Origin of the sequence: Metabacillus schmidteae, assembly GCF_903166545.1 — a bacterium.
GTDB classification, from domain to species: Bacteria; Bacillota; Bacilli; order Bacillales; family Bacillaceae; genus Metabacillus; species Metabacillus schmidteae.
Genome location: NZ_CAESCH010000002.1, coordinates 519,044 through 576,714 on the forward strand (window position 1 = coordinate 519,044; position 57,671 = coordinate 576,714).

The 57,671-nt window shown below is 36.4% G+C and carries 62 protein-coding genes, 1 pseudogene and 1 riboswitch (2 of these 64 running past the window's edge); of the genes and pseudogenes, 51 read left to right on the forward strand and 12 right to left on the reverse strand.

Features of this window, described 5'->3' with window-relative positions; all coding sequences use genetic code 11:
- From HWV59_RS23295 to HWV59_RS23305, 3 genes are all read left to right on the forward strand, one after another.
- A protein-coding gene (locus tag HWV59_RS23295) for a tripartite tricarboxylate transporter substrate binding protein (RefSeq protein WP_175640450.1) crosses the window boundary here: on the forward strand, positions 1 to 846 show its 3' portion. Its footprint begins 114 nt before the window's first position; 846 of the gene's 960 nt are visible here — the last part of the coding sequence; its start codon lies off the left edge, out of view; the stop codon is at positions 844 to 846.
- A gap of 141 nt (positions 847 to 987) precedes the next feature.
- Entirely contained in the window at positions 988 to 1,143 is a 156-nt protein-coding gene (locus tag HWV59_RS23300) for a hypothetical protein (protein WP_175640451.1), read from the forward strand.
- 136 nt (positions 1,144 to 1,279) lie between these two features.
- The gene (locus HWV59_RS23305) at positions 1,280 to 2,350 is read left to right on the forward strand and encodes an AbrB family transcriptional regulator (RefSeq protein WP_175640452.1); all 1,071 of its coding nucleotides are present in this window, start codon (positions 1,280 to 1,282) and stop codon (positions 2,348 to 2,350) included.
- Positions 2,351 to 2,387: 37 nt separating this feature from the next.
- Here HWV59_RS23305 and HWV59_RS23310 read toward each other — a convergent pair whose 3' ends face one another.
- Together HWV59_RS23310 and HWV59_RS23315 are read right to left on the reverse strand one after the other, a co-directional pair.
- Complete coding sequence (locus HWV59_RS23310; protein WP_175640453.1) at positions 2,388 to 2,633, reverse strand: hypothetical protein; 246 nt, start codon at positions 2,631 to 2,633, stop codon at positions 2,388 to 2,390.
- A gap of 438 nt (positions 2,634 to 3,071) precedes the next feature.
- The gene (locus tag HWV59_RS23315; protein ID WP_026559180.1) at positions 3,072 to 3,245 is read right to left on the reverse strand and encodes a hypothetical protein; all 174 of its coding nucleotides are present in this window, start codon (positions 3,243 to 3,245) and stop codon (positions 3,072 to 3,074) included.
- A gap of 198 nt (positions 3,246 to 3,443) precedes the next feature.
- Here HWV59_RS23315 and HWV59_RS23320 point away from each other — a divergent pair, with 198 nt between their 5' ends.
- Together HWV59_RS23320 and HWV59_RS23325 are read left to right on the forward strand one after the other, a co-directional pair.
- The gene (locus HWV59_RS23320) at positions 3,444 to 3,665 is read left to right on the forward strand and encodes a hypothetical protein (RefSeq protein WP_175640454.1); all 222 of its coding nucleotides are present in this window, start codon (positions 3,444 to 3,446) and stop codon (positions 3,663 to 3,665) included.
- A 65-nt stretch (positions 3,666 to 3,730) separates the two neighbouring features.
- Positions 3,731 to 4,366, forward strand: coding sequence for a metal-dependent hydrolase (locus HWV59_RS23325; protein ID WP_328824368.1), 636 nt, complete (start codon positions 3,731 to 3,733; stop codon positions 4,364 to 4,366).
- 101 nt (positions 4,367 to 4,467) lie between these two features.
- On the opposite strand, the gene HWV59_RS23330 is transcribed toward HWV59_RS23325, so the two are convergent.
- Both HWV59_RS23330 and HWV59_RS23335 read right to left on the reverse strand, forming a co-directional pair.
- Positions 4,468 to 5,361, reverse strand: a complete 894-nt coding sequence (locus HWV59_RS23330; protein ID WP_175640456.1) for an AraC family transcriptional regulator — start codon at positions 5,359 to 5,361, stop codon at positions 4,468 to 4,470.
- A gap of 159 nt (positions 5,362 to 5,520) precedes the next feature.
- The gene (locus tag HWV59_RS23335; protein WP_407941664.1) at positions 5,521 to 6,621 is read right to left on the reverse strand and encodes an endonuclease; all 1,101 of its coding nucleotides are present in this window, start codon (positions 6,619 to 6,621) and stop codon (positions 5,521 to 5,523) included.
- 307 nt (positions 6,622 to 6,928) lie between these two features.
- Between HWV59_RS23335 and HWV59_RS23340 the strand changes: the two genes are divergently transcribed.
- Entirely contained in the window at positions 6,929 to 8,260 is a 1,332-nt protein-coding gene (locus tag HWV59_RS23340) for a CoA-disulfide reductase (protein ID WP_175640457.1), read from the forward strand.
- Between the two features lie 68 nt (positions 8,261 to 8,328).
- On the opposite strand, the gene HWV59_RS23345 is transcribed toward HWV59_RS23340, so the two are convergent.
- Complete coding sequence (locus tag HWV59_RS23345; protein ID WP_102228823.1) at positions 8,329 to 8,841, reverse strand: DUF3231 family protein; 513 nt, start codon at positions 8,839 to 8,841, stop codon at positions 8,329 to 8,331.
- A gap of 251 nt (positions 8,842 to 9,092) precedes the next feature.
- Between HWV59_RS23345 and HWV59_RS23350 the strand changes: the two genes are divergently transcribed.
- Positions 9,093 to 9,533 (forward strand): cell wall hydrolase, encoded by a 441-nt coding sequence (locus HWV59_RS23350; RefSeq protein WP_102228476.1) that lies wholly within the window; start codon positions 9,093 to 9,095, stop codon positions 9,531 to 9,533.
- A gap of 307 nt (positions 9,534 to 9,840) precedes the next feature.
- Here the strand turns inward: HWV59_RS23350 and HWV59_RS23355 are convergent, their stop codons facing one another.
- Positions 9,841 to 11,043 (reverse strand): MFS transporter, encoded by a 1,203-nt coding sequence (locus tag HWV59_RS23355; protein WP_175640458.1) that lies wholly within the window; start codon positions 11,041 to 11,043, stop codon positions 9,841 to 9,843.
- A gap of 61 nt (positions 11,044 to 11,104) precedes the next feature.
- Positions 11,105 to 11,204, reverse strand: a riboswitch (purine riboswitch).
- Positions 11,205 to 11,539: 335 nt separating this feature from the next.
- On the opposite strand from HWV59_RS23355, the gene HWV59_RS23360 reads away from it, so the two are divergent.
- Together HWV59_RS23360 and HWV59_RS23365 are read left to right on the forward strand one after the other, a co-directional pair.
- Positions 11,540 to 11,809, forward strand: coding sequence for a CD3324 family protein (locus HWV59_RS23360; RefSeq protein WP_102228478.1), 270 nt, complete (start codon positions 11,540 to 11,542; stop codon positions 11,807 to 11,809).
- 133 nt (positions 11,810 to 11,942) lie between these two features.
- Complete coding sequence (locus HWV59_RS23365; RefSeq protein WP_102228479.1) at positions 11,943 to 12,593, forward strand: FusB/FusC family EF-G-binding protein; 651 nt, start codon at positions 11,943 to 11,945, stop codon at positions 12,591 to 12,593.
- 49 nt (positions 12,594 to 12,642) lie between these two features.
- Here the strand turns inward: HWV59_RS23365 and HWV59_RS23370 are convergent, their stop codons facing one another.
- The gene (locus HWV59_RS23370; RefSeq protein WP_175640459.1) at positions 12,643 to 13,953 is read right to left on the reverse strand and encodes a uracil/xanthine transporter; all 1,311 of its coding nucleotides are present in this window, start codon (positions 13,951 to 13,953) and stop codon (positions 12,643 to 12,645) included.
- Positions 13,954 to 14,173: 220 nt separating this feature from the next.
- Here HWV59_RS23370 and HWV59_RS23375 point away from each other — a divergent pair, with 220 nt between their 5' ends.
- Positions 14,174 to 14,719 carry a GNAT family N-acetyltransferase gene (locus HWV59_RS23375; protein WP_175640460.1) on the forward strand — a complete coding sequence of 182 codons (546 nt, stop codon included), beginning with the start codon at positions 14,174 to 14,176 and terminating at the stop codon, positions 14,717 to 14,719.
- Between the two features lie 396 nt (positions 14,720 to 15,115).
- Here HWV59_RS23375 and HWV59_RS23380 read toward each other — a convergent pair whose 3' ends face one another.
- A complete protein-coding gene (locus tag HWV59_RS23380) occupies positions 15,116 to 16,315 on the reverse strand; it encodes an NAD(P)/FAD-dependent oxidoreductase (protein WP_175640461.1) in 1,200 nt (399 codons plus the stop codon).
- 152 nt (positions 16,316 to 16,467) lie between these two features.
- Between HWV59_RS23380 and HWV59_RS23385 the strand changes: the two genes are divergently transcribed.
- From HWV59_RS23385 to HWV59_RS23395, 3 genes are all read left to right on the forward strand, one after another.
- Positions 16,468 to 17,478 (forward strand): DUF3231 family protein, encoded by a 1,011-nt coding sequence (locus HWV59_RS23385; protein ID WP_175640462.1) that lies wholly within the window; start codon positions 16,468 to 16,470, stop codon positions 17,476 to 17,478.
- A 246-nt stretch (positions 17,479 to 17,724) separates the two neighbouring features.
- Positions 17,725 to 19,425: a methyl-accepting chemotaxis protein gene (locus HWV59_RS23390; RefSeq protein WP_175640463.1), complete on the forward strand. Its 1,701-nt coding sequence runs from the start codon at positions 17,725 to 17,727 to the stop codon at positions 19,423 to 19,425.
- A 165-nt stretch (positions 19,426 to 19,590) separates the two neighbouring features.
- Positions 19,591 to 20,097, forward strand: a complete 507-nt coding sequence (locus HWV59_RS23395; RefSeq protein ID WP_175640464.1) for a DUF1648 domain-containing protein — start codon at positions 19,591 to 19,593, stop codon at positions 20,095 to 20,097.
- 141 nt (positions 20,098 to 20,238) lie between these two features.
- On the opposite strand, the gene HWV59_RS23400 is transcribed toward HWV59_RS23395, so the two are convergent.
- On the reverse strand, positions 20,239 to 20,589 hold the full coding sequence (locus HWV59_RS23400; protein ID WP_175640465.1) for a GIY-YIG nuclease family protein: 351 nt from the start codon (positions 20,587 to 20,589) through the stop codon (positions 20,239 to 20,241).
- Positions 20,590 to 20,601: 12 nt separating this feature from the next.
- Positions 20,602 to 21,357, reverse strand: coding sequence for a DUF2087 domain-containing protein (locus tag HWV59_RS23405; protein WP_175640466.1), 756 nt, complete (start codon positions 21,355 to 21,357; stop codon positions 20,602 to 20,604).
- Between the two features lie 260 nt (positions 21,358 to 21,617).
- Here HWV59_RS23405 and HWV59_RS23410 point away from each other — a divergent pair, with 260 nt between their 5' ends.
- Entirely contained in the window at positions 21,618 to 22,061 is a 444-nt protein-coding gene (locus HWV59_RS23410; protein WP_102228489.1) for a MarR family winged helix-turn-helix transcriptional regulator, read from the forward strand.
- Between the two features lie 27 nt (positions 22,062 to 22,088).
- Entirely contained in the window at positions 22,089 to 22,574 is a 486-nt protein-coding gene (locus tag HWV59_RS23415; protein WP_102228490.1) for a nitroreductase family protein, read from the forward strand.
- A 43-nt stretch (positions 22,575 to 22,617) separates the two neighbouring features.
- Here the strand turns inward: HWV59_RS23415 and HWV59_RS23420 are convergent, their stop codons facing one another.
- Positions 22,618 to 23,238, reverse strand: coding sequence for a cupin domain-containing protein (locus HWV59_RS23420; protein ID WP_235991883.1), 621 nt, complete (start codon positions 23,236 to 23,238; stop codon positions 22,618 to 22,620).
- A gap of 274 nt (positions 23,239 to 23,512) precedes the next feature.
- On the opposite strand from HWV59_RS23420, the gene corA reads away from it, so the two are divergent.
- The 34 genes and pseudogenes from corA (at position 23,513) to HWV59_RS23590 (ending at position 55,434) form a co-directional block, all read left to right on the forward strand.
- On the forward strand, positions 23,513 to 24,469 hold the full coding sequence (gene corA / locus HWV59_RS23425; RefSeq protein ID WP_102228492.1) for a magnesium/cobalt transporter CorA: 957 nt from the start codon (positions 23,513 to 23,515) through the stop codon (positions 24,467 to 24,469).
- Positions 24,470 to 24,507: 38 nt separating this feature from the next.
- A complete protein-coding gene (locus HWV59_RS23430; RefSeq protein WP_175640468.1) occupies positions 24,508 to 25,116 on the forward strand; it encodes a DedA family protein in 609 nt (202 codons plus the stop codon).
- A gap of 252 nt (positions 25,117 to 25,368) precedes the next feature.
- Positions 25,369 to 27,615, forward strand: a complete 2,247-nt coding sequence (locus HWV59_RS23435) for a sensor domain-containing protein (protein ID WP_175640469.1) — start codon at positions 25,369 to 25,371, stop codon at positions 27,613 to 27,615.
- Between the two features lie 303 nt (positions 27,616 to 27,918).
- Positions 27,919 to 29,136: a NupC/NupG family nucleoside CNT transporter gene (locus tag HWV59_RS23440; RefSeq protein ID WP_175640470.1), complete on the forward strand. Its 1,218-nt coding sequence runs from the start codon at positions 27,919 to 27,921 to the stop codon at positions 29,134 to 29,136.
- A 40-nt stretch (positions 29,137 to 29,176) separates the two neighbouring features.
- Positions 29,177 to 29,842, forward strand: coding sequence for an SDR family NAD(P)-dependent oxidoreductase (locus HWV59_RS23445; RefSeq protein ID WP_175640471.1), 666 nt, complete (start codon positions 29,177 to 29,179; stop codon positions 29,840 to 29,842).
- A 232-nt stretch (positions 29,843 to 30,074) separates the two neighbouring features.
- Positions 30,075 to 30,800, forward strand: a complete 726-nt coding sequence (locus HWV59_RS23450) for a GntR family transcriptional regulator (RefSeq protein ID WP_175640472.1) — start codon at positions 30,075 to 30,077, stop codon at positions 30,798 to 30,800.
- Between the two features lie 106 nt (positions 30,801 to 30,906).
- Positions 30,907 to 31,947, forward strand: a complete 1,041-nt coding sequence (locus HWV59_RS23455; RefSeq protein ID WP_175640473.1) for a PhnD/SsuA/transferrin family substrate-binding protein — start codon at positions 30,907 to 30,909, stop codon at positions 31,945 to 31,947.
- A gap of 111 nt (positions 31,948 to 32,058) precedes the next feature.
- A complete protein-coding gene (gene phnC / locus HWV59_RS23460) occupies positions 32,059 to 32,844 on the forward strand; it encodes a phosphonate ABC transporter ATP-binding protein (RefSeq protein ID WP_175640474.1) in 786 nt (261 codons plus the stop codon).
- Positions 32,834 to 33,619, forward strand: coding sequence for an ABC transporter permease subunit (locus HWV59_RS23465; RefSeq protein ID WP_175640475.1), 786 nt, complete (start codon positions 32,834 to 32,836; stop codon positions 33,617 to 33,619). The genes phnC and HWV59_RS23465 overlap by 11 nt, the downstream gene beginning before the upstream one ends.
- Entirely contained in the window at positions 33,619 to 34,464 is an 846-nt protein-coding gene (locus tag HWV59_RS23470) for a PhnE/PtxC family ABC transporter permease (RefSeq protein ID WP_175640476.1), read from the forward strand. The genes HWV59_RS23465 and HWV59_RS23470 overlap by 1 nt, the downstream gene beginning before the upstream one ends.
- A 675-nt stretch (positions 34,465 to 35,139) precedes the next feature.
- Positions 35,140 to 36,576 carry a group II intron reverse transcriptase/maturase gene (gene ltrA / locus HWV59_RS23475; RefSeq protein WP_175639689.1) on the forward strand — a complete coding sequence of 479 codons (1,437 nt, stop codon included), beginning with the start codon at positions 35,140 to 35,142 and terminating at the stop codon, positions 36,574 to 36,576.
- A 314-nt stretch (positions 36,577 to 36,890) separates the two neighbouring features.
- Positions 36,891 to 37,328, forward strand: a complete 438-nt coding sequence (gene phnG / locus HWV59_RS23480; RefSeq protein WP_175640477.1) for a phosphonate C-P lyase system protein PhnG — start codon at positions 36,891 to 36,893, stop codon at positions 37,326 to 37,328.
- Entirely contained in the window at positions 37,315 to 37,941 is a 627-nt protein-coding gene (gene phnH, locus HWV59_RS23485; protein ID WP_175640478.1) for a phosphonate C-P lyase system protein PhnH, read from the forward strand. The genes phnG and phnH overlap by 14 nt, the downstream gene beginning before the upstream one ends.
- A complete protein-coding gene (locus HWV59_RS23490) occupies positions 37,942 to 39,066 on the forward strand; it encodes a carbon-phosphorus lyase complex subunit PhnI (protein ID WP_175640479.1) in 1,125 nt (374 codons plus the stop codon).
- Between the two features lie 20 nt (positions 39,067 to 39,086).
- A complete protein-coding gene (locus tag HWV59_RS23495) occupies positions 39,087 to 39,944 on the forward strand; it encodes an alpha-D-ribose 1-methylphosphonate 5-phosphate C-P-lyase PhnJ (protein WP_175640480.1) in 858 nt (285 codons plus the stop codon).
- Positions 39,945 to 39,946: 2 nt separating this feature from the next.
- Positions 39,947 to 40,789 carry an ATP-binding cassette domain-containing protein gene (locus HWV59_RS23500; protein ID WP_175640481.1) on the forward strand — a complete coding sequence of 281 codons (843 nt, stop codon included), beginning with the start codon at positions 39,947 to 39,949 and terminating at the stop codon, positions 40,787 to 40,789.
- Between the two features lie 35 nt (positions 40,790 to 40,824).
- On the forward strand, positions 40,825 to 42,000 hold the full coding sequence (gene phnM / locus HWV59_RS23505) for a phosphonate metabolism protein PhnM (protein WP_175640482.1): 1,176 nt from the start codon (positions 40,825 to 40,827) through the stop codon (positions 41,998 to 42,000).
- Between the two features lie 19 nt (positions 42,001 to 42,019).
- Entirely contained in the window at positions 42,020 to 42,661 is a 642-nt protein-coding gene (locus HWV59_RS23510; RefSeq protein ID WP_175640483.1) for a DapH/DapD/GlmU-related protein, read from the forward strand.
- The gene (gene phnL / locus HWV59_RS23515) at positions 42,639 to 43,352 is read left to right on the forward strand and encodes a phosphonate C-P lyase system protein PhnL (protein ID WP_175640484.1); all 714 of its coding nucleotides are present in this window, start codon (positions 42,639 to 42,641) and stop codon (positions 43,350 to 43,352) included. Before HWV59_RS23510 ends, phnL begins: the two co-directional genes overlap by 23 nt.
- Before the next feature lie 19 nt (positions 43,353 to 43,371).
- Positions 43,372 to 43,809, forward strand: a complete 438-nt coding sequence (locus HWV59_RS23520; protein ID WP_175640485.1) for a GNAT family N-acetyltransferase — start codon at positions 43,372 to 43,374, stop codon at positions 43,807 to 43,809.
- Positions 43,810 to 44,694, forward strand: coding sequence for a PHP domain-containing protein (locus HWV59_RS23525; protein WP_175640486.1), 885 nt, complete (start codon positions 43,810 to 43,812; stop codon positions 44,692 to 44,694). It begins immediately after the preceding gene.
- A 203-nt stretch (positions 44,695 to 44,897) separates the two neighbouring features.
- A complete protein-coding gene (locus tag HWV59_RS23530) occupies positions 44,898 to 45,242 on the forward strand; it encodes a MerR family transcriptional regulator (RefSeq protein WP_175640487.1) in 345 nt (114 codons plus the stop codon).
- On the forward strand, positions 45,239 to 45,694 hold the full coding sequence (locus tag HWV59_RS23535; RefSeq protein WP_102228498.1) for an SRPBCC family protein: 456 nt from the start codon (positions 45,239 to 45,241) through the stop codon (positions 45,692 to 45,694). Before HWV59_RS23530 ends, HWV59_RS23535 begins: the two co-directional genes overlap by 4 nt.
- 174 nt (positions 45,695 to 45,868) lie before the next feature.
- Positions 45,869 to 46,768 carry a sulfite exporter TauE/SafE family protein gene (locus HWV59_RS23540; RefSeq protein ID WP_175640488.1) on the forward strand — a complete coding sequence of 300 codons (900 nt, stop codon included), beginning with the start codon at positions 45,869 to 45,871 and terminating at the stop codon, positions 46,766 to 46,768.
- Positions 46,769 to 46,949: 181 nt separating this feature from the next.
- Positions 46,950 to 47,474, forward strand: a complete 525-nt coding sequence (gene ssuE / locus HWV59_RS23545; RefSeq protein ID WP_102228500.1) for an NADPH-dependent FMN reductase — start codon at positions 46,950 to 46,952, stop codon at positions 47,472 to 47,474.
- A gap of 77 nt (positions 47,475 to 47,551) precedes the next feature.
- Entirely contained in the window at positions 47,552 to 47,716 is a 165-nt protein-coding gene (locus HWV59_RS23550) for a Fur-regulated basic protein FbpA (RefSeq protein ID WP_175640489.1), read from the forward strand.
- Positions 47,717 to 47,883: 167 nt separating this feature from the next.
- Complete coding sequence (locus HWV59_RS23555) at positions 47,884 to 49,230, forward strand: LLM class flavin-dependent oxidoreductase (RefSeq protein WP_175640490.1); 1,347 nt, start codon at positions 47,884 to 47,886, stop codon at positions 49,228 to 49,230.
- 18 nt (positions 49,231 to 49,248) lie between these two features.
- Positions 49,249 to 50,020: pseudogene (locus tag HWV59_RS23560) on the forward strand (ABC transporter ATP-binding protein).
- 12 nt (positions 50,021 to 50,032) lie between these two features.
- On the forward strand, positions 50,033 to 50,872 hold the full coding sequence (locus HWV59_RS23565) for an ABC transporter permease (protein WP_175640491.1): 840 nt from the start codon (positions 50,033 to 50,035) through the stop codon (positions 50,870 to 50,872).
- A gap of 66 nt (positions 50,873 to 50,938) precedes the next feature.
- Positions 50,939 to 51,958 (forward strand): aliphatic sulfonate ABC transporter substrate-binding protein, encoded by a 1,020-nt coding sequence (locus HWV59_RS23570; protein ID WP_175640743.1) that lies wholly within the window; start codon positions 50,939 to 50,941, stop codon positions 51,956 to 51,958.
- Positions 51,959 to 52,252: 294 nt separating this feature from the next.
- Complete coding sequence (locus HWV59_RS23575; protein ID WP_102228506.1) at positions 52,253 to 52,441, forward strand: YezD family protein; 189 nt, start codon at positions 52,253 to 52,255, stop codon at positions 52,439 to 52,441.
- Positions 52,442 to 52,636: 195 nt separating this feature from the next.
- Complete coding sequence (locus HWV59_RS23580) at positions 52,637 to 53,212, forward strand: TetR/AcrR family transcriptional regulator (protein WP_175640492.1); 576 nt, start codon at positions 52,637 to 52,639, stop codon at positions 53,210 to 53,212.
- A gap of 49 nt (positions 53,213 to 53,261) precedes the next feature.
- On the forward strand, positions 53,262 to 54,698 hold the full coding sequence (locus HWV59_RS23585) for a DHA2 family efflux MFS transporter permease subunit (protein WP_175640744.1): 1,437 nt from the start codon (positions 53,262 to 53,264) through the stop codon (positions 54,696 to 54,698).
- 100 nt (positions 54,699 to 54,798) lie between these two features.
- Entirely contained in the window at positions 54,799 to 55,434 is a 636-nt protein-coding gene (locus HWV59_RS23590) for a histidine phosphatase family protein (RefSeq protein WP_175640493.1), read from the forward strand.
- A gap of 68 nt (positions 55,435 to 55,502) precedes the next feature.
- Here the strand turns inward: HWV59_RS23590 and HWV59_RS23595 are convergent, their stop codons facing one another.
- Positions 55,503 to 56,090 (reverse strand): TetR/AcrR family transcriptional regulator, encoded by a 588-nt coding sequence (locus tag HWV59_RS23595; protein ID WP_102228509.1) that lies wholly within the window; start codon positions 56,088 to 56,090, stop codon positions 55,503 to 55,505.
- Positions 56,091 to 56,236: 146 nt separating this feature from the next.
- On the opposite strand from HWV59_RS23595, the gene HWV59_RS23600 reads away from it, so the two are divergent.
- Positions 56,237 to 57,133 carry an ABC transporter ATP-binding protein gene (locus tag HWV59_RS23600; RefSeq protein WP_175640494.1) on the forward strand — a complete coding sequence of 299 codons (897 nt, stop codon included), beginning with the start codon at positions 56,237 to 56,239 and terminating at the stop codon, positions 57,131 to 57,133.
- Between the two features lie 7 nt (positions 57,134 to 57,140).
- Positions 57,141 to 57,671: the start of an ABC transporter permease gene (locus HWV59_RS23605; protein ID WP_175640495.1), read on the forward strand. 1,074 nt of this gene lie beyond the right edge of the window; only the first 531 of its 1,605 coding nucleotides appear in the window; the start codon lies at positions 57,141 to 57,143; the stop codon falls past the right edge of the window.

Sequence of the window (57,671 nt, forward strand, 5' to 3'; positions counted from 1 at the left end):
AGTTCTCCGGGCGGAGGCTGGGATTCAACCGCTAGGGCCATCCAAGAGATTCTCGTGCAGGAAAACTTATTACAGGATATACAAGTGATCAATAAGATTGGTGCAGGGGGAGAATTAGGGTGGAAATATACCTATCAACAACAAGAAAATGTACTGGCGATAAATTCAAGCTTAATCATTACAAATCATTTACTAGGTCAAAGCAAATTAACATTTAAGGATTTTACCCCGATTGCCACTCTTGCGAAAGAATGGGAAGTGGTTATGGTAGCAAAACATTCTAAAATTAATCACGCAAAAACATTATTATCTGAAATAAAACAAGCACCTAAAACATATAAAATAGGAATTTCTCCGAGATTGGGGAATGATGATCAGCTTTCATTTGTTTTAGCAAGTAAACAGTATGGAATTGACCCTAATAACCTGCAATTCAAAATCTATGAGAATAGTGATGAAGTAGTCAAAGCACTGGTTTCAGACGAAATACAAGTAACCACTATGTCCATTTCAGAAGCAAAAAAATATGATGATCTTGATCAAGTGAAGCTGCTTGTCATTTCTTCAGATAAAAGATTGAAGGAATTACCTGAACTTCCAACATGGAGAGAGGAAGGAATTGATCTTGTGTTTCAACACTGGAGGGGAGTGATGGGGCCTCCTAATATGTCAAAAGAAGAGATTGAATTTTGGGATCATGTTTTCAGTCAAATGGTCAAAACGAAGGCCTGGGAAAAAACATTAGACCATTATATGTGGGAAGATTTTTATAAAAATAGTGACGAAACATATAAGTATCTTGAGGAACAAAGTATGATGTATGAGGAGCTTATGGGAGTTCATTAGCTAACGGTCTTACTATGAACAAAATGAACAATATGAAATAATTAATTGTATTATTTACATTGATAAGAGCAGGAATTATGATAGTCATGAAAGTTTACAGCACTGTAGACTTTTAATGATACTTTTAAGGGAGAATTGTAAATGTGGGTTATAACGGTTTATACTGACGATCGAATTAAAATGTTTGAATTTGAAGATGAGAAGGAAGCAAAAGAATCAATCAAAAAGATAAAAGGTCGTAAAGTTCTCTCACACGTTATTTATTTCAATGATCAGTTTATAGAAGCAGCTAGTTAAATATATTAAGTCATAGACTGACTCTTTTAGGAGATTATACATTTTCCTCACCTTTCAAGGGGGGAGAAGGCTTGACTCTAAGAGTCGTTTTTTTTTGTCATATAGAGAATTGGTTTCGTATCGGGGGTAGATGTAGGTGGTCAAGTTTTTAGAAACAGCACTTATCGGGTTTGTAGGGGGACTATTATTTGAGTTCTTTCAGCTTCCTTTGGCATGGATGCTAGGTCCACTAACAGCTGTATCGGTATGGAAACTCTTAACGAAAAGAGAGTTGAATTGGCCGGTTGGTTTTAAAAATGGAGGACAATTTATTTTGGGCTATAGTATGGGCTTATCTTTTACGGCAGAAAGTGCAAGACAAATTGTCCATCAGTTTCCATCAATGATAATAAGTACAACACTCATGGTCGGTTTTGGATTAGTGATGGCGATCTTCATCTCAAAATTCACAACCACATCTTTTCCAAGTGCTGTAATGGGGACTACACCAGGTGGACTATCGCAAATGGTGGTGTTAAGTGAAGAAATAAAAGGGGCAAATCCTACTATTGTGACGTTTATGCAAACAATAAGAATGCTGACAGTCATATTTGTAGTACCAACCGTAGCTATTCATACATTTTCTAGTACAGAAGAGTTTTCTCCGTTAATAGAGAGCTCAGGAGCAGAGCAGGCAACTATAGGTTTGGAAACACTGTTTTTTATTGCACTCATATTTATAGTGACAAAAATAGCTGTACGCTATAAATGCCCAACTCCCTGGATTATTGGACCTCTCCTTTCAGTAGCAATCTTAACAGTAACAGGAATGGAACCACCCGTATTGCCTTCTTCTGTAAGTATTATAGCTCAAGCTTGTTTAGGTGTTTACCTGGGGTTAAGTATGAAAGTGAATATGCTGGGAGATTGGAAAAGATTATTACCTATTACACTAATAACAGGTTTTTCAATTGTAGGGTTCGCCTTTTTCCTTGCTTATGTGTTACACATCTTCTATCCAATGACGATGGCAACTGCCTTTTTATGTATAGCTCCAGGCGGTTTGCCTGAAATGGGTGTCACAGCCCATACTATCAATGCAGATGTTTCATTAGTAGCAGCATATCAGTTATTTCGAGTATTTTTTATCTTGTTTATTGTTCCGATTTTTTTAAGAGGATATTTCGGGAAGAATGATCAGCAACATGAAGCGGCGGATGTTAGCTGATATTAAAAAATGCTTACCATATCAACAGTTATAAGTATTATGACACACTACTTGGAACAAATTTGGATTGCATTTTTTGTTGCCCTTCTATAAAAGTAGCTGAGTGTTTTTCAACCTCTTCACTTAATAATAAGGGTACTTGTTGATATTGTTGACTTTCTTCTCTAACGGATGTGGCCCACATAAAGAATTCTGCTTTTCTGTTATTATGGGCACGCGGATCAAAAAAAGTCACAGGACATCCATAAGGTACAATAACCGGTAATAACAAAGTAACAAACATCATATCCTCTCCTCATTTGTTTTAAATAGTATATGTTGCTTGCCTTAATATTGCTTTTATTCTTTATAAAAGGTTCGGAATGGGTTGCAACTGTGTATCATGTGAGGAGTTACAGTTAAAATGGAGAATCGGTTTTGAAGCTGATTCTTTTTTTAAGATTTTCGTACACAACTCTAATGGAACGATGGGCCTCAGTCCATTTTATCTGCGATTACTAGCCGTTTATCTTCGATTCTGAAGTTTTATCTCCGATTTTTAATATTTTATCTCCGATTCTAGAGTTTTATCTCCGATTAGACAAAGTTCGTCATGATTCTACACAAATAAAATGCTGATGGTATAAATGAATCTATAGCAAACCATGAGCGGGACAATGGACCTGTCCCCTTGGACCATTAAAAATGACGAGCATAAAAATTATGCTCGTCTTACACTACACTAACGGCGATGTTGTACAAGGTCAATGGCACCTAATACTACATGGGCTAAACCGAATCCAAAAACGGTATTGGCTATCATCTTATTGGAGCCTCGTTTTTGTTTTAAAGCATAACCAGTTGCTGTTACAGCTGAACCTAATGCAGTCGGAATTAAGCCTTCACGAATATTCATTGTCATTTCCCTCCACATCGAAAGTAAGTGGGTGAGTGAACACCATTTTTATTATGTATGATTTACATCATTAATATCCTGAAAAAACATTGTTTAAAAATTGTTTCAATAGTTTTAACAATTGTAGAAATGCCACCATGAATAGGACAGTGCTCAAAAAACATACTCATAGGTATAAATAAAAAGGTGGCGAAAAGAATGGAGCGTGAATTGTCGGATCAGTCCTTCTTTCTTGTTATTCATTGTTCTTCAATAAAATCATTTATCCTCACAGAACTTTTAATAAGTACCGCGATTTATTACGGAATTAAGTTTATGTCCCATAATGAATGGATGTCTATCATTGGTTGTTTAGTGGGAACTGAGGCTTATAAAAGAATGTTGATTTTTTATAAAAATACCTTGCAAAGAACGATATAAACACGAACTTAGTCCTAGTTCTTTTCATGTATAATAATATCTTGATGAATTTTACATAGAAATAGGTGGGAATATTGAATGGAACTGCACATGCAACAATAGGAGCTGGAACAGGGTTTGTCGTTGCCCAGTCAGTCCAAGCTGATCCAACAACAACTTTTTTATTGGTAGGGGTTGGTGTGTTATGTGGATTGATTCCTGATATTGATATTGATGGGAAGTTAAGCAATAGGATTACGTTATCACATACAATGATTCGATCTGTGGCTCAATTAATTGGATTGCTGATGGTTGTATATACGTTGCTTGAAGGAATAGGTCAAGAAAGATGGATCGGGATTGGTGCCGGACTAGCTATTATCGTCATTGCCTCTAAAATAAAACAAAGGCATATGCTAACAATTACAGGTTTAGGAGTGCTCTTGGGGGGAATTTCATTACAAGAAATATGGCTTATCTTATTAGGGATCTATATTACTATTGCTTCTTTTATCCCTCATCGAAGCTACACACATTCACTAATAGGAATTGGGTTTTTTGCGTTCATTGCTCATTATTTTCAAACTTCCATTGGGATTAAAGGCATTTTTTTAACATGCTTGTTTAGCTACAGCAGTCATTTAATTGCTGATATGAAGGTTTTGCCGTTTAATAAGCGAGGAGTTAAATTCTTTTTGCCTTTTTCTTCGAAAGAATTTTAAGATACTCAAGAAAATCATTAATAAAAAGCCCATACAAACAATAAGGTAGGGCTTTTCTTTCTATATAAATCATTTCAAATTGGAAGTTAAGATACTAACTTTTATAGTTTCACACGCTGTTTTTTTATAGGAATATAGATGTCTATCTCCATGTTTTCCGAACCGTGGCATCGTTCGTCATAGAGTTCAAATTCTACTTCTCCGCAATGTTCATAACCTGATCGTGGAAACCAGTCTGTAAAAATATAATTCCAAGCGGATTGGATAGAAGAAGTAAATAATTCCTCATTAGACTTTGGTGTAGTAAACACTGCATATTCCAGCTCAGGAAAACTTTTGTACACCATTCCTTCAGGTGCTTGAGCTTCCTTCTCTACTTCCATTCCAATAATATAAGCAAACTCCCCTGTTTCAGGCTTGAAATCTGTGCAAATGCCAAGTTCTTCATTTTTATGGATGGGATTTGGAATGTTACAGCCTAATTTATTTTGCATGTACTGCTGCCAAAACTCAGGGATATCTTTCTTGTTCTGACCATTTTCATTCTTTGTAATCAGTTCGTATCCAATAACATGAAATGCAGGCTTCGTCACAATTTTGGGCTTCATCTTTTCTCCTCCTGATATATGTGTTGTTTTTAAGTTGGCTTTTCCACGTAAGGGTCCGGATATGCTTGTAGCGTTACGATATTGCTTCGGTGAAACTCCATAGACTTTTTTAAATGCTCTATTGAAGGATTCCTGGTATTGGAAGCCGACTTCCAGTGTAATATCAACAATTTTTTCATCTGTATAAAATAAACGCTCTGCTGCATATGTTAGCCTTCTTTTTCTTATATAATCCATCACAGATTCCCCCACCATCGTTTGAAACACCCTATGATAGTGAAAGGGAGAAAAACAAGCAAGCTCTGCTAATGTTTCAAGCGTCATTTGTGTGTCAAGGTTCTCTTCAATATAATCGAGCGTCCGTTGTATACATTCAACATAATCCATATCCCTCACCTGCCTTAAGTACACTATATCAGCATGAAACAATTTGTTCTTAACATTTTTTGCTATATTCCATTTTACTTCTAATAGGATAAAAAGTTTTTTTCTTTTCACTATAAAAGTAAAAGGCCACATAGGTGACCTTTTTTTTATGTGAGGTTTCTACCAAATTGCCTCTACCCATTCAGGATGATCAATAAATGGATTGCGATTGTGTTGATAGTCCTGATAAATGATTTCATTTCGGTTTCGTTCAAAATTATCAACAGGATCCTCTTTGTGCCATTGTAACAATGTTGATAGCTTTCCATGTAATGGAGCTGAGCCGTTATTTACGTTTTCATTAACCTCTAAGTCTAACTCGCCATTGTCTCCTTCATAGCGGACAGCCATATAGAAAATCATTCTAGCAACATCACCTTTTACTTCATCGCGTGGTTCCCAAGAGTCACTATCAGCATACGTATCAGGAGCTTCTTTCTGGGCTGTGCCTCCATTATCGAAATCTTTATTGCCCCTTGCACTATTCACTGTTACATCTGTTGGTCGTAAATGGTGAAGATCTGTACCTGCTCCCATTGATGTTCCAAAATCACCGTGTGATTTTGCCCAAACATGTTCGCGGTTCCATGAGTCAATAGATGATCCATTTGAGGTTTTACTCTGGGACCTTCCCGTATATAAGAGAATGACATTATTGTGATTAGCAGGATCTTCATCTGTGTTTCTTAGTGCTTCCCAGACATTTGAATAGGAAATTTCAGTATGATCATCAATGATGTTATGTAAGGCTGTTTTTAAGCTGGCACCTGTTTTACCTTGCGCATTTTCATAATAGTCACCTGTTGTGTCTTCTGGAGGATCTTCTGGAGTATCACCTGAACTCAATTCCACCATTTGTGATGTGTTTTTCAGTCCTGGATGAGAGTAATAGGCTGTTAATTGACCGGTTACCTTTAGTTTCTTTCCCATTAAATCAGGGTTTGTTTTTAACCCAAATTGTGAACGAAATTCAGAAGGTATCTGAACATATAGCATGTTTGAAGAATTTGTTTCATTACTACTATCTGCAAGAGCTAAAGCATAATCGTCTGGAAAATTGCTTTTTACGACTGTTGATGAAGAAATTGGTTTTCCTACGACGTACCCCTCAACAGTCTGGACTGAATTATTCTGTGTTTGAACAGCTTGTGAAACGGTTAAAGAGCTTACTGCTTTCAAAGAATCAAATGAAAAAAGCGAAGTGAACAAAACAAAAACAATGGCAACAAGAAAACTAAACTTCCCTACACATCTTATACAAAAACCTCCTGATTTTAAAGTGTATTACGACATCAAATTATCATCGTATTGTAAAGGAGGTTATTCTAAATTGTAAAAGTGTTCTTTACAAAGAAGAAACAGGAGTATATACATATTATATAAGGGAAAATTTTGAAATTATATAGGTATTCAAATTTTTAGAAGAGAGAAATATTTACCAGGAATACATGTTTCCATTCATTATTCCAATAAATCACCATGTTTAAAAATCAGTCATAAATGGAAAATAAAGATAGGAGGGATGCAGATGAAAGTAGTTATTATTGGTGGAGATGCAGCAGGCATGAGTGCAGCTATGCAAATTGTCAGAAACAGCACTGGACATGAAATTACTGTTTTGGAAAAGGGTGGAGTGTATTCGTACGGACAATGTGGCCTGCCCTATGTGATTAGCGGAAAAATTGAGTCAACAGATAAACTGATAGCCCGTACACAGACAACATTTAAAGAGAAATATGGAATTGATGCACGAGTTTTTCATGAAGTTGAAAAGGTAGATGCTGAAAATAAAATGGTAAGCGGCTTGATCCATAGTAATGGTGAAGCTTTTAGTATATCCTATGACCGCCTTCTAATTGCAACCGGAGTAGCCTCTGTTATTCCAAATTGGGATGGCGTGGAACTTCAAGGTGTGTTCACCTTAAAGACCATTCCAGATGCGAAGGAAATTATGAACTATCTTGAGAAAGAAATAAAAAATGTAACGGTGATTGGCGGTGGCTACATTGGCCTCGAAATGGCTGAAAGCTTTGCAGAGCTTGGCAAGAAGGTAACGCTCATTGAACGGAATGAGCAATTAGCAAAAATATTTGATAAAGATATGTCGGAACTTATTCATGAGGAAGCAGTGAAGCAAAACATTGAGTTAAGACTTGGTGAATCTGTTGAAGCTTTCGGGGGGCATGAGCATGTTGAATTCGTAAAAACCGATAAAGGGAAGTATGAAACAGATTTAGTATTAGTCGCTGTAGGTGTGAAGCCTAATACTGCATTCTTAGAAGGAACTGACATCCAAACAAGTGTTAATGGCGCGATCCAAGTAAATGCTTATATGCAAACTAGTATTGAAGATATCTATGCTGCGGGAGATTGTGCAACACAATATCATCGGGTAAAAGAAAAGGATGATCATATTCCGTTAGGAACACATGCCAATAAACAGGGGCAAATCGCCGGATTAAACATTGTGAATATACATAAAACATTTAAAGGTGTTGTAGGTACTTCAATTATCAAATTTTTTGATTTAACTTTAGGGAGAACAGGAATTTCAGAAACAGAAGCAAACATGCTGCATATTCCATGTGGTTCAGTAACGATTACATCAAGGGATATCGCAGGGTACTATCCTAATGATAAAAAGATGCAATTGAAACTTGTCTATCATAAAGAAACATATAAAGTTCTTGGTGGGCAAATTATAGGAGAAAATGGGATAGACAAACGAATTGATGTTCTTGCAACTGCCATATTTCATTCAATGACAACTGATGAACTGCTTGATCTGGATCTTGCGTATGCTCCTCCATATAATGGGGTATGGGATCCTATTCAGCAGGCAGCTAGAAGGGTGAAGTAATTTATTACAAAAATAAAACGTCTTAGCTCTTCTGAATAGAGCTAAGACGTTTTAAAACTTAATACTTATCAACAATCATCTGCTTTATTTAGGTGTAGGGGAGGTGGAATCAGCCAGCCCTTTTCCTTGTTAAGTCGAAGAACCTTGCCGCCAAGAGTGGCTTTTTGTGTATGTATTTGACCAAACATCATAGCAATATCTTCTCTAATGGCTTGACCAATCATTTGACTGCATGCAACCAATCCAGCGGCAATATTTGCAGATAAAGCAGCGGAAATTTCAGGATCCATGAATTTTGCTCCTGGTGGGATATCCTCTAATCGAGCATTCGGACGTTCTGGTGGTGTAGGAGGAAGCCCAATTCCATTCTCCTTTAGTAAACCTTCAATTTGTTTCATTTCTTGTTGACATTGTTCAATTGCTTCAACTAGTAATTTACGAAGATCCTCATCACCAGTATGATTAAGCTTCGTCTGATATCCAGCCACCATGGCTTTTGAAGTTAACAGAAAAGACCAAGCACCGAAAACCTCTCCATAATGTAATGGTTCGTTTTGAGGATTACCACTTAAAATTCCCATAAAAGCACTCCCTATAGTTTTTTTAAAATCCATTAATTTTTTCTCCTAATTAAGGTTGGTGTCTTGTTAGACAATGAATAGTATGTGTTTGTGTTTTTATTCTATTCTATCTGATCTGTGTTCAAGGGGTTTTCGTAAAAACTGGGGTCGTTGAATAAATGGGATGCTAGAGATTTCTTCCACTTAACCTTATTTTATAACCGTGGCATTAATATTCACTTTTTTTCATACTATATTTTTGGGGTGATAAAATGGCAAGAGCAAAGTATCGTAGTTCTGACGTTGACTTAATGGCAAGGATGATGAGGGCAGAAGCTGAAGGTGAAGGAAAGCAAGGAATGTTATATGTTGGAAATGTCATCGTTAATCGGCTTGTAGCAAATTGTTCAGACTTTGAAGGACTGAGAACAGTGCCTCAAGTCATTTATCAAGTCCAAGGGGGAAATTATTCCTTTGAAGCTGTTCAAAAAGGGAATATGTTTTATCAAAGAGCACGAGAATCTGAGAGAAGATTAGCAAAACAGAATTTGGATTTTTGGAGACAACACCCAGCTAAGTATGCACTCTGGTATTTTAACCCATATGCCCCATGCCCTCCTACATGGTATGGTCAGCCTTTCGCCGGCCAATTTAAAAATCACTGTTATTATGAACCAGCAGCTGGAACATGTGATGGCGTTTATAGCGGTTGAGCTTACTCATTAATGGATAGAATTCTTCTGACAGGTCGATTTGACTTTATTGATTCGCTTGCGAAGGACTATTTACTCTATAGTTTCCTCCGTAGTGTCCTTCATAGTCTATATGAAGGACATTCTACTTCAAGCTGATCTAGAATGTCCTTCATCGCCATCAAGAAAGACATTCCCCTCGCATATTTGGATCTAGAATGTCCTTCATCACCTACATAAATAACTTCCGATCAACCATTTTCAGGTGCATATATAAAAATAACCAAGTGTAAATAAAAAATGTCTATTTTAACACAAGTAAGGTGTTTTAAGCTTGTGTATGCGAATTTGTCTTTTGCGAAAATGAAATGGAATTGTCCCTTATGACGACCGCTTTACTTCTTATAGAATACACTGCACAAAGTAAAGAGATGATGACAATAACGCCTCCAAACCATGCAGTGTTGGAAACTGATCCGGTTTCATTTAATACGATACCGCCAAATGCTGACCCAAGTGCAATACCAATTTGCAAGGCAGAATTATTAAAGCTTTGCTGAATGTCGGATGTAGCAGGGTCTGTTTGAATTAAATAGCTTTGTTGTGGTGGTGCCAAACTCCAGCTTAATGCTGCCCAAACCATCATGATCGGTATAAATAGGATAAGCGAAAAAGTTGTTAATGGTAATAAAAATAACACGAATGCAAATGAGCTGATTACCACGATGATGCTTTTTTGAGCGCCGATTGAATCAGAAAGAATTCCTCCAAACGCTCCTCCACTTACGGCTGCAAACCCTAATAGTAAATAACAAATACTGATCCAATTTGAATTCAGATGAAGTTCTGTTTCTAAAAACGGAGTGAAATAGGCATAAATCGTATAATGCCCTGCTAGCATAAACATTGTTGCAAGGTGGGCACTACCTATTTTCATACTGGCAACTGCTTTTATCTGTTGTAAAAGTGGAATCGTGTTTTCTCCAGGAATTCGCTCTAAGAAGATTCCAATAAGAACAATGGAGCCAATGGATAAAATGGCAATTCCAAGGAAAATGATGCGCCAGCCGAATGCATTGGAAATGAGGATTCCAAGTGGTACACCCATCACAAGTGATGAACTAATTCCCATATAGATGAGCCCCAAAGCCTTTGCACGGTGGGTCGGAGCAACAATCTTAGCTGCGATGGTTAACGAAAGTACAACGATCAGTGCTGTACTCATCGCAGTCAAGACTCTTGCGATCATCATAAAGGTAAAGCTTGAACTAAAATAAGTCATAATATTTCCTGTAAAGAACACAAACAAGGAAATAAGATATACCTTTTTTCGCTCGATTTTGCTAGTTAGAACAAGTAATACAGGACCGGCAATAGCATAAATAAGGGCAAATACAGAAATGAGTTGTCCGGCAGTGCTTAATGAGATGTTAAAATCGTTAGCAATGGCAGGGAGTATTCCTCCTACAATTAATTCAACAAGTCCAACTGCGACAGTGGATAAGGCGAGTATAAAAACTTTTATGTTCATAGCTATCTATCCTCTCTTATTAAGTGTTTTTTTGGGAAATAAAAAAATCCTAATTACAGAAAACGAAACATTCATTTTCTGTAATCAGGATTTTAAGGTTCCTGGTAGAGACCCTCCAGCCATATTCTAGAGGTTATACAGGTGTATAATTTATTTGGTTTGATCTTACTTTGAAGAGTGTACTAGATTTTACATTATTTTTCAAGGATGAAAGGTTTCTTGGGAATATTCTGACATTTATCATAGAAGTAAAAAGTGTAGATATCCATTCAATCTACACTGAAATTCCGGTATAATTTTACATTAAAGGGGGTGCTACTAGGTGGAGAATCATATAAGATTGTCCGGGACTTCTTCTACTCATGCAAAGCCTATTATTGGAAAGGCGATACTTTGCATGGGGCGAAACATTTACCTTTATCGCTGAGCAAGCTTTTCTAATATTTTGGCTTTGCACCTTATTTTTCAACAAATCAAAATAAGGGAGCGGGCAAAATTGACATATATTAATGCAACCAAAGTTTTACCTGAGAAGCTAATTGTAGAAATTCAAAAGTATATCCAAGGGGAAACGCTGTACATTCCTAAGCAGGAAACAGAGTATCGGAAATGGGGAAGTTCAAGCGGTGGGAGACAAATGCTTGATCGTCGTAATGCTGCAATAAAAAAATCTTTTTCAGGTGGACATAGTATTCAGCAACTAGCTAATGAATATTACCTTTCACCCGAATCTATTAAGAAGATTGTTTATTCAAATAAAAAGTAAGAGAAGAGCACTGGTGAGTATCCATCATCAGTGCTCTTTTAGGTAAAAAACATTTCTAAGTCAATTTCTCCATTTTAGAAGTCGTCTTTCTTCTTTAAAATAAACATAAGAGAATTGATAGGAGAGTTATGTTATGACTGAAAAATTCATTAGAAATGAACAGTTCAATTTTATTAAAAAACAGATTGCTTTGATAAAGGATATTTCCAAAAGGAATGTACCGCAAAGTGTCATGAGGGCTGAAATTGATCTAGCCAATGCAAAAATCTTAGACAACATCCCAAATGCTACATACGAGCAACAGAATATGTTAGATCTTTCGAGTCTAAAAACAGATATCGAGTATGATCAATATATCCAACATCTTTCATCATTTGTGATTCCTTTTCCGAAAATTAACGAACAACAATTGAAAAAAATGTTTCCGAAGAATAAGAAATTAAAGCTGCCGGATTTATCATTAATAGACCATAGTAAGCTGACTTATTTGAGTTGGAACGATCTTGGTTCAAATAAAAAATTTATCGTTTATGAGCTTGATGGAAACATGGTCGGTATAGAATGTAAAGTTAAATCGGCAAGTACGTCTAATTATTGTTCCGTCTGTCATTCTGTAGGTGAGGTTGTCTTTTTTTCTACTATTACAAAAGCAAGAAAATCTAAAAATCCAGACTATTATAGATCCATAGGCAATCTTATTTGCGCGGATAGCAGTGAATGTAATAAAAAAATAACGAATGTTGAGTATTTAACAACTATTTTAAAAGAATCATTAGGAATGTAAATGTTAGCAGGCATGTTCACATAGTGAAACATACCTGCTATCTTTATTTTTATACCTCAACCTCATTCATCTGAACTTTTCCTTTTTCCCATTTCACAAACATTTCCAGAAAGATAGACAATAATACTCCCATAATAAATCCATTTGAAACCAACGGTCGAATCAGACTAGGTAATGTATTGAAAATTTCCGCATCCATATTCATAATGCATACTCCTACCAAAACCGGAACGGCTAAACGATGGATGGTGATTGAGTTGAACGTTTGATTTTGAATACTTCTTAATGAAGTTCCGAACAACTGAAAGTATGCAACAAACAGAACAGCATTACCGACTGTAACCGGTAGAGTAGCTAGTAGGCCTCCTAAGAACGGAACACTTCCTAATAGTACCATCAATCCCCCGCCAATCAGATACGGTCGAAGTTGAAAAATTCGTGTACTTTCCAGGAATCCAATTGATGAGGCAAAGGGTGCATAAGGAACTAAACCAAATAACGCTGAAACGATTGAATAGGCTCCATTTAGCAAATAAGAACGATCCAAACGGCTTTGGGAAAATGTATCATGAAACAAGCCAGAGGCCGTGGATACTGATGCAATTGTATTACTTAAATTGATCAAGCTTGCTAGAAAGGTAATGGCAATAATCCCAATATTAAGATTTGGGGTGCCGAGTGGGAACAGATGTAAGCCAGAGCCTGACGATTGCGTGATCGTGCTTTGTTCTGCTGGAAATAGAATGATGTAAAAGATCCAGCCAACGACAATTCCAATTAATATAGCAAAATTACTAATTACAGTCTTTCCTTTGATTTTGATCAAACATACTAATAGAACAACTCCAAGTGAAAACAAGCTAACTGGAACATCCAGTTTCCCTTCAGGAGTGAACTTTAACATCCCTTTAAAGAATATAAGAATTAATTGAAAGGTTAAGAGAAACAAGTAAACACTCATAACCATCGGTGTAAATACTTTTTGAATATAAGAAATAAGTCGTAAAGACCCAAAAATTAATACGACAACTCCAGCAAGCAGCATACCACTTGCAATTCCGCCACCAATTGTTTGAAGACTTGTTCCGGTTGATGAGGCAATCACACATAAGTTAAGCATCAAGCCCCACATGATACCAGAATGTCCTTCCATCAAAGGATAGCGGTGTCCGACCAGCCCTTGTAATAAACAGGCAATCCCTGTGAAAATAAGTGAACTACGGAGAATAACAGAGATTTCACTGTAAGGCAGATCAAATGCAGTACCAATAGAAATTGGGACAACAACGGTATTAGCAAAAATAAAAAACAACCATTGCAAGGATGCAAAGATTGTTGCAGATGATGATAGATTTTTCATTTCATACCCGTCCTTCTTTTCATCCTAGATGTATAATGTGAAATTATATCAACAAAACAATACTATTTTACCTCTAATGAGTGAAAAGGGAAAGGTACTACTATTGGAAGAAAGATAATTCTTTGTGGATAATTATGGTATATTTAAGATGTTCATAAGGTTACATATCTATATGAGCAGTAAGTCTAATGTTTGCTATGTAAGAAAATGAGGTGTAAGAATGAAAAGAACAGAGAAAGAATTTCTTAGTCAAAAAGTTAAATATATCATACGGTCTGCTGATCAAAAAGATGCTAAAAGCCTCTCTGAAATTCGCGTCAAGATTGATGGAGAAACAGAAAATATGGATAGAGAAAGTGGAGAAGCATTTATAGATGAAGAAGGATTTAAGCAAATCATTAAAGATGATACAGAATCAGAAAGAAATCTTTTTTTAGTTGCAGAAATAAAAGGGGAAATTGTAGGATTTTCAAGATGTGAGGGAAATAAATTAAAGAGAACTTTGCATAAAGTTGAATTTGGAGTTTGTGTATTAAAGGAATATTGGGGAAATGGAATTGGTCAAAACCTTTTAAAAGAATCGATTCTTTGGTCAGAGGCAAACGGAATTAAGAAAATAAGTTTGAGTGTTCTTGAAAAAAATCAAAAGGCGATAAAACTGTATGAAAAATATGGCTTCGAGGTAGAAGGAGTTCTAAAAAATGACAAATTTTTATCTGATGGAAAGTATTATCATACAGTTTTAATGGGCAGATTTTATAAGTGAATAAATATCTATGCGCATATTTTGATCTACTTAATTAAATATAGAATTAATAATCAATTAACATTAGCTAAATAAAAGTATGCTACCTTTAAATTGTAACGATAGCTACACCAATATTCTACTTAAGGATAGGATGTGTTAGATAAATGGTTACTAAAGTTAGCATAAGTTTTTTACTTGTCATGATTCATTTCTACTTGGTATAAGCAGCATGTATACGGTAAAATCATCATTTATATACTAGCTGTCAGCTACTAATATGAAAACCTTACCCGCAAAACTGCAAGAACCAGCACAAATAGGCACTATCCATGTATATGGATGAGCGCTATTTTAATGCTTTATGATTAACCGTTCAACCAAAATATAAGCAGGTATAGAGTAATAGTGTTTTGTTTAACGATCAAGACGCACGATCTCCGCATCGGGATTTGATTGATATACTATTAAATCTTTTATCATTTGCGCGCCAATCATACTATAAACAGTTCCATTTCCACCATATCCAAGACAGTAAAAGACCCTATCATTTTTGGGATGCTGCCCAATAAACGGCAGACCGTCAACTGATTCCCCAAATTTCGCAACCCATGCATGAGAAACATCTACATTATATTGAGGAAAATGCTCTTTTATCTTTTGAAGCAGCAATTTACTATGCTTCTCTATGATTGATTTACTTGAAGGTACTTCATTTATTTTTTCATCTAGTCCTCCGGCAATAATTCTTCCATCCTTCGTTGTACGCATATAAAAATAAGGTCGTTTCGTTTCCCATATTAAGCAGTTTTCCGTCCAGTTTGGGAAAGCAGGTAAGGGTGTTGTTGCTATTGCATACGTCCGGTTTAATTTCCCCCCGATCTTTTTAGCAAACGGGATTGACTCATAGCCAGTTGAATAAATCACCTTTTTTGCAGCTATTTTACCGGTCTCAGATTGAAAATACATATATTCTTCATCAGATCCTATTTCCTGTAATTCTGTCTCCTCATAGATACGAACACCTTTTTGATGTGCATTCTTAATAATAGTATGAATAAATTTAAATGGATTTACTTCTGCATCCCCTTTGGTTAATAGCGCCGCAGGTTTTTCAAATGAGAACATTTTCTTTATTGCGTTTTTATCTAAGTAGTCTACATCAAATTGATGCTTCTTAAGTGCATCATATTCTTTTTGAAGCTTTGGGACATCTTCTTCAGAACTAGCATAATAGAGGCTATCTCTACGAATAAAATCGACAGGATCAGCAAGTTCATTTGCCACTACTTCTAGGTCATCTACTGCCTTCACACAAAGTTTATAAAATCGAACCGCTTTTTCCTCCCCTAGTTTTTCAATAAATTCATGAAGCATCTTATCGTTTGCATACTGTAATAAACCTGTATTAGCCGTTGAACTCCCACTTCCAATCGTTTCCTTTTCAACTAATACTGTTTTTATAGGTAGCTTTGATAGAGTGTGGGCACACAAAGCGCCTGACATTCCTCCACCAACAATTAAAACATCACAAGTTATTACTTCATTAAGCTGTTTATACTTTGATATGTGTTTATAGGTTTCCGGCCAATATAGGTCCCCATTATATAATTTCATATTCATGCCTCCTAGTAGCTATAAAAGACTAATACCCATTTTTAGTTAGAGTAGAACATTGAAAACATACAGAATATCAGATTAAATATGTGATTAATAAAATTTCATCAGTTTGGGAAAGGTAAAAAAAATGAGGGATAGGAGGCTTTAGGATGGCTAGTTCAGCTCGGGTACCAATTACATCTTCGGAATTAGGGAATTTATGGATGACATATCAAGAAAAAACAATGATTATGAGATTTCTGGAATACTTTCTTGAGCATGCGGATAATGAGGAAGCAAGAACGATTCTACAAAATTATTATGAACGTGCAGATAAAAGTGTTGAGACTCTAAAAAAATTTTTTCAAGAGGAAGGCGCAGTCATTCCAAATGGCTTTACTGTTGAAGACGTGAATAAAGGGGTTCCAAAACTATTCAATTTTATGTATGACCTTATGTATTTACATATGATGGCTAAAATAGATACGAATCTTTACGCACTTTATTCAACAATGTCTTACCGGCAGGATATTAGGCAATTTTTTAGACGTTTAACTGCAGAAGCACAAGAGGTATATGATCAAACAACAGAGGCTTTGCTAGAAACCGGGGTTCTTTCTCGACCTCCTTATGTATCAATGCCAAAAGAAGTAAAGTATGTCAATGATAAAAAATATATGGCAGGATTAAACTGGCTTAGTAATGAAAGATCTTTAAATACAATAGAAATTTCTCTTATCCATCATGCCATTGAGACAAACCTGACAGGGATGCAATTGATGATTGGTTTTGCACAAGTAGCAAATAATCAACAGGTAAGAAATCATTTTATTAAAGGCATGGAGCTTTCTAAAAAAGTCGAAACATCGCTGGGTGAATTTTTACGTCAAGATTTTATCGAACCACCTGCAACTTATGCTGGAAAAGCGACTGATTCTACAATCGCTCCATTCTCAGATAAATTAATGCTTTATAATACTAGCTTATTAACGACTTTTGGGCTCGGAAGTAATGCACTTGGCGGTGCGTTTAGTTTACGCACAGATTTACCAGCTAAAATGGCGCTCCTTTCGAAAGATATTCTTGATTTTGCAAAACAAGGTGGAAAAATTATGTTGAAAAACGGTTGGATGGAAGAACCTCCTATGATTGAAGATCGAAACCAATTGACAAAAAGATAAGAATGTTTGTAATACCTTACATAGAAATTTCTTTTATAAAGGGCGCTATCCATAAACAAGGGATCAGCGCTATTTTCATTTACAAACCATAATCCTGTTAACGATTAGATATGATGTACTCTTTTATCCATTGGCATTAATTTTAAATTAAATATTAAATTACTGTAAATATTGTAAAAAATAATCCGATATAAATAGTGTTGAAAATGGTTACATAAATTAGGTTTAGATAGGAGTATTAGGTTTATGAAGAAGCTAAGAAATTTAAAAATAGGCTGGAAGTATAGCCTTGCATTAATTTTTTCTATTATTCTCTTTGGTATTTCTGCATTTTTTATTTATGGTCAAATGCAAGATATATCAGCGCAACTAAATTTACTTGATAAAAGCGGAGATCGGGCTATAAAAACAACAGAGATGGCATCGCTTTTTAGAGGTAAGGATATCCGAATTGCCGACTATATTATGAATCCTGATGAAAAATACATAGAAGAGTTTAAAGAGAGACAAGAGAAATTTAATGCTCTACAAGATGAGCTGTCGAAATCAATTGATACGAAAGAAGAAGAGCTATATTTTAATGTTATTGCAAAAAATGACAAAGAAGTAAATGATCTTTTTCTTAATACTATTGTCCCAGCGATCAAAAGTGGAGAGACTGATAATATCAAGTTTAATAGAGAATCAACACAGGTACTAAGAAGTAACACCGTTAAAAACCTGGATGAGTTAAAAAGCATGATCAATAACCAACGAGACCTGGCTGTTCAAAATACTAAAGAGAGCATTAAACAGTCGATCATCACGCTAATTATTTCAATTTCCGCTTCCATCTTATTAGGGTTTAGTATAGTGCTAATTGTCAACCGTGCAGTACAAAAATCATTAAATAAGGTCATTTCTATGGCTAGAGAAATTTCAGACGGAAATCTACAAATTGAAGCAAGTGATTATGATGGTAAAGATGAAATTGGTCAATTAAGCTTAGCTATGAATAATATGCTTTCTAATTTGCGGGAAATGATTCAACAAATTTCAAACGTGTCAGGAACGGTTTCAAGCCAAAGTGAAGAACTAACACAAGCAGCTAACGAAGTAAAGGACGGAAGCAATCAGGTAGCATCAACCATGCAGGAATTATCGTCAGGATCTGAATCACAAGCACATGCTTCAACTGAACTAGCAGAAACGATGACTACTTTTGTTGATAAAATTAAAGAATCAAACTCTTTTGGAGAAAAAATTGTCCTTTCATCAGTATCAGCGCAAGATTTAACAGAAGAAGGCAGTCGTCTTATGGCATCTTCAATTGATCAAATGAATAAAATTAACAACATTGTCAAAGCATCTGTTGAAAAAATGAAAAACTTAGATAAACAGTCTAAAGAAATTTCTAATTTAGTCGGTGTTATCCAGTCTATTGCTGAACAAACGAATCTACTTGCATTAAATGCTGCTATTGAGGCTGCCAGAGCAGGAGAACATGGAAAAGGTTTTGCTGTTGTAGCAAGTGAAGTACGAAAATTAGCTGAACAAGTATCTGCTTCCGTATCTGATATTACAGGTATTGTTCATAACATCCAAGTGGATTCATATGCGGTAGTCAGCTCGTTGGAGGAAGGGTACTCTGAAGTTGAAAAAGGAACAATGGGCATAGAAACCACCGGGAAAACATTCGAAACTATCCACATTTCAATCTCTGAAGTAGTAGACAAAATTCAAGGTGTGGCGATGCGTTTATATGAAATTGATCAGGAATGCATCAAAATGAACAATTCCATTGATGATATAGCTTCCGTTTCAGAGGAATCTGCTGCCGGAATTGAACAAACAGCAGCCTCTGTTCAACAAACGAGCAGCTCTATGGAAGAAATCGCTGGAAGTGCAGAACAGCTCTCCAGTCTTTCGGAAGATCTGAATCACCTTATTAAAAGATTTAAACTATAACTGAAAAAAGGTGTTTGAAAGGAGGTTGCCATTGGCAGCCTCTTTCTGTCCTTAATTAGTATTATTCCAACTATTTAGGATGAAACTTCTTGGTGGGGAGATTCGTATTTAATGGTAGCAATAAATTGCCATGAACTTATCTTATAATCTTGAGGAGGAATTGGTATGTCAACTTCCTGGAAATGGCCTAAAATTCACATTCAAAAAACAAAAAGTGAATGGACCTGGGATATAATTGGCTATGCTTCTTACTTAGGTTCTGTACTCTTTTTAATGATCGTTTGGAATATGCTCCCGGATGAGGTTCCGGCACATTATAATGCCATGGGAGAAGTTGATCGTTGGGGATCAAAATGGGAAATGGTGATTTTACCTATTGTCGGGGCATTTTTGTTAGTTACCATGCAGATAGTAGAAAAATATCCTGAAGTGCACAATTATCCTGCGCGCTTAAATGAATCGAATGCAGAAAAGTTTTATTTATCAAGTCGAAAACTAGTTAATCAACTGAAGAATATATGTTTAATTCTTTTTGCGTTTATTATTTTTGAATCAGCTTCTATTGCGTTAGACTGGGGAAGTGGCTTTAGTATATGGTTTTTACCGCTCACTCTTTTAGGTACTGGTGTTCCAATAATAGTAGGAATAATGAAGCAAAGAAAGATTAAATAGATTAACTGTTTTTCGTTAAATTTGATGGAGCTGTAATAGGAGTGATCATAGGGATTATAGCCCATGTAAATGAGTGGTTAGGTTAGAAAAAAGATAGAGCTTCACTAGTGATCTGTCTATCTTTTTTCTACTAATAATCAATTACTTTGTATGGTACCCTTTCTCACCAAAAGGCTGAACCTGTTCCAGCCACTTTTCCTCCAGAAGGGCTAAAGCCTCTTTTTCATTAAAATAAGGTTCATCCTTCTTTTTCAGTTTTTCTAAAATTGTAAATGTGAATGCATCCTTTCCGAATGCATTCCATTCATTTTGGAGTTGTTTATTTGGTATGAAACTATTTGTTTCTAACATAAATTTTTTACCATTTAAACTTTTTAAATTTCTTGTACTTGCGATAAAGACTTTGTTATTTTTTTCGTTTTTTATTTGATAAACACCTGCCTCAACTGGTGTTTCTTTAAATTGATGTTTTAATTCTTTTTTTCGATCCATTAAATTACCCCCTTATTTTTTTACCCAATACTGACTTCCGTCTGACTTACGGTTAATAAAACCATATTCGATTAAATATCTTCTAATTAAGGCATAGTCTTCATAAAAGTATTTTAATGTCTGATTGAGCTCTTTTTCTTTGTAGATATGTTCCGCCTCTAATGCACCGGCAATTTCTCTTAGAACAATTAGCCTTTGTTTTTCTTTTGGTGGGAATTTACTAATAGGCTTTCGCGTTCCCTGTGGGAAGTATTTCTTTATTATTTTCTCTTGTTCATCCTCTGTAATATTGTATCTGTCATCTACCATTGTGGCTGTTTTATGGACCGGTAAAAAGGCAGGTGCAAACTCATCTTTTTCCTTGAGTAACTCCATCATGGCTAAAAACGTCTTTGCTTGTCGTTCCTTTTCCTTTAAGGCAAACCGGTGCTGGCGAATGGTTGAGGTACTTCCAATTTCAAGTTCATTTTGAATATCTTTGTCATTTTTCCCTTGATAAAAAAGCTGTAAAAGACGCTTTTGATGGTCGGTAAGACCGGTAAGTTTTTTGTCCATTCCGATTAAATAATCAAAAACACTACTGTGAGTGCTTTCAATATGGACCCTCATAAATCTTTCTGCCTCGTAAAGTCTATTTTCGTATGGATAAATAATCCCTTTTTCTATCTTCTTCTCGCATAATAAACAAGTATAAGAGTCCTTATTTTCAATATATCCTTGCTTTAGTTCCTCAAGAGTTGCTTCCCAAAACATGCTGGATATTTCCATATGCATACACTTCCTAACAGTGAGATATAAACCGAAATATAATTTGTTTATTTAATTTATAAACATATTATTACAATGTTTATTTTGTGTCAATCGTACTTATAAACATTTTGGTGATTTGTTTATAAATTACTTAGCAGAAATAAAATTTTGTTTATGATAAGCAATCATGTATCACAGAAAATAGTTTTAAAAAGACTTCGCTCAAATTGACTACTATTTAGGATCGCTATATAATTTATATATGAGGTGAAGACTTGATGAAATCACGTGACCAGCAGCTGGAACAATTTGTTGATTTTTTTCAAGCGATTGGTCGGTCTATGAAGAGAAATCAGAGAAGTAATCAAAAGGCAACAGAGATGACGAAGACTCAATGGCTTATTCTTCGCTTCCTTTGGAAACACGATAGGTGTTCAATTGGTCAACTTGCAGAACAGTTGGAAGTTCGTTCAAGTTCCATGTCTCAAATGATTGATCGCTTAGAGTTAGCAGGAATGGTTTCTCGGGAACCGAATCAACATGACGCAAGAACCAAAGTTGTGACCTTAACAGAAACAGGTAGAGAATCTATTACGAAAATGAAAGACGCTCAAGTAGAATTGCTTGCCGGTCCGTTCAATCAGCTAACTTTTGAAGAACAAGAAACACTCGTAAACATTTTAAAAAAGATGGCATACAATCTTAATCAGAAGGAAGATTAATGAATTTTCATTTAGGAGGGCTTTTTCTTGAATACACTAGAAATCATTCATTCCCGTCGTACCATCAAAAGTTTTAAATCAGATTCAATTAGTCAGGAGCAATTGAATAAATGGCTTCAAGCAGGGACAATGGCGCCGAACCATAAAATGACAGAACCTTGGGAAGTGCTTGTTGTTGGAAAAGAGACAAGGGGAAAAATAAATCATAAAGCTGACTTTTTTGGTGCACCCGTTGTTCTAGCCGTATTATCTAAGCATGGTGCAACCGAAATCGAAACATATGAAAATTTAATTACAACAGCTTGTTTCGTTCAAAATTTTAATTTAGCGGCATGGGAAGATGGAGCAGGAACATTCTGGTCATCCGTTGGAAATGCTCAAAAAAACCGTGAAATCTTAGGTGTATCTGACGATTATAATGTTGTCGGAGTACTTGGGGTAGGATATCCGGAAGAAATCAATGCACCAAAAGACAGAGCACCAATTCAAGAGAAAATAAAATACTTACCATAAAAAAGGGACGAGGGAAAACCTCGTCCTTTTGCTATATTTATGTTTAATAGGGATATGGAAAGTAAGAATAATTCTGAGGCTTCAGATAGCGCCAGTCATGTTGATTCCTAAATTGTGGTGATGTGTTAGAGCGATTTTGTGGTTTTTTACAATTTTTAGTAGGACCAATGAACGTGGATGGTGTAACAGGTTTGATGGCTTCCTTCCATTTGTTTTCATCCATACAGTAGGTGTGAGCCATAATATTTGGTGGTGTTAATGTTAAAAGATCTGAGCCAAGGATAACTTCCGGTGTTTTTGCATCAAAAATAGCAAGCAAGTGAGTATTGTCTACTGTAGCTACCTCATAATGCCACCATGCTTTAGGGACATTTGCTACTTGACCAGGTGTAATAGGGAAATTTTGAATCTGCTTTGTATTTGGGTTCAAAATGGAGACAACAGCTGCACCGGAAATACAATAAACAAGCTCAGCTGCATTTTGGTGATAATGTGGTTCAACTACATTATTTGCACTAAGAAAGATATCAAGTAATGAAACATTTTTAAGAGTGTTTAATTGCTGCACTCCTAAAATATTAATGTAATTGTTTTTATCTTTTTGCATAAGTGGACTTTTATTCATATCAAAAGTGAATTGTGCTGTTTCTGTATTTAAGGCCATTTTTTTCATCCTCCCATTTATATGTTTAACCCAATTTATGTTGAAACATGAAATAAGGTGAAGGAACGAGGGGACAGGTACCTCGTCCCAGAGAAAACTGGGACAAGGTACCTGTCCCCCTGTTTCTGTGCTATGATTAGACAGGGAATAAGAAACCGTTCCTACCTACCATTTCCATTAGGGGGGATTTTTGTTACAATATTTTCTTTAGGAGCATTGCTTGCCGGAAAGATCGGGTTATGTTCTTTAAAAAAGTATGAAGTAGGTGCTTTTTATGATAAATGTAGTTGGGATTACATATGAAAATCAGATAGAAAAGAATCTCTCAATACATGACGCAGATTTTGATAAATATAAGTGGTTTTGGGTGGATTTTCATGAGCCTAATGATGATGAGATCAAGCATCTTGCGTACACATTCCGTTTTCATCCATTGGCGATTGAAGATTGTATACAAAGAAATCAACGGCCAAAGCTGGATTATTATGATGATCATAGCTTTTATGTCACCCATATTGTAAGAGAACAAAATGATGAAATATATAAAGAGGAAATTGACTTTTTTGTTGGTGAAAAATTTATTGTGACAGTTCATCGATTGTCAGCGAAAGAAGTAGCACAGGTCTGGGACAGATTATTAGAACAAAAGAATACGGAGAAATGGGATAGCTTCTATGTGTTCTATCAAATTTTAGACAAGATTGTAGACAATTATTTTCCGCTTATTTATAAGATAGAAGACCGACTGGATAAAATTGAAGATAACACACAAAACAAATCAATGACGGTTTTAATGAATGAGTTATTTGATACAAGACATATGCTGTTAAACTTAAGACATAGCGTGCATCCAATGCGGGATTTACTTTATAGGATGCTAAATTCGCATCATTTAATTGGGATAAGAGAAAGAAGAGAGTATTTTTCTGATATTTACGACCATCTTTTGAAATTATCAGAAATGGTTATGTCAAATAGAGAAATAACGGCAGATATACGAGACAGCTATCTCTCGTTAAACTCGCATCAAACAAATAATGTGATGAAGGTTCTCACGATTATTACTTCTATCTTTGCCCCTTTAACATTTATCGCAGGAATTTACGGTATGAATTTTGAGAATATGCCAGAGTTAACATGGGATTATGGCTACTTTATATCATTAGGCTTAATGTTAGTAATAGGAATTTTAATGTTCTTGTGGTTCAAGAGCAAAGGTTGGTTTAAATAACGAGTATATTAAAAAATTGAACAAATGAAGGAGAAATTATGGAAAATTGGTTAATGTCAGTTATGGAGAATTATGGGTATGTAGGGATTATGTTACTAATTGCTTTAGAGAATATCTTTCCTCCAATTCCCTCAGAAGTGATTTTAACTTTTGGCGGTTTCATGACCACCACAACGAATTTATCAATTGTTGGAGTTGTCATCGCCTCGACAATTGGTTCTGTTGTAGGAGCTGGTGTGCTTTATTTTATCGGGTTACAGCTTGATGTAGAAAGGCTCGATAAAATAGTGGATAAATGGGGCCATATATTACGTTTGACAAAAAAAGATGTTCATAAAGCTGATGCATGGTTTGATAAGTATGGCCCTTGGACAGTTTTCTTTTGTCGTTTTGTCCCGTTAATTCGCAGTCTCATTTCGATTCCTGCCGGGATGTCTAATATGAAGTTGGGTTTATTTTTTGTTTTGACAACATTTGGAACCCTTATTTGGAATATCGTCTTAGTCTACCTGGGTGCTTCGGTTGGGGGATCATGGGAAGTAATTGTTGAAAAAATGGAGATTTACTCAGACGTCGTGTATGTAGTTTTGGCTCTATTAGCGGTTGCTTTTGTTATTTTCTATATTAAAACAAGAAGAAAGAAGTAATTTTCACTTGGAAAAATGAAGAATAGTTGAGTGACTAAAAAGTCTGTAGTTCAGGACTTTCTGGTCACTCTTTTTATTTTCGATATGTGTTTAATTTATTCTGAAAAATCTGTTGAGCAGCTATTGGCTGTGTAGCAGGAACAGGCCCCCAAGGACAACCCGCAAAAATTAGTAATGTTTTCAAGTAAGTTAACAAATACTAGACAAGACTACCTTAAGTTTATTCTATCTAGAAGGGAAAGATGAAGAGATATGTGGGGGGAAAGGAAAGTTGCACGTAGAGCTGCATCAAGAATTGTGTTCATCTACATATGTATAAGCATTTCATGGATTTTTATTTCTGATTATGCATTGAATAACTTTCCTATCTTGGAGTCAAATTGGATAGAAATTATAAAAGGTAGTTTGTTTATCTTGGTTAGTGCGTTCATTTTCTACTATTTTATACAAAAGGGAATTGAAGAAACGCTAAAGGTTGAAGGAAAGTATAGGCTTATCGTTGAAAATGTATCGGATTTAATTGCCATAGTGGATAGGAATGGAATCATTGAATATACTTCTCCTTCTCATGAATTTATTTTTGGGTTTACACAAGAGGAATTAACAGGGAAGTCTGTTTTCGATTTTCTAAAGAAAGAAGATAGAGCCCAAATTAAAAATAGACTTCTTATTAATGAGAAAGTAAGAGTGCCTGTTGAAATAAACTTACAACACAAAGAGGGGCATTTAGTTTTAGTTGAATGTAAAGCAGTACCTATTTTAGATAAAGGTGGTGTAGTTGAACGCAACATTCTTTTTTCCAGAGATATCACAGAAAGAAAGAATGCGGAGAAAGAGCTGATGGAAAGTGAAGAACGTTATCGAAAACTTGTTGAATATTCTCCGGAAACGACCCTTATTCATATGAACGGAATAATAATCTATGTCAATCAGGCAGGATTAGATTTAATAGGTGCCGGTCATGTTAATCAAATTATCGGTAAAGATGTGCTTGAATTTATTCCAAAAGAGGACACAGAATATGCAAAAATGCAGATGGGAAAAATTCAAGAAGGAGTATCTGAAATCAGTGAGTATAAAATTATTCGTTTAGATGGTAAAGTTATTTATTGTGAACTCCTGGGATTTGTCACAACCTATAAAGGGGAAAATGCTGTACAGGTTATTGTAAGGGATGTGACGGAAAGAAAGAAGGCGGCTGAACAAGTTGAATTTTTGGCATATCATGACTCATTAACTGGTATACCGAACCGAAATTCCTTGTACGAACACCTTGATGAATTGATCTTATGTAATGATGATAAAAGCCAAATGAGTGCAGTAATGTTTCTTGATTTGGATCGATTTAAAATGATCAACGACACGTTTGGCCATAGTGTTGGAGATATTCTATTAAAGCAAGTAACCATAAGACTTAATAGTTGCCTTAAAGAAGGAGAAACACTTTACCGTTATGGTGGAGATGAATATGTTATTATTATGCAACACACTGAACATCGTATGATAAAACAGTTAGCAGAAAATCTCATACATATATTGACCACGCCATTTATTATTCAAGATAGGCAAATGTTTATTTCTACAAGTATAGGAATAAGTCTCTATCCAAATGATGGAGATAATGTAGAAGCCCTAATTCAAAACGCAGATACGGCAATGTATTATGCAAAAGAGAAGGGGAAAAATGATTATCATTTTTATACAGATACCCTGCATCTTATTAATAACAGAAAAATGGAAATTGAAAATGGGATTCGAAGAGCAATTGATCGTAAAGAATTTGCCCTGTACTATCAACCACAAGTTGATCTTAATACAAGAAGGATAGATGGATTAGAAGTTTTAATTCGTTGGAAACATCCTGAATATGGATTTATATCCCCAATGGAGTTTATACCAATTGCAGAAGAAACTGGACTCATATCGCTAATTGGCAATTGGGTGCTTGAGACAGCTTGTCATCAATATAAACAGTGGTTAAAAATAGGGATTCCCTTGCAGAGAATTGCAGTAAATGTTTCATCAAGACAATTTAAGGACAAAACATTTCTGAAAGCTGTTCGTGATATTTTACATGAGACAAAGCTTGATCCAAGTTACCTGGAACTAGAAATAACAGAAAGTGTTACACAACAGGTTGAAGAAGCAACGATCATTATGAAAGAGTTAAAGAAACTAGGTGTTCATCTTTCTATCGATGATTTCGGTACAGGTTATTCATCTCTTAATTATTTGAGACAATTTCCTATAGATAAATTGAAAATAGATAAATCATTCGTAGGTGAAATAAATAATCATATTCAAGGTAAAGCGATTGTTCGTACAATTATTGAATTAGGAAATAACTTGGGTTTTAAGGTCATTGCTGAGGGTATAGAAAATGAACAACAACTATCCTTCTTACAAGAAAACAATTGTCACTTTGGTCAAGGATATTTCTTTAGTAAACCATTGCCTTCAGAAGAAATAGGAAGGTTATTGATGAGAGGGACTTTATAAATGACGATCAATGATCAAGGTTAGCATACTATATCTTATTTATACAATCCTTGCTTTTTAATCAACCGAATAAAATAACTTTGATTTTTGGAATCCACTTCAATGGCAATTTCCAGCATTTTTCAGTACATAGACGATAGGAATATGGAATTTCTAAAGGAGTCGTTAAGCAGGGTGAGGAAAGAACCTGCTTTTTTAGGGACAAGGGACAGGGAACCTGTCCCTGTGGACCTTACTTTTATAAATTTTTCTAATTGTTTTGGCAAACAATAGAAAGAGCTATTAATTTTTGAGGTGATAAATGTGAATTTTTTATGGGGAGTATTTGGGATTGTTGTTGTTTTAGGGATAGCATTTCTATTATCGAGCAAAAAGGGGGCAATTAATTACCGAACGATTGCCGTAGGTTTAGCCATACAGATTTTATTTGCATTTATTGTATTGAAATGGCAAGCTGGACGAACTGCTTTAGAATGGTTAACGATGGGAGTTCAAAATATTATTAATTATGCAAGTGAAGGGCTTACGTTTGTATTTGGACCATTAGCTAATGCTGATTCTGCATTAGGGTTTATCTTTGCGTTTCAAGTTTTGAGTATTATTATCTTCTTTTCTTCTTTAATCTCAGTCCTTTATTATTTAGGAATTATGCAGTGGTTTATTAAAATAATTGGCGGAGGATTATCAAAGCTGTTAGGTACAAGTAAAGCTGAGTCAATGTCTGCTGCTGCAAATATATTTGTAGGACAAACTGAGGCGCCGCTTGTTATTCGTCCATTTATAGAAAAAATGACAAAATCAGAGTTGTTTGCAGTTATGACAGGTGGATTAGCTTCGGTGGCAGGCTCTGTGCTTGTTGGTTACTCTCTATTAGGAGTTCCCCTCGAATATTTATTAGCTGCTAGTTTTATGGCGGCTCCGGCAGGCTTAGTTTTAGCTAAACTTATGATGCCGGAAACTGAACAACCAGAAACGGCAAAATCATTAAAAATGGAAAAAGATAAAGAAGCAGTAAATGTCATTGATGCTGCTGCACGTGGTGCCGGAGACGGATTAAGTCTTGCTTTAAATGTAGGAGCTATGTTAATTGCGTTTATTGCTTTAATTGCTTTAATCAACGGCATACTAGGTGGAATCGGTGGACTTTTCGGATATGAGGCTTTATCTCTTGAAGGAATATTAGGATTTGTATTTTCACCAATTGCATTCGCAATCGGTGTACCATGGTCTGAAGCCGTTATGGCTGGAAGCTTCATTGGTCAAAAATTAGTGTTAAATGAATTTGTTGCATATTCTTCCTTTGCACCGCAAATAGAAGAACTAACACCTAAAACAGTCATGGTTGTCAGCTTTGCTCTTTGCGGCTTTGCAAATTTAAGTTCAATGGCCATTCTTTTAGGCGGGTTAGGCGGACTTGCTCCAAGTCGTCGCCCAGATATTGCAAAGCTCGGAATTCGGGCAGTTGCTGCCGGGATGTTAGCTTCCTTATTAAGTGCTGCGGTTGCGGGAATATTTATTTAAGTGATCGCAAGTCCTTAAAATATGGGAGTGAGGCTAGGTAGTGAATACAATATTAATTACAGGTGCAGGAACCGGTCTTGGAAAAGAACTCGCACTTGCTTATGCAAAAAGAGGGCATAGAATCATCTTAGTTGGAAGAACAGTGGGTACATTAATTGAAGTAAAGAAATTAATTGAAAATACGAACGGTTCTTCAACTGTGGCAACATGTGATATTAGTAATATACAAAGTGTTACCGAATTGATAGAGCGTCTTAAAAAGACTGAGAACATAGATATGCTTATTAATAACGCAGGTATAGGATACTTTGGGAACTTGCAGGATATGTCAATGGAAGGTATAAATCATATGATTGATACAAATGTGAAAGGAACCATTTTCATGACAAAAGAGGTGCTGCCACTTTTTTTAGAGCAGCAATCAGGAAGTATCATGAACATCATATCCACAGCAGGCTTACGTGGTAAAGTAAAAGAATCTGCCTATGTGGCAAGTAAATTTGCAATAAGAGGTTTTACGGAGAGTCTAATAAAAGAACTAAAACCAACATCTATAAAGGTATCTGCGGTTTATATGGGCGGAATGAATACCCCCTTTTGGAATGGTACTGATTTTATAAAAGACATGTCTAAATTAAAGTCGGCAAAACTTGTTGCGAAAGAAATAGTAGAACGAGAGGAAGAAGAAGAAATTATTATTAATTAAATATGTTAAATATGTAAATTTGTCCCCGACTGTAAGCGACGCTTTGTAATAGTAGTTGTTTACAGTCTTTTTTTGTTGCTTATTGTAAATAACGTAAAAAAATTTCGAATTTTCGACAAAAATATTAACAATTTTTACAAAAACTAAAAAACACTTTTACATTAGGTTAACCATAGTAACTTGTTGATAAGTTAAATTAAATAAGGGAAAGGAAATCGAAAGGAAGAGATGGATGACAAATGTTCGCGAAGAAGCTATTCAGCACTTGAAAATTGCCGAGTTCCTTATTGAAAACATTCGCAGTGGAGTCTATAAGGAAAATCAAAAGATTCCATCAGAGAATGAACTTTGTCGAAAATTTTGTGTGAATCGTCATGTTGTTAGACAAGCAATTGCAAGAATGACGAATTTAGGTTGGGTTACCCCGATTCAAGGAAAAGGATGCTATGTAAATAAACTTCATAGTCCAATTCAATATGTTTTGTCTTCACAAACCCGTTTTACTGAAAATATGGAAAATCAGGGTCTGACACATTTAAGTAAGCTTGTTAAATGGGAAAAAGGCTTACCAACTGAGGAAGAAGCGACTAATTTGCAGATTAATAGAGATGAAATGATCTATCGCTTAGAGATTTTAAGATATGTAGATGACAGACCAATCTCAGTTACAACAACAACCTTTCCGGAAATTGAAGTACCTCATTTAGAAGATTATTTTGAAGGATTTCATTCTCTATATGGACTGTTACAAAAACACTATCAATTTCGCCCAATTCGATCGAAATCTATTTTTGAAGCGAGCCTCCCATTGTTAAAGGATGCTGATCTATTAAGTATTCCGGAAAACATACCGATTGTTCAAATCGCAAGTATTATGAATCATCCGAGAGGAACACCGGTTGAATATAGTGTGGCAAGGGTGAGAAGTGATATGCATAAATGTTTAGTGGAATTTTGAGGAGGTGTTGTCTCAGGTAAGATATCAAGTACATAACTGTTAGACATGTGAACGAGTATGAATTTATTCTTTCAAACTAAATTGAAATGAGAGAGGAGAAATAATGATGAAAAAGGTTTTTTCATTAATACTTGTATTAGCTTTTGCTTCAATTATGACAGCATGTGGTAGCTCAGGTGGAACATCTGCAAGCGGATCGGAAGGTAAAGACACACTAACAATTGCTTGGTATCCAAATGAATCAGGGGCAGATCTAAAGGATGCGCGTGAAGAATTTGCAAAGGTAATTGAAGAGGCAACTGGGAAAAAGGTAGAACATAAAACAACAACTGACTATATTATTGCAATTGAATCAATTGCTAATGGGAATGCAGATATCGCATTCATGGGTGCACAAGGATATATTGAAGCAAACGCAAAAAATGATAAGGTTCAACCGATTGCTGTTCCAAGTGGTGCATCTGGAACATTAGATGATGCGATGTACTATAGTTGGTTAGCTGTAAAAAAAGGTAATGAAGAAAAATATATGGATGGATCTGAATATTCCATTGATAATATTGCAAATACAAAATTCTCTTTTGTTTCAAACAGTTCAACATCAGGCTTTAAAGTTCCATCAGCTGGAATCGTGACACACTTTGGGGAAAAGGACGAGTATAAAGATTTAAAAGCAGAGGATTTACTAGAGGGTGGAAAATTCTTTAGTGAAGTACTTTATGGTGGATCACACCAAGGTTCTGCAGTAAATCTATTGTCAGAAAAAGCTGACGTTGCGGCTTTCTGTGATACATGTGTTAATAACTATGTTGAAGTAGTTGATGGGGAAGAGAATACAGCAGGAGCTGTTTATAAAGTGAAAGAAGATGCGGCTGAACCATTTAACACAGTTGTTGGTGAAGAGTTTGCACTTATCTCTGTTACACCGGTATTAAATGCTCCTTTTGTTGGGAATACAGAAACTTTAAGTGAAGAAGATTTTAATGCAATTAAAGAAGCATTTATTTCAGAAGAAATGGCGAATAATGAAAAAGTATTTATTCCAGAAGATTCAGAGGCAACTGGTCTATTTACAAAAAGTGCTGATGAAAGATTTGTAGAAGTAGAAGATGCTTGGTTTGATCCAATTCGAGAGCTTTCTAAGTAATTTTCATACTATCTGAAAGTAGTTGATAGTATGAAAAAACTAAGGCTTTCACTATTATGACTTGGCGATAATCCAGGTTTTTCTAAACATACTAGAAAGGAGTTAACATACATGCCGTTACTTACATTAAATCAATTATCTAAGCAATATGGTCAAGATACTAAGGCATTATCAAATGTTAACTTCTCTGTTGATGAAGGAGAGTTTGTTTCCGTAATCGGTCCCTCTGGAGCCGGGAAATCAACGCTCCTTCGTTGTATCAATCGTATGGTTGATGCAAGCGATGGAGAAATCGTCTTTGATAATGTGGATCTTTTACCATTGAGTAAATCGAAAATGAGGAAAGCTAGAACAAAAATGGGAATGATTTTTCAGCATTATAATCTTGTGAATCGTTTAAGTGTAATTGAAAATGTTCTACACGGCAGGCTTGGACATAAATCAGCCCTAACTGGAATGTTAGGAATTTATACGGAAGAAGAAAAAAGAGGTGCTGCTTCCATTCTTCAAACGTTAGGATTATCGGAACAAATGTATAAAAGATGTGATCAGCTTAGTGGGGGACAAAAACAACGTGTAGGAATTGCACGAGCACTTGTTCAAAATCCCAAATTACTATTATGTGATGAGCCAATAGCCTCTCTTGATCCAAATTCATCCAAAATCATTATGGACCATTTAAGAAATATATCTACGTCTATGGGGATTACGGTAATCGTAAACCTTCATCAGGTAGATGTGGCAATGAGGTATTCAGATAGAATCATTGGTGTGAAAAAGGGTGAGATAGTCTATGATGGTTCCCCTGATTCATTAACAACAAGTCAAATTCATTCCATTTATGGATCAGAAGCTGGTGAACTTATTATGGATGTAGGTGGTCGCAATGCAATCTAACTTTTTTATAAAAAAAAGATTACAATCTACCATTGTCATCGGTTTGTTACTTTTGGTGACATATGGGGCAATGTTCATCACTGAATTTAATATGATTGATGGAGTTCTATCCTTCCCTGAAGCAATTCAGTGGGGATTTGCTAATTTTTATCCGAATGCAGATTCATTAGGAAACCTTTCATCGATAACAAGTAAATTAATCGAAACAATATTAATATCAATAGCTTCTGCAACAATTGCAGCTATTTTTGCGATTTTTTTTGCCATTGCTGGTTCAAAAACAACGAAAGTTAATGGCTTTTTTGCTGTGTTAGCCAGAGGAATTGCTACACTTTTTCGTAATATTGATGTTGCTGCCTGGGCAATGATTTTATTGTTTTCCTTTGGTCAAAGCTCATTAACAGGATATTTTGCTTTGTTTTTCGTTTCATTTGGTTTTTTAACAAGAGCATTTATGGAAGCAATTGATGAAGTAGGAGCAGCAGCTGTTGAAGGATTACAAGCTACAGGTGCCAGATACTTTACAGTCATAATTCACTCTGTGATTCCATCAAGTACCCCTCAAATCATTAGCTGGATTTTGTTCATGATCGAAACAAATATTCGAAGTGCCACTTTAGTAGGGATTTTAACAGGGACGGGGATAGGCTTTTCTTTTAACTTATATTATAAAAGCCTTGATTATAATTCAGCTAGTTTAGTAGTTCTGGCAATTGTCGTTTCCATCTTACTTATTGAATATGTTTCAAACTATGTAAGAAGGGTGATTTTATAATGAGTGTGGATAGTACACCTAAACCAACTTTAATAGGTGCTAAGTCTATTACTAGTCGACCTTGGACAAAAGCCAGATTTGTTACCTGGCTTACACTAATTTCACTATTGGTCGTAACTTTTTATAGCTTTCTAAATTTCGATTACAAGGAAATAAGCTTACTAGAAGGAATTGCGGCAACAGCTCAAAATGTGAAGGTGATGTTTACTGAAGCACATTTTAGCCATTTTACATTTGGAGAGGCATTATATCAGGTTTTGGTGACACTTGGCTTAGCGGCATTAACAACATTGTTTGGTGCGGTTATTGCCTTATTCCTAGCCTTGTTTGCTGCTCGTAATTTATCTTCTTCTCGAATATTCTCAAATGCAATTAAGGGAATTGTTGCCTTTATTCGGGCCGTTCCAACAGTCCTCTGGGTGTTGATTTTTGCCGTAGCAGCTGGACTTGGAAGTGTTGCAGCCGTTATAGGTATGACATTCCACACGGTGGGTTACTTAATCAAAGCATATTCTGAATCGTTTGAAGAAATCGATCAGGGTGTCCTTGAAGCGTTACGTGGAAGTGGTGCCGGATGGTGGCAAATCATTTTTCAAGCGGTACTTCCTTCATCTATTACGTACTTAGTTTCATGGACTTTTTTACGGTTTGAAATCAACTTTGGTGTAGCCGTCGCCATGGGGGCTGCCGCAGGAGCAGGCGGAATTGGCTTTGACATGTTCATGGCCAGCGGTTTTTATTTTGACCTTCGTGAGGTTGGGACCATTACTTACTTTATTTTATTCTTTGCGATTTTATTAGAAATCGTTGCAACGAGAATAAAAACTCATTTGAATATTAAGTAAAACAAGTGCTGGTAAATATCAGCGCTTTTTTTGTGTGCGACGGGCAGTCGTACCTTGTGCAGATATCTGCACTGAATGAGCTGTTAAAGGTTGGAGTAAGTTATTTCGATAACAACTGCTCCCGAATCCTGGAAGACTCATTTTCTCGAAGGTGAAAGTCCTTCCACTAGGGTGCTGATACAACTAGTGAAGACTAATCTATGGCATGGTCGTGAGGCTTTGTCTGATGGAGATGCGGTAAATCGAGAGAACCGCAGTCGGATGTGCAGACCCAAATGCAATAAGTGTGAAGCACGGCGGCAGGATAAGTTGGCGACCATCCGCAAATAATGGGAAGTCTACAATAATTGTAATGGCAGGTCAGAGAAATCAGCCGATCTGTCGTAGCTTATTCGGTGATGGTGCTGGGTATGTACAGAAGGAAAGTACGATAACCCCGTGAGATCTCTATCTCACCATAAGGGCAAGGCTTTATAAGGATAATCCGAAATGAGCCTTGTGGATAGAGAAGTCAGACGTTCTCATAGTACGGAAGTAGGTGATTGACTAAACAATCATCGAACGGAAGGGGAATGACCTTGTGGCTCTACACAACTAAAAGTGTGTAATGTCAACAGTAAACGATACTTCGGTATAAACGAACTGAAAGTACACATTGAAAGGTGTCGAATAAGAATGAATCAGACTTTGAAATTAAAATGGCATAGTGTCTATGGGCAAATTCTCTTTGATCGAAAGATCAAAACAGCTTGGGAGAATGTAAAAGTGAATAAGGGTGCAGGAGGAATAGATGAAGAAACGCTTGAAAGTTATGAGAAGAATCTAGAGGAGAACCTTGAAAATCTACTCATGAAACTAAGAGCGAAAGATTACGTACCCTCACCAGTGCGACGTGTTTATATTCCAAAAAAGAATGGGAAGAAACGCCCACTAGGTATCCCAACCATTGAAGATCGTATTGTTCAACAAGCATTACGTAATGTACTAGAACCTAAGTTTGAAAAGGACATTTTCCATAAATGGTCTTGTGGCTATCGTCCCAATGTGGGGGCGAAGCGTGTACTACAATTGATTATGTGGAATATCGAAAATGGCTACAACTATATTTATGATTGTGACATTAAAGGATTCTTTGACAATATTCCCCACAAGAAGCTATTGAAAGTGTTAAACAAGTACATTGCGGATGGAACCGTCCTTGATATGATTTGGAAATGGCTAAAAGCAGGATATATGGAAGAAGGTAAATACCATCAGGTAGATTCTGGAACACCGCAAGGTGGAGTGATCTCGCCTTTACTCGCCAATATCTATTTAAATGAATTGGATTGGACTCTTGACCAACATGGGATAAAGTTCGTCCGCTACGCGGACGATTTCTTACTCTTTGCCAAGAGCAAGGAGGAAATAAAGAAGGCTGAAGAAGTTACAAAGGAAGTATTAAAAGAACTTGGGTTAGAAATCTCTGTGGAGAAGACTAAAATCGTTGATTTTAATAATGATGACTTTGACTTCCTGGGCTTTACTTTTGAGCATTGGAGAAAACGGAAGAAAGATGGGAAACCGTATTACATTACGAAACCTAAAGAGGAAACATGGAGTGACTTTCGCATTAAAATTAAACAACGAACAAGAAAGACTTTAACCTTAAGTAAAGAAAAGTGGCTTGAGAGAGTGAACTCTGTGATTCGAGGGAAAGTTAATTTCTATTTAACGATTTGGAAAGCAGTAGAAGAATTCAAAGAACATGGGCATAAACTAAACTGTTATTTCAATGTTTTTAAGAATGAACTACTCGCAATGGATTCTTACGTTCGAAGAAGGTTGAGAGTGGCCATGATTCATGACCACCCAAGCCAACGCAAGGGGTATGCCATGAATACGAAGTGGAACATAGAATATTTCACTAAGATTGGACTAGTACCTGCGTTTCAGTTGTATTATGGAAAGCAATTTGGTCATACATTGGATGACTACATTCAATACATGAAAGAAAAGCAAAAGAAGAAACAACAAAAGCAAATTCAAAGAGCAAAGGAACGCGGGGAGGAATATTACACTCCTGAACGCGTTCGTAAAATGAACTATGCCAAGCGACTAGCAACATACTGATTAATTCAAACACATTGGTAAGCCGTATGTCTTAATAGGACACGTACGGTTTGATGAGGGGGTAGCCTTGAAAGAGGTTACCCTACTCTATTTATAAAAAACTTAAACCCCTTAGCTGCTGGATTTGAACTTTTAAGTGAAAGTAAATTTGAGGTAAGAAATACTACTATTTATATGTCTCCTAGACCATTCTACCACTTCGCTATTATTCTTTATCTTTACATTAATTAATAATACTTTTACATTTGCTTAACCATCGCAACTTGGTAACAAGTTAGATTAAATATAACAACAAATTGATTGGAGGGATGGAAGTGAAAAAAGCTAGATTATCAAAAATTCTAGTAGAAGGTAATAAAGAGCTTGTCGCTAAACTTGCAACGCAAATAGAACAATTTTCCTCAATTAAAATAGAACGCTCACCCCAAACTGGTCTTGTCATGATGAAAACACGTGATTCAGTTTCAAAACAGCCATTTTATATGGGAGAGGTGTTAATCACAGAATGTGTTGTTGAGGTGAACGGCACTGTTGGTATAGGTGTTTTAATGGGAGAAAATCCAGAAAAGGCATATCAAATGGCTATAATTGATGCAGCCTTTAATGGGAATCTACCTCTATTAAAGGAATGGACTGTGTTACTAGAAGAAGAGGAAAGAAAGATCATTGGGAGACAAAAAGAAGAAGTAGCATTAGTATCTAGTTCAAAAGTGAATTTCGACACAATGGAGGATTACAATGACAAAGGTTGAGGAAAAATCATTTGATATTGTGCACCATACACAATCAATATATCGACATGTTTTAGATAGTATGGCGAGGCCTGGAAAAGTCAATAGTTTAGAGAATGCCTTAGTAAGCATAGAGGATATTCCCGGATTATCTAAACCTTTACTCGGATTAGCATATACGCTCATTGATCGTGAGGTTAACTTTCGTGTAATCGCCAACCAACATTCTTCTGTTGAAAAACATATTGTAAGAAAGACCTTCGGGGTACTTACACATAAAAACAGCGCTGATTATTTGTTAATTGAAAAGCCTCTTACCCCGGTAGAAATAATGAATGTAATAGAGGAATGCAAAATCGGAACGTTAGAAGATCCACATGCAAGTACAACAATCTTGATGACTGTAGATTCAATATCATCAGATGAAGAAGAAGGACAACACCTTACTCTTAAGGGACCTGGTATTCAAACAGAAAGAAGTATCTACGTTAGAGGTCTTTCGCTAGAATGGTTACTTTATAGAAAAAAGCTGAACCGTGAGTTTCCGCTTGGCATCGATATGATCTTAGTAAGCAGGGATGGACATGTTGTTTCATTTCCTAGAACGACAATTATAGAAAGTGAGGGTATGTAAATGGGTTATGTGGCAGTTACTGGTGGCAAAAAAGCAATTGAACATGCTAGTGAGCTAGTAAACTATTATCGCTTAAAGGAAACGGAGCTGCTATTAAGTCCTCAGCAAATAGAGAGCCAAATGCGGATTTTAATAGATAGAGTGATGGGAGAGGGCGGGCTCTATGCACCGGAATATGCAGCATTGGCCTTAAAACAAGCAGAAGGAGATCCGGCAGAGGCAGCCTTTTTACTAAGAGCTTACCGATCTACTTTACCCCGAAACTACTATTCTAAGACAGTGGAGCCTGGTCAAATGCGAGTCATTCGAAGAATTTCTTCATCGTTTAAAGATATACCAGGTGGACAGCTTCTCGGTCCTACATATGATTATACACACCGATTATTAAATTTTAATTTACGGCATGAAAATAAGATCCAAATAGAGTCTTTCTTACAATCAATCAATCTTAATAAGGAACAATTAGACTCCGTTTCTTCGATTTCAAAGGTAGCAGATTTATTAAGAGACCAAGGCCTATTAGCAAATCGCGAATCAAGTGAAGAGGAACCATTTGATATTACTAGAGAAAAACTTACATTCCCGGCTCCACGTTCTGCACGTCTTCAATCATTAGCTAGGGGCGAAACAGGAGCAATGACCGCTATGGCATACTCAAGTATGCGAGGCTATGGTGCAGTTCATCCAACGATCGGTGAATTACGCGTAGGTTACAGTGAAGTGTATATCGATTATCCATTTGGTGATGGAGAAGACTCTCTATACATTGGCGAAGTGATGTTAACAGAAGTAGAGACAATCAATTCTTTTACCCAAAACGATCAAGGTGATGTTGAATTTATGCTTGGTTATGGGTTGACTTTTGGACAAAACGAAGTGAAAGCTATTGCGATGGCCATCTTGGAGCGAAGCTTAGCTACAGTAGGTTCGTCACCAACACAGGATGAAGAATTTGTCCTGCTTCATATTGATAGTGTGGAATCAAACGGATTTGTTTCTCATTTAAAGCTACCACATTATATTACCTTTCAATCTATGCTTGATCGCATTCGTCAGGCTAAAAAGTCAGAGACGTTAGATAAAAAGCATCAATCGCAAAGGGAAGCAACATTTAGTCATTCCTAACAAAGAGGGGAGTTATCAATATGGAGCAGCAGCTCATTCAAGCATATAATTATGCATTTTTAGATGAAGGTTCCAAAAGAGAAATTCGACGTGCAACATTAAAAGCAATTGCGATCCCGGGTTATCAAGTTCCATTTGCATCAAGAGAATTGCCGATTGGCAGGGGCTGGGGGACAGGTGGATTGCAGCTTACCTTGTCCTTGATTGGTGAAGATGATTGTGTGAAAGTAATTGATCAAGGTCATGACGATAGTGTAAATGCCGTTAGTATTAAACGATTAGTGGAAAATTGCTCAAATGTCCCGACAACGAATAATTCAGAGGAAGCAACAATTATTCAAACAAGACACAGAGTTCCGGAAATCCCGTTGCGTGAAGATCAAATCTTAGTTCTGCAAGTCCCGATGCCAGAGCCTTTAAGAAGAGTTGAAGCACGAGAGAAAGAAACAAAGAGATTACATGCAGAAATGGATTATAGCAGCATGTGGCTGCGATTGTATGAAGATATTATTCGCTGGGGGAAAATCACAATCGGTGCGGATTATCCAAGCCTTGTGAATAAACGCTATATTTTTAATCCGAGTCCAATTCCCAGGTATGACTTATTAAAGCTGCATCAAGCAGAGGGTCTTTATCTCTTTGGAGCGGGACGTGAGAAAAAAATCTATGCAATTCCTCCTTATACAGACGTAGAACCATTAGAGTTTGATGATTATCCATTTGAGGTTGAATCCTTTGAAGACCTGGAATGCCACATCTGTGGAAGTAAGCATACGTACTTAGATGAAATCTATAGCAGTAAAACAGGTGAAAAAATCTATCAGTGTTCAGATACAGGATATTGTTCAACCCAAAGTCAGGAAAGGGGGCAGAAGTAGTTATGATACCAACCGAAACACCTTTGTTGAAAGTACGGAACTTAAATAAACGATTTGGTGATGGATGTGCTCACTGTCATAAGCAGGAAGGTGAAGTGGTGGGCCAGCATTGTCCACATTGCGGGAGTGTCTGGGCCTGTCAAAATATTAGCTTTGATCTCTATGAAGGAGAAATCCTTGGAATCGTTGGTGAAAGCGGCTCAGGAAAAAGCTCACTTGTGAAGAGCTTATATTTTGATGAAGGTATTACCTCTGGTTCAGCAACGATTTCTTCCTACCAGGAAGGACAAGAGAATATTTTTACGGTGTCAGCTCAACAAAAACGGTACATACGCAACTATTTAATGGGAATGGTCTATCAAAATCCATGGCTCGGATTAAAAATGTCGTTTTCAAGCGGAGGGAATATTGCTGAAAAATTGATTGCCTCTGGTACCTATCATGTAGGTGATATAAGACAACGTGCATCAGAGCTGTTGGAGCATGTGGAGATTCCAACAAATCGAATGGATGAGCTCCCGAAAAATTTCAGTGGAGGAATGCAGCAGAGAGTTCAAATTTCAAAGGCATTAGCAAATAATCCGCCAATTTTGCTTCTTGATGAGGTGACAACAGGGTTAGACTTATCTGTTCAAGCAAAAGTTCTGGATCTTATTAGGAAAATTCAACGTGAGCTTCATGTGGCAATGATTGTCGTTTCACATGATTTAGGTGTCATTCGTATGCTTGCTGACCGAACAATGGTAATGAAAAGCGGAAGAGTTGTTGAACATGGTTTAACAGATCAGATTTTAGAAGATCCACAGCATCCATATTCTCAACTTTTAGTTCATTCACTTTTATAAAAATAGAATTCAATAGATTGAAAGGAAGGAAGATCATGAAAATTTATCATGCAAAAATCGTAACACCTTTCCGAATTATTGAAAATGGAACGATTGAAATTGAAGAGGATAGAATCCAGAGAGTATATGAAGGGACTCCTAGTGAGATCGAGCCTTCTGATATAGATGCAGAAGGAAAATGGGTTTTACCAGGTTTAGTCGATTCTCATAGTGATGCGATTGAAATTGAATTGGAGCCAAGACCACAAAGTGTGTTCCCAATGGACATTTCATTTTATGAGCTTGAGAAAAAACTGGTTGGTGAAGGGATTACAACCATCTATCATTCTTTATCATTATTAGAGGAAAATGCCAAAAAGAAAACTAGACAAAATGATATGGTTTTTGAAGTAATTGAAAAGATTAAAAGCTTTTCATATGGGAGACAGCTTATTCGTCATAAAACTCATTTGCGTTATGAAATTACAAATATTAGTGCTGTTTTGCGTGTGAAGGAGTTTATACAACAAAATAAAATTGACCAATTATCTTTTATGGATCATTCTCCCGGTCAAGGCCAATTTCGTGATATTGAGGTACACAAGCTGTTACTCATGCAACATCGGCACTTATCAGAACAAGAAGCCGATGAATTGATTGATGAAAGTAGAAAGCACCCTAAGCTTGATCAAGCAATCATTCAGGAATTGGCTGATTTAGCACATAACTATCACATTCCAATTGCATCACATGATGATGACTCGATTGAAAAGTTGTCCGTTGTACAGGATTGGAAAGCATCGATCAGCGAGTTCCCAATTGAATTGGAAGTGGCCAAACAAGCAAAGAGGATGGGGCTACACGTTGTAATGGGAGCTCCAAATGCATTATTAGGAAAATCACATAGCAATAATGTCTCAGCCATGGAAGCGATCCTGCATGGAGCTGTTGATATTCTATGTTCAGATTATTATCCATCATCCTTGTTACATGCTGCATTTAAGCTGAAACAGCAGGGCTTAAAAATGAATGAAGCAGTAAACATGGTTTCCTTAAATCCAGCTACCGCACTGAATATTCATGAAGAAGTAGGGTCACTAGAGGAAGGAAAAAAAGCGGATTTGCTAATTGTTAGTGAGGAAAACCAACGTCCGGTTTTACAAACAGTCATGGTTGATGGACAAATCGTTTGTCAAATGAATTACCTGCAACCTGTAAAAATACTTCATTAGAATAGAAAAGGTGATCAAGATGAAAATTTTATCAGAAAAACCCATGATTCACGAAACCTCAAAAGTTCAAAAAAGTCATCTTGGAAGCTGGACTGAGATCGGTCCTAACTCGACAATCGAGGAAACGTTATTTGGAGATTACAGCTATACAGCCGGAGATAATTTGATTATGTATGCTGAAATTGGAAAGTATTGTTCTATTGCTTCACATGTTCGTATAAATCCTGTTAATCACCCTATGTGGAGGGTTACTCAGCATCATGTCACATATCGAAGAGTTCAGTATGGATTAAGTGATACAGATGATCATGACTTTTTCGGTTGGAGACGGGACCATAAAGTGACGATAGGGCACGATGTATGGATTGGCCATGGTGCTATTATCATGCCGGGAGTAACAATTGGAACAGGTGCCATAATTGGTGCAGGAGCAGTTGTAACAAAGGATGTTCCACCATATATGATCGCAGTTGGGGTTCCTGCAAAACCAATTAAGCCGCGATTTGCTCCTGATATTGCGGAGAAAATTCTTCGAACAGAGTGGTGGAACTGGGACAGACAGACCCTTGAGGAGCGGTTTGAGGAATTAAATGATATTAACTCATTTCTACAAAAGGAAGTGGGGACGGAGGGGAATCATGCAAGAATTGTTAAGAGTTGAGAAGTTGCAAAAAACCTTTACGATGCACCAATCCGATGAAAAAAAAATTGTTGGCTGTGATGGGATCAGTTTTTCTTTAAAAGAAGGAGAGTTTATTGGGATAACAGGGAAAAGTGGAGCCGGGAAATCCACGATTTTAAAAAGTATTTATCGAACCTATTTGCCGACAGGAGGATCAATTTTTTACCAATCTGATCGATTTGGGAAGATTGATCTTGTTAAAGCATCAGAGCGGGAAATGATTGAGATTCGTAAACAGGAGATTGGCTATGTTTCACAATTTTTAAATGTTATGCCTCGCGTCACTGCTCTTGAAGTCGTCATGAATGCCATTATGGAAATGGGTGTACCGGAAGAAGAGGCAGTAGACCAAGCGAGACAGATTTTGGCACATTTTAAGCTTCCTGCTTCCTTGTGGGATACATATCCTCGAACATTCAGTGGCGGTGAAAAACTAAGATTGAATTTAGCTCAAGCGATGGTCAAACGACCAAAGCTTCTATTACTAGATGAACCTACTGCATCATTAGATGATTCTTCTAAGATTGCTGTAAAAGAAATGATTTTTCAATTAAAGCAAGAAGGTACAAGTATGTTAGGTATTTTCCATGACCTTGATTTCATGGAGACTGTCGTTGATCATCAATTCAATTTATATCAAGGTGCTTTAACTGAGGTAACGCATATTTAAAAAAAGGAAGTGAAAGAAATTGGATATCCATGAACTTAATAAACATGACTTACCTGCATATCTGGAATTATTAAGAGAACTTGATCAAGATCAGGTATTATCGCTGGAAGCCGGGGAAGAACTGCTAACTAACATTGCCGGCTATCCTTTTTATAAAGTGTATCTCGTTAAAAATGACCAGGATCAAATACTCGGCACGTTTTCCTTACTTATTTGTGATAACTTCGGGCACGGTGGAAGGAAATTTGCCATCGTCGAAAATGTGGTCGTTCATCCAACTCATAAACAAAAAGGGATCGGAAAGAACATGATGGAGTTAGCACGAACTATTTCTGCTGAGGAAGGTTGCTACAAAATCATGCTCTCCAGTAATCAGGCACGAACAGATGCTCATGCGTTTTATGATTCTCTTGGATTTACAAGACATGGGATTAGCTTTAGAACGGAGTTGAGATAAGTGATTGACTTACATTGTCATACGAATATATCGGATTGCTCTTATTCAATTGAGGAAGTGATTAGGACAGCAAAGCAAAATGGTGTAGAGCATCTTGCCATAACAGACCATGATACAACCAAAGGCTTAACGGAAGCAGTAGAAATCGGAAAAGAAGTTGGAGTTAATATAATCCCTGGAATAGAAATATCTGCATATGATTTTGCACGTAAGCGCCGAGCTCATATCCTTGGTTTGTACATTACACCACAACATCCTGCTATTGATAAACTGTGTCAGCCGCTAATTGAGAAGAGACATGAAATGTCAAAAAGAATGGTTGAAAAAATAATTGCTGCCGGCTATGACATTACATGGGAGAATGTTCAACAATTTGCTGAAAATGGAACAGGTGTTTACAAACAACATATCATGCATGCCTTAATCGAAAAAGGCTACACTGATCGAATTTATAGTCAGCTTTATAAGGATTTATTTTCAAGAGGAAGTGAAACGTCAAGCCCGGGAATCGCGTTTATGCCCATTGAGTACCTAAAAGCAGAGGATGCCATCTTGGCAATCCGCGAAGCTGGAGGTATCCCGGTATTAGCACACCCAGGTCAGTTTCAAAATTTCGATGCAGTAGAAGAATGGGTTAATCTTGGGTTGGAAGGAATAGAAGTGTCTCATCCTTTACACAATAAAGAAGACGAACAAAAAGCAAAAGACCTAGCAAAAAAATTCAACCTAATCCAAACAGGAGGCTCAGACTTCCACGGCTTCTACAGTGACACTAACTCAAAAATCGGATCACACACAACAAAACCAGAAGAATTCAACAAACTTAGGGCCAGGGGGACAGGTTCCTCGTCCCAGCTGGTTCGGAACAATTCAGCCTTGTCTTAATCTTTCTTATTATTAATGTAGTCATTTTCCTTTCTGATTTAACATATATCCTCTATGGTGTTTCCAAATTATACCAGGACAGTGGACCTGTCCCCTTGTCCCCGCCAAAAGCCACTTCATTGAAGGTGGCTTTTTATGTTTTTAAATAATTATTTGACCTTGTTGTGCACCACACAGTTTATGATTGGTTTGGGAGGACAAATATGTATAAAATAAGTGAATTCGCAAATCTTACAGGGTTAACCAAAGAAACTCTACGGTATTATGCGGAAGTAAAGTTGCTTGAGCCAGCTCACATTGATCCGAAAAATAACTATCGATACTATGATGATGGCAGTTATTTCTTGGCGATACTGTTGGTGAAATTACGAAGCTTAGGCTTTACGATTCAAGAAATGATCTCTGTCATGGAGAATGAATCGTTTGCCAATCTTGATACGTTGCTCCGTCAAAAGAGAAATAAAATCAAGATGGAAATCGAAGAGCTTCAACAACAAATGGATGAGATTGATGAATTTTTGTTATCGGGTGAGGAGGAAGAAAAATGATTCAATGGAAAGAAGAAATAACGATCAATAAAAACATTGAACATGTGTGGAGTTTGTTCTTAGATGAAAATATTAAAAGAATTATGCCTAAAGTCGAAGAACATAAAATAATTGAAAAAAAGGAACATGAAGTAGGGGCAAAGCATCAGCAAAAATACCGGGAAGGAAAAAGAGTCGAAACCTATATTGTAGAGACATTAGCTTATGAAGATACAGAAAATAAAAAGAAGAAACAAATACAATTTGTGCTTGGAAAAGCATTTGAAATATCATTAACTTTCATCCTTTTAAAAATGGATGAGGAAACAACAAATTTTATTTATGAAGGTCATAACAAAGGTGTGAATTTTGTCGGAAGAGCAATGATGAAATTAAGCAGTCAAAAAAGTAATCATGATGTAGTTCTGGAATTTTTACAAAGAGTACAGGCTGAAGCGATGAAAGGGTCATAATAAATAGGTATTTTAATAAATACTAGTTGACAGGTAGGAATTGTAGGGATTATAATCACATTAATTCAAAAATAAAATAAAAAAGCCGATCGGACGACCGAAGGCATAACCCATATTCGTATAGAGGGTTATGCCTTTTTTATTTTTATTTTTTATACAGAAAGGGTGTTTATGATGAAAAAGTTAATCATCTTTGCATTTATCGGTTTACTTGCGCAATTAATTGATGGAGCCTTAGGAATGGCATATGGTGTAACATCTACTACGCTTCTACTAACATTTGGAATTGCACCAGCAGTTGCTTCTGCATCTGTTCATCTAGCAGAGGTCGTAACGACTGCTGCGTCTGGAGCATCACATATAAAATTTGGGAATGTAGATAAGCAAGCGGTTTACCGTTTGATCATTCCAGGTTCAATTGGTGCCTTTCTTGGTGCAACATTTCTTAGTAATCTACCCGGAGATTTAGTCAAACCTTATATTTCTCTCTTTCTATTACTTTTAGGCGTATATGTTCTTACAAGATTCTTATTTAAATTCCGAACATCTGAGGAAAAGCAAGGAATTGGATTAAGTCGCAAGCAATCAATTCCATTGGGATTAATTGCAGGCTTTGCTGACGCAACAGGTGGTGGCGGCTGGGGACCAATCGCTACACCGGTGTTATTATCCCGTAAAGGAATGAGTGCACGCAAAGTAGTAGGTACAGTTGATACCAGTGAGTTTGCAATTGCGGTTTCTGCTACTTTAGGGTTCCTCATTTCGTTAGGTTGGGAGGAAGTTAACTGGTTGTGGGTTGGAGCATTAATGATAGGTGGAATTATTGCAGCTCCAATTGCAGCCTGGTTGGTACAAAAGGTTCCTGCACAGTTGATGGGTGTACTTGTTGGTGGATTTATTATCTTAGTGAATGCCAGAACAATTGTACACACATGGATCGAAAACGATGCTGTTTATCCATATATTTATATTGGGATTGCCTTAGTGTGGATAGTCGCTATTTTCTATACAGTCTCTAAACTAGGATCATACAAAAATTTAAATAAAGCACAAGATAAATCATTAGCTGACTAGAAAACTAGAGGCTCTCGAAACTAAGTAACATTTATTAGACGAGAGCCTTTTTGCTCTAATTGAATTGATTGCTGATCGGATATCCGAAGGCAAATTGGTTTTAATGAAAGGATAGACGGTCTAGGCAGAAGGATCAAAGTTTAATTTTGGTCTATGAAATCACATGAAAGGAAAGGTTCACATGACAAACATTTCTATTATTGTTGGGGCACCAAATGAGTACTCTCGTCTTTACGGCATATTAGACTTTATAACGAAATTGTTACAGGAAAAAGGGCTAGACTATGAAACTATTAACGTGCATACTTTACCAGCAGAAGACCTAATTCAAGCTAATTTTGATAGTGAAGCCATCATTCGAGCAAATGAAATTGTTAATAAATCTACAGGTGTAGTTATTCTAACTCCGGTATACAAAGCATCTTATTCAGGGATATTGAAGACATTTCTTGACCTTATACCACAAAAGGGATTGGAGGATAAAGTGATCCTTCCACTGATTTTGGGAGGAACATTTGGGCACCTGTTAGCTATACAGTATGCTTTAAATCCTGTGCTTTCAGTTTTGGGAGCAACTACTATATCAAATGGTGTATATACAATCGATCAGCAAATAGAACGATCTGGGGAGAATAAATTTGTTATCAATGAAGAAGCACAACAAAGATTAAAGGAAGGTCTTGAAGCATTTATTAGATTAATCTAATTTAGTATATTTTTGATTTCTTACCGAAAAATGTTTTTTGTCTTACATCTATTTTAAATTTAAGGAGGTTTAGATGAATGACAAAGCTTCGGCAAGCAGTTGAATTGAAAAAAGAAAAACTAATTATCCAGTTATTAGATTTAGGAATATATAAGAAGGAAGAACATCATCTTTACGAATTGACTCTATCAGAAATTGAACGTGAATATAGGAAGGGAAAGAAAAAAAAGTCGATTGGATAACAATAGACCTGATTGTTTTAGTACAAAGGCATGTTTCGGTAAGAAAGGAATCTAACTAGAAAGTCTACCTAATAAAAACTTAAGAAAAAATGTGACCAGAAAACTGGAGCAGCCTTTCAACAGATAAAGAAGGCTGCTCTTTTCTATAAAAAAAGGAGATGATTTTAATGACACATCAAAAACGTCAAATGAATTTAGGAGCATTTTTTATGATTCCGGGTCATCATGTTGCAGCTTGGAGACATTCTGAAAGTCAAACAGGTGAAATCTTATCGTTGGACCTATATCGGAAACTGGCTCAAACGGCAGAGCGCGGAAAATTCGATATGATCTTTTTTGCTGATGGATATGCTGTGCATGATCGAGATGGTGTTGGTATTGAACAAACGGTCAACGTTCGTCCTGATCCTTTAACATTACTTTCAGCCTTAGCTGTTGTGACAACTAATATAGGGTTAACCGCTACAGCTTCTACTACCTATAATGAACCGTTTCATTTAGCGAGAAAGTTTGCAACCATTGATCATCTAAGTCACGGTCGAGCAGCATGGAATGTTGTGACATCCTCGAGTGAAGCAGAAGCGTTAAATTTTAGTAAAGATCACCATCTAGAGCATAGTGTAAGGTATGAACGAGCTGAGGAGTTTGTAGAGGTAGTCAAGAAGCTTTGGGATAGTTGGGAAGATGATGCTTTGCTCATAAACAAAGTGGAAGGGAAATTTGCTAACCCAGCAAAAGTACATCAATTAAACCATAAAGGAAAATGGTTTTCAGTTAAGGGACCACTGAATATTTCAAGACCTGTGCAAGGACATCCAGTTATCATTCAAGCAGGTTCATCAGAATCGGGAAAAGAATTGGCTGCAAAGACAGCGGAGGTCATTTTTACTGCCTGGCAAACGTTAGGAGAGGCTCAGAATTTTTATCGGGATGTAAAGGGGCGTCTCAAGAAGTTTGGGAGATCAGCAGAATCGTTAAAAATCATGCCAGGTGTTTTTCCAGTCATTGGGAGGACAGAGAAGGAAGCAAATGAAAAGAAACAGCATCTGGTTGAATTAATCCCTGAAAAAGTGGGAGTAGGATTACTGTCAGCACTGATAAGCTATGATTTATCAAATTATTCGGTAGATGAGCCACTTCCAAACTTACCGGATATTAAGGATATCAATGGAGCTAAAACAAGATTTCAGCTTGTGAAAGATTTGGGTGACCGAGAAAACTTAACAATTCGACAGCTATACCAGCGAGTGGCGGGAGCGAGAGGACATAGAGAAATAAAGGGAACCCCAATTCAAATTGCTGATCAGTTGCAGGAGTGGTTTGAACAAGGTGCTGCAGATGGGTTTAATATTATGCCACCATACTTACCTGCAGGTTTAGATGATTTTGTTGATTTAGTTATTCCGGAATTACAGAACCGCGGGCTTTTTAGAGAAGAGTACACGGGTCAAACTTTACGAGATCATCTAGGGCTGCAAAGACCTTCCAATTATTTTACTGAGATTAATGTTTAATCAAGGAGGTAGATAAACATGTCGTTACTAGAAATAACTCAGCTTACTAAATCCTTTGAAAAAGGAAAAGAAGAAATGATCGTTTTAAAAGATATTACCTTACATGTAAAACAAGGAGAATTCATTACAGTAATAGGACCAAGTGGATGTGGAAAGAGTACTTTGCTTAAAGCCATTGCAGGTTTAGATACTGAATATTCAGGTGAAATAAAGCTAGACGGGGATAAGGTTACACGGGCTGGTATTAACCAGGGATTTATTTTTCAGGAACCTAGGTTGTTTCCATGGCTTACGGTGGAGAAGAATATTGCAGGAAATTTATCACTAAAAAATACAGAAGTAAAAGAGAGTGTTAAAAAGTTAATGGAGCTTGTTAGGTTAGAAGGGTTTGAAAAAGCATATCCAAAAGAATTATCGGGAGGGATGGCCCAGCGTGTTGCCATTGCAAGAGCTTTACTTAGGAAGCCAAAGGTGCTCCTGCTAGATGAACCATTTGGTGCATTGGATGCTTTCACTCGTTCTCATATGCAGGAAGCTTTGCTCGATATATGGAAGGAAGAAAAGACATCAATGATCTTTGTTACACATGACATAGATGAGGCTATATATTTTAGGGAACAAAGTCGTTATTATGAGTGCAAGGCCAGGTACTGTTCAAAATGTCATCTCAATCGATCTCCCATTTCCAAGAAAGAAGTCATCAAGAGCTTTCCAAGAGTTCCGTCACCTTGTGTTAGGAGAATTTGAAAAGGTGGAAGAGCTGGAATTAGTAAATAGTGCAGGTATTTAGGAGGGATAAAAATTGGAAAATCAATCAACATTATCTTTAGAAAAAATACAAACACTGAATAAGAAAAAAGTGAAAAGAAAAAAAGAGCTCGGGAAAGCAAGTAGTATTTTGAAAGGATTTATCTTACCTATTATAATAGTCGCTCTTTGGGAGTTAACAGGGATATTTGGGCTCATTTCTGATACATTACTTCCAAGACCAAGCTCAATTTTTATGACGTTTATTGACCTGATCATGACAGGAGATCTTATTACGCATTTCCAAATTAGTTTGTTAAGGGCAATCGGAGGATTTTTATTAGGAGGGATACTAGGCTTGCTGCTAGGTTTGGCCGTTGGGTTTAATCAAAGTGTTGAACAAACCGTAGATCCAACTCTACAAATGCTTAGGACGATTCCAACCTTAGCTGTCATCCCTCTTTTTATATTATGGTTTGGATTTGGAGAGGTTTCAAAGATCTTACTTATTGCAAAGGGAGCATTTTTCCCTTTATATGTGAACACCTTTCTTGGAATACGTGGTGTGGATTCTAAACTTTTTTCGGTAGCAAAAGTATTAGAATTTAGTAGATGGAAGCAAATTACCCTGTTAATATTACCGGCGGCACTACCAAATATATTGCTAGGCTTGAGGTTATCATTAGGTGTTTCCTGGCTGGCCTTAGTAGCAGCAGAACTAATGGGATCCAGTCAGGGTGTCGGCTATCTCATCATGGATGCCAGACAGTTTTCTCAAACATCCATAGTGTTTGTGGGTATTATAATATTTGCTGTATTTGGTAAAGTATCAGATTCATTTGTTCGAATTTTTGAACACAGACTCTTAAAATGGCAGGATAATTTTCAAGGGTAAATGAAGGATATTTATTGTTTTAAATCCGAGTAAGTATATATGAAAGATAGGAGAGGGGTCTTGTTTATGGTAGGGAAAATAAAAGCAATGGTTGGGTTAACATTCATTGCATTCATTCTTGTTTTAAGTGCTTGCAGCAATTCAACAAGTAATGAAACATCTTCTAAGGTTGAAGCTCAAAGTAAGGGTAGCAAAGAAGTTGTCGTTAACATTGGCGTTCAGGGAAAGACGGGAATTCTGCCTTATGCAAGGGAGAAACAATATTTTGAAAAAGCATTTGAGAAAGAAGGGGTTAAAGTAACCTGGAATGAGTTTGCGAGTGGACCACCACATTTTGAGGCCCTTGCATCAGGAAGGTTGGATTTTGGTGCTGTTGGAGGTACTCCAGTTATTGCTGGACAGTCAGGTAATGTTGATTTTAAGGCTATTGCTGTCCTTAGTGATGGAAAGAAAGGAAATTCTATCATTGTACCCAAAGGAAGCTCCATTAAAGAAATAGCAGATTTAAAGGGGAAGAAAATAGGTGTAGCAAAGGGAAGCAGTGCTTATCATTTCTTATATATGGCCTTAGACCGTGGAGGGTTAAAGGATAGCGACATTGAGATTATTCAACTTCAACCAGATGAAGCTAGACCAGCTTTAGATAACGGTTCAATTGACGCTTGGTCAATTTGGGAACCATATGCAACTACTGCTGTTTTTCAAACAGGGGCAAAAGTTTTAGTAACTGGAGAAGATTTGAATATTAATGCCCCAAGCTTTTTAATTGCCAGAACAGAGTTTACAGAAACGCATCCCGATTTAACCGTGTTATTTCTAAAGACATATGAAGAGGTTCAACAGCATTTTGTTGCAGATATTGATGGGGTTTCTAAAGAAATAGCAGAAGCGCAAAAGGTCGACGTAGAAATCATTCAGTCGGTTTTAAAGAATTCAGAGCCTATTTTATCACCAACAACTGATGATTTTGCAAAAGCACATCAAGAACAAGCAGATTTCCTATATTCAGTTGGTGGGATTGATCGGGAATTGGATACGTCCAAAGTCATTGAAAATAAATTTGTGGATGAGGCAGTGGGGAAATAATCATCCCAAAACCAAACAGGTTTGACCTGTTTGGTTTTTTAATAAAAAATTGTGGGATTATTTGCAAAGAAGTAGTTGCTTTAGTAAGGGATGCATAATATGATAAAAAGTATATAAATCTTATAGAAATACTTGGTATTAAAGAAGAGTTAATGTAGTAGACCATTGTCGCTTATGGGCTGTGCATCTATAACAAAAATTTGTACAATGCTGTTAATTCAATTAAAGAAACTTTGGTCACTAATAAGAGATACAATGTTTATGTTCTTACTTAGGAATGAGGGAGAGGATATAGTGGCTTCAAAAAATAAGATCGACCAAGAAGTAATTGATAAAATTGTTAGTTTCTTAGAGAACATGGAGTATGGAACCGTGCAAATTACAGTACATGATTCTCAGGTTACTCAAATTGAAAAAGGAGAGAAATATCGGTTTGCATTAAAGAAAAATAACAAACCACTAAAGACGGTCAAAGATGAATAATGGTAAGAAAAACTAAGGCTTGTTCACCAATTTTATGGGAAAAGTCTTAGTTTTTTTAATCCTTAAAACAGTATCCTTCGAGTTTATGTCATATAATTTATTCCCTTCAAAAAGGCCATCATATCAATTGACTTATTGTGTAAATTCCTATACTATTTTCTAGACCGGTTGTTATAATTTTGAGGTGAGCATCATATGAAAAAGAAGCAGGACACAAAGGACTTGATCTTGCAAAGCGCAACACGCTTATTTCAACGGCAAGGTTATAACGGAACAGGGCTTAATCAAATTATTGAGGAAAGCGGTGCTCCAAAAGGTTCTATTTATTATCATTTTCCGAATGGAAAAGAAGAAATTGCATTAGAAGCTATTTCGGTAATGAGAAAGCTTGTGATGGAGGGAGCTGAGACAGATTTAAGTGCAAAAAATTCAGCTGCAGAAGCATTTGAATTTTATGCAAATAACATAGCTTCTGTATTTGATACGAGAGACTGTGTTGTGGAGGGGCTATCTATCGGATTAATTGCTTCAGAAACGGCCTCAACACATGAGAAGCTTCGTCATGCATGTGAATTGGTTTTTAAAGATTGGCAATCGTTATACGCTGACATACTTGAACAGTATGGATTTGAAAAAAAGAGAGCTAAAGAATTAGGACTAACAATCACGGCAATGATAGAAGGGGCATGTCTATTGTCGATCACATATCAAAATGGCGATCCTTTAAGGATGATTGCGAAGCAGTTATCTTTAGTATTAAAAACAATATAGAGAAAGATTTATGTAGGAGGAAACAGAGATGGAAATGGGTAATACACAAATGAAAACTGGAGATGTGGAGATAGGCAATTTGCGCGTTGTGCCAATTATTATCTCATTTGTTGTTGCCGGATTTATCGGTTTGTTTAGTGAAACAGCTCTTAATATGGCTTTAACAAATTTAATCGAAAACTTTGGGATTCATGAAACAACTGCACAGTGGCTGACTACTGGGTATTTACTTACACTTGGCGTATTAGTGCCGGTATCAGGACTTATTATGCAATGGTTTACGACAAGGCAATTATTTATTACAGCACTTGTTGCATCAATAATCGGGACATTTATAGCAGCGATTGCTCCAAGTTTTACAGTTTTAATGATTGCACGTGTGGTGCAGGCAATTGGAACAGCTTTATTGCTACCGTTAATGTTTAACACGATATTATTAATCGTGCCGCCACATAAGCGTGGAAGAATTATGGGAATTATTGGTCTTGTTATCATGTTCGCACCTGCAGTTGGTCCAACAATTTCTGGACTTATTCTTAATAATTTAACATGGCATTGGATTTTCTGGATTTCTCTTCCGCTTTTAATTGGCGCTCTTATTTTCGGGTTCTTCTTTATGCAGAATGTTACAACACCAACTAAGCCTAAGATTGATGTATTGTCTATCGTGTTATCTACTATTGGATTTGGAGGAATTGTCTTTGGATTTAGTAGTGCTGGAGAAGGCGGCGGCTGGGGAAGCCCAATTGTCATTACAGCGATTGGTATTGGTTTAATTTCTTTAGTTCTTTTTTCAATAAGACAAGTGAAGATGCAGCAGCCAATGCTTAATTTACGTGCATTTAAATATCCGATGTTTACTATTGGTCTGTTATTGATTCTTGTTTGTATGATGGTCTTACTTTCAACGATGATTTTATTGCCACTTTACTTGCAAACATCATTAGCGTTGACTACATTTGCTGCTGGGCTGCTTCTTTTACCAGGAGGAATTATTAACGGCATTCTTTCACCAGTTATGGGTGGCTTGTTTGATAAATTCGGTCCAAAATGGCTGGTTATGATTGGAATTCTGATTATAACTGGAGCAATGATTGGGTTCTCAACCATTACAATTGAAACGGGCTCAGCCTTCATCATTGGCTTACACATCGTAACAATGGTAGGTGTATCCATGGTAATGATGCCTGCACAAACAAATGGATTGAATCAATTACCACGTGAGTTATATCCAGATGGAACAGCGATTATGAATACATTACAACAAGTTGCCGGCGCAATTGGAACGGCAATTGCCATTTCTATTTTATCTTCTGGTTCAGAAGGATTTATGGCTACTGTTGAAGATAAAGCAAATCCTTTAAATCCGCTTCTCGCTTTTACGGCAGGGGTTCAGGATGCATTTCTTTTTGCGATTATCATGGCAGTGATAGGGTTTGTTATTTCCCTATTTATTAAACGTGTAAAAGTGGAACATCCAATGTAACTCTCGAAACAGTCTTACTATTAAATTTAGTGAGGCTGTTTTTACTTTTGATCAATATGCTAAAATATCAATTAGATAGATAAAAAAGGACGTGTACATAATGGCTAGTGAAAAAAAAGTAACACTGTATTTTGTTCGTCATGGAGAAACCCAGTATAATGTTGAAAGAAGAATGCAAGGTTTTTGTGATTCACCATTAACTGAAAAAGGAATTTTACAAGCAAAATCTGTTGGAAAAGGTTTATCAGACATTCCTTTTATCGCGGCTTACTCAAGTGATAGCCAACGAGTTCAAGACACAGCAAAGTATGCAATTGGTGATAGAGATATTCCGTTAATGATTGATAAAAGACTGAAGGAAATGAACTTTGGTGTTTTAGAAGCGTTGCTGGAAGATGAAATACCATCTCTATATGGGGATGCGCTTGAGAAATTATTCAGCCTTGATGTAAATGCATCTGCACCTGAGGGCGAATCATATGCACAGCTTTTTACAAGAACAGAACAGGCTGTGAAAGAAATAGTAGAAAAACATGCTTCAGAAGGTGGAAATATTCTCATCTTTTCACATGGAGTTACGATCGGAAATTACATCATTCAAGTTACAAAAAGTAAAGAATTCCAAGTACATGATAACTGCAGTGTTTCAGTTGTAAGTTATGAAAATGGTCAATTAGAGGTTGAAAAAATTGCTGATCCTTCTTATAGAAATGAAGGTAGTAAACAACTGATGTGAGACATTTGATCAAATTGGGTTTTAGGCGCATGAGTTTAATTCAGGCGCCTAGTTCTTTTTTATTGACATTATTCCCGCTCTTTCCCCATAATGCCATAGAAAAAAATATTTGTAATATCCTCAGTAAGTGGCAGGATCTTCTGATAAACGTCTTCCCGCTGAATATAATCTTTTAACATATAAATATAAAATAACATCGCTTCTTCTGATAAGTTCTGATCAATATAGCCTTGATCTTTTCCCTCTTTAAATAAAAGATGAAGGTAAGGAACAGCTTTTTCGGCATATATTTTTTCTATATAATTACCTTCTGAAGAGTATTCCTTCATTAAATACTGATAAAATTCCTCGTTAATAGAACTGGCAACTTCCTTTTTATTAAAAATAATCATTTTAATTTTCTCAGGGAATGGTTTGTCGCTGTGAATAACTTTTTCAAAGTTACTTGATGCCTTATCAATATAGTAGAGAAAAACTTCGTTTACAAGATTGTGCTTGCTTTCAAAATAATTATATATAGTAACTTGTGATACATTTGCTTTTTTCGCTATATCTGAAATAGATACCTTTTGAACGCCAAAGTCCATAAATAATTGCAATGCTGCTTCTAATATATTCAGTTTCTTTTGCTCTCTTCGTCGTTGAAATCCGTCCAAATTTCTTCACCTCATTCTTAGTTTAATCAAAAATATGAAATATCACAAATGAATGAGTTCAAAAATACCTTGAAAAGGAGTTTGTTTTTGTATATTATGAAATTTATAAGTTAAAATATTTCAAAACTTATAAAAGGGGGAGAATAATGTCGATCCTAAAAGGGGTAAATATATCAAAGAAATTTGGAAAATTCACAGCGTTGAATCATGTGAATATTGAAGTAAACCAAGGAGAAGTGTATGGATTTATTGGCCCGAATGGTGCAGGGAAATCCACTACGATACGAATATTATTAGGAATTTTAAAAGCATCAAGTGGTGAAGTGAAGATTTTTGGAAAAGATGCATGGAAGGACGCGGTTGATATTCATAGGCAGTTAGCCTATGTACCGGGTGATGTAAATCTATGGCCTAACTTAACAGGTGGTGAAGTTATAGATTTATTCATGAAACTGCAAGGGGGATCTACGAATAAAAATCGCAGGGAAGAATTAATACAGCGATTTAATTTAGACCCTACAAAGAAGTGTCGCACCTATTCAAAGGGAAACCGTCAAAAAGTGGCGTTAATTGCAGCATTTTCAACTGAAGCAGACCTGTTTATATTAGATGAACCAACATCTGGTCTTGATCCGTTAATGGAGAAAGTGTTCCAGGAATGTGTGTTGGAAGCAAAAAAGGATGGAAAAAGTGTGCTTCTTTCTAGCCATATTTTATCAGAGGTTGAAAAACTTTGTGATCGAGTAGGGATCATTAGACACGGAGAAATCATCGAAACTGGAACACTGGATGAGCTTCGTCATCTTACAAGAACAAACTTAGTTATTCAAACAAAACAGCCTATTGTGGAGCTTGAAAAGGTGAAGGGTGTTCATGAAATAGTCGGCGAGAACTTGGAATTTTCTTTTCAAGTAGATGGAAAGGACCTTGACGAGGTGATCCGATATGTTTCTCAGTTTGGCCTTGTTAAATTAGAGAGTAATCCGCCAACATTAGAAGATTTGTTTATGAGCCATTATGATGAAACACAGAGCGGGAGGTAGAGCTTGGATGTGGAAACAGCTTTTTAGTGAAACAGGAACAATGACTCGTTTCCTCATAAGAAGGGATCGAATCCGTTTTCCAGTTTGGCTAATCGTATTATCCTTTATCACAATTTTAACAGCAACAGCTTTCACAGGTTTATATAAATCAGAGCAAGAAAGACAGGCAATTGCTGAAACCATGAAAAACCCGGCCATGACAGCGATGGTTGGGCCAGGATATGGATTAGATCATTATACAGAGGGACCGATGATGGCACATCAAATGCTGCTGTTTACTGCGATTGTCGTGGCCATTATGAGCATTTTACTTGTAACAAGACATACACGTGCAGATGAAGAAGAAGGCAGATTGGAATTAATTCGGTCCCTTCCTGTTGGGCGTCTTTCATCATTAAGTGCGACAATGATCGTGTTAATTGCAATGAATAGTTTACTAGCTGTCATCATTGGCGTAGGTTTATATAGTTTACAAATAGATAGTATGAATCTTGAAGGATCCTTATTATACGGCACTGTTCTTGGAACAACAGGTATA

Bases quoted from the DNA above. Each gene is read 5' to 3' on its own strand.
- HWV59_RS23300 (WP_175640451.1), top strand. From the start codon at position 988: ATGTGGGTTATAACGGTTTATACTGACGATCGAATTAAAATGTTTGAA.
- HWV59_RS23310 (WP_175640453.1), bottom strand. From the start codon at position 2,633: ATGTTTGTTACTTTGTTATTACCGGTTATTGTACCTTATGGATGTCCT.
- HWV59_RS23315 (WP_026559180.1), bottom strand. From the start codon at position 3,245: ATGAATATTCGTGAAGGCTTAATTCCGACTGCATTAGGTTCAGCTGTA.
- HWV59_RS23320 (WP_175640454.1), top strand. From the start codon at position 3,444: ATGGAGCGTGAATTGTCGGATCAGTCCTTCTTTCTTGTTATTCATTGT.
- HWV59_RS23330 (WP_175640456.1), bottom strand. From the start codon at position 5,361: ATGGATTATGTTGAATGTATACAACGGACGCTCGATTATATTGAAGAG.
- HWV59_RS23340 (WP_175640457.1), top strand. From the start codon at position 6,929: ATGAAAGTAGTTATTATTGGTGGAGATGCAGCAGGCATGAGTGCAGCT.
- HWV59_RS23345 (WP_102228823.1), bottom strand. From the start codon at position 8,841: ATGGGAATTTTAAGTGGTAATCCTCAAAACGAACCATTACATTATGGA.
- HWV59_RS23350 (WP_102228476.1), top strand. From the start codon at position 9,093: ATGGCAAGAGCAAAGTATCGTAGTTCTGACGTTGACTTAATGGCAAGG.
- HWV59_RS23355 (WP_175640458.1), bottom strand. From the start codon at position 11,043: ATGAACATAAAAGTTTTTATACTCGCCTTATCCACTGTCGCAGTTGGA.
- HWV59_RS23365 (WP_102228479.1), top strand. From the start codon at position 11,943: ATGACTGAAAAATTCATTAGAAATGAACAGTTCAATTTTATTAAAAAA.
- HWV59_RS23370 (WP_175640459.1), bottom strand. From the start codon at position 13,953: ATGAAAAATCTATCATCATCTGCAACAATCTTTGCATCCTTGCAATGG.
- HWV59_RS23375 (WP_175640460.1), top strand. From the start codon at position 14,174: ATGAAAAGAACAGAGAAAGAATTTCTTAGTCAAAAAGTTAAATATATC.
- HWV59_RS23380 (WP_175640461.1), bottom strand. From the start codon at position 16,315: ATGAAATTATATAATGGGGACCTATATTGGCCGGAAACCTATAAACAC.
- HWV59_RS23385 (WP_175640462.1), top strand. From the start codon at position 16,468: ATGGCTAGTTCAGCTCGGGTACCAATTACATCTTCGGAATTAGGGAAT.
- HWV59_RS23390 (WP_175640463.1), top strand. From the start codon at position 17,725: ATGAAGAAGCTAAGAAATTTAAAAATAGGCTGGAAGTATAGCCTTGCA.
- HWV59_RS23395 (WP_175640464.1), top strand. From the start codon at position 19,591: ATGTCAACTTCCTGGAAATGGCCTAAAATTCACATTCAAAAAACAAAA.
- HWV59_RS23400 (WP_175640465.1), bottom strand. From the start codon at position 20,589: ATGGATCGAAAAAAAGAATTAAAACATCAATTTAAAGAAACACCAGTT.
- HWV59_RS23405 (WP_175640466.1), bottom strand. From the start codon at position 21,357: ATGGAAATATCCAGCATGTTTTGGGAAGCAACTCTTGAGGAACTAAAG.
- HWV59_RS23410 (WP_102228489.1), top strand. From the start codon at position 21,618: ATGAAATCACGTGACCAGCAGCTGGAACAATTTGTTGATTTTTTTCAA.
- HWV59_RS23420 (WP_235991883.1), bottom strand. From the start codon at position 23,238: ATGGCCTTAAATACAGAAACAGCACAATTCACTTTTGATATGAATAAA.
- corA (WP_102228492.1), top strand. From the start codon at position 23,513: ATGATAAATGTAGTTGGGATTACATATGAAAATCAGATAGAAAAGAAT.
- HWV59_RS23430 (WP_175640468.1), top strand. From the start codon at position 24,508: ATGGAAAATTGGTTAATGTCAGTTATGGAGAATTATGGGTATGTAGGG.
- HWV59_RS23435 (WP_175640469.1), top strand. From the start codon at position 25,369: ATGTGGGGGGAAAGGAAAGTTGCACGTAGAGCTGCATCAAGAATTGTG.
- HWV59_RS23450 (WP_175640472.1), top strand. From the start codon at position 30,075: ATGACAAATGTTCGCGAAGAAGCTATTCAGCACTTGAAAATTGCCGAG.
- HWV59_RS23455 (WP_175640473.1), top strand. From the start codon at position 30,907: ATGAAAAAGGTTTTTTCATTAATACTTGTATTAGCTTTTGCTTCAATT.
- phnC (WP_175640474.1), top strand. From the start codon at position 32,059: ATGCCGTTACTTACATTAAATCAATTATCTAAGCAATATGGTCAAGAT.
- HWV59_RS23465 (WP_175640475.1), top strand. From the start codon at position 32,834: ATGCAATCTAACTTTTTTATAAAAAAAAGATTACAATCTACCATTGTC.
- HWV59_RS23470 (WP_175640476.1), top strand. From the start codon at position 33,619: ATGAGTGTGGATAGTACACCTAAACCAACTTTAATAGGTGCTAAGTCT.
- ltrA (WP_175639689.1), top strand. From the start codon at position 35,140: ATGAATCAGACTTTGAAATTAAAATGGCATAGTGTCTATGGGCAAATT.
- phnH (WP_175640478.1), top strand. From the start codon at position 37,315: ATGACAAAGGTTGAGGAAAAATCATTTGATATTGTGCACCATACACAA.
- HWV59_RS23490 (WP_175640479.1), top strand. From the start codon at position 37,942: ATGGGTTATGTGGCAGTTACTGGTGGCAAAAAAGCAATTGAACATGCT.
- HWV59_RS23495 (WP_175640480.1), top strand. From the start codon at position 39,087: ATGGAGCAGCAGCTCATTCAAGCATATAATTATGCATTTTTAGATGAA.
- HWV59_RS23500 (WP_175640481.1), top strand. From the start codon at position 39,947: ATGATACCAACCGAAACACCTTTGTTGAAAGTACGGAACTTAAATAAA.
- phnM (WP_175640482.1), top strand. From the start codon at position 40,825: ATGAAAATTTATCATGCAAAAATCGTAACACCTTTCCGAATTATTGAA.
- HWV59_RS23510 (WP_175640483.1), top strand. From the start codon at position 42,020: ATGAAAATTTTATCAGAAAAACCCATGATTCACGAAACCTCAAAAGTT.
- phnL (WP_175640484.1), top strand. From the start codon at position 42,639: ATGCAAGAATTGTTAAGAGTTGAGAAGTTGCAAAAAACCTTTACGATG.
- HWV59_RS23530 (WP_175640487.1), top strand. From the start codon at position 44,898: ATGTATAAAATAAGTGAATTCGCAAATCTTACAGGGTTAACCAAAGAA.
- HWV59_RS23535 (WP_102228498.1), top strand. From the start codon at position 45,239: ATGATTCAATGGAAAGAAGAAATAACGATCAATAAAAACATTGAACAT.
- HWV59_RS23540 (WP_175640488.1), top strand. From the start codon at position 45,869: ATGAAAAAGTTAATCATCTTTGCATTTATCGGTTTACTTGCGCAATTA.
- ssuE (WP_102228500.1), top strand. From the start codon at position 46,950: ATGACAAACATTTCTATTATTGTTGGGGCACCAAATGAGTACTCTCGT.
- HWV59_RS23550 (WP_175640489.1), top strand. From the start codon at position 47,552: ATGACAAAGCTTCGGCAAGCAGTTGAATTGAAAAAAGAAAAACTAATT.
- HWV59_RS23555 (WP_175640490.1), top strand. From the start codon at position 47,884: ATGACACATCAAAAACGTCAAATGAATTTAGGAGCATTTTTTATGATT.
- HWV59_RS23570 (WP_175640743.1), top strand. From the start codon at position 50,939: ATGGTAGGGAAAATAAAAGCAATGGTTGGGTTAACATTCATTGCATTC.
- HWV59_RS23580 (WP_175640492.1), top strand. From the start codon at position 52,637: ATGAAAAAGAAGCAGGACACAAAGGACTTGATCTTGCAAAGCGCAACA.
- HWV59_RS23585 (WP_175640744.1), top strand. From the start codon at position 53,262: ATGAAAACTGGAGATGTGGAGATAGGCAATTTGCGCGTTGTGCCAATT.
- HWV59_RS23590 (WP_175640493.1), top strand. From the start codon at position 54,799: ATGGCTAGTGAAAAAAAAGTAACACTGTATTTTGTTCGTCATGGAGAA.
- HWV59_RS23600 (WP_175640494.1), top strand. From the start codon at position 56,237: ATGTCGATCCTAAAAGGGGTAAATATATCAAAGAAATTTGGAAAATTC.